Here is a 57119-nt window from a genome sequence, read left to right as displayed (position 1 = left end):
GGCGAGGAAGGCGTCGGCGCCGGGGACCTGGACGACGCCCTCGGTGTCGGCCCGCTCCTCGGCGAGCATCCGCTCGTTCTCGGCGAGGTTCTCCTCGACCGGGCGGTGTGGCAGCAGTTCGGCCATGGTGGCATGGCCCTGGCGGCCGTGGACGACGGTGAGCGCCGCGACCGGGTCGAGGCCGTGCCGCTCGGCCCAGCGGGTCCAGCAGCGCTCGACCACGGCGTCGGAGTTGACCAGGGTGCCGTCCATGTCGAGGAGGAGGGCGCGGGTGGTGAACCGGACGGGGGCGGCGGTCATGGGGCGGCTCCTGGAGGCGGGGAGGAGAAGTGAGCTCTTTGTTTCTTAATGATACAAAAGATTACGGGAGCAGGTGGGCGTTGACCGCCCGGGCCTCCTCGGCCAGCTCCGACAGCTCCACCACCTCGACCCCGGCCGCCTCCAGCAGCGCGGTGCCCTGGCAGTCGGTGACGAAGAGGTCCGGCTCGCGCCAGGCGACCACCACCCGGGGCACGCCCGCCGCGACGAGCAGCCGGGCGCACGGCACCGGGCGGGAGGCGCGCTGCCCGCAGGGCTCCAGGCTGCTGTAGACGGTCGCCCCGCGCAGTCGGGGGTCGCCCGCCGGGAGCTTGGCCAGGGCCGCCTCCTCGGCGTGGTCGTGCGCGTCCGCCTCCCGGCTGTAGCCCTCCGCCAGCACCTCGCCGTCGGCGCCGACGACCACCGCGCCGACCGAGAAGGCCGTCGCGGAGGGCGGGCAGCGGCGGGAGAGTTCGACGGCCCGGCGCAGGTGGTCGAGGTCGGTGGCGGTGGGGCGGTTCACGGCGCGGGCTCCTTCGGGGCGTACCTGAGCAGGACGACGTCGCCCACCGTACGTGCCTCCAGCAGCCGCATCCGCCGGGTCGGGCCGCCGGGGAACGCGGCCGGGCCGACGAACCGCGGCGCCCCGGGCTGGCCGACCAGCAGCGGGGCGACGGCCAGCTGGAGCTCGTCCGCCAGGCCCTGGGCGAGGAACTGGGTGTGCACCCCGCTGCCGCCCTCGACCATCAGCCGGCGCACCCCGCGCGCGCCCAGGTCGTCCAGCACCGCGCCGAGGTCGACCGAGTCGCCGAGCGCGACCACCTCGGCCAGCCCGTCCAGCCGGGGCCGCAGCACCGCCGCCCCGGCCCCGGTGGTGTAGGCGAGCTTCGCGCCGCCGGTGTGCCAGAACCGCAGGTCGGCGCCGAGGGCGCCGCTCGCGCTGAGCGTCACCTTCAACGGGTGCTCCGGCCGCCCGGCCGCCGCCCGGGCGGCCCGTCGCGCGGGGTCGTTGACCAGCAGGCGCGGGTTGTCGGCGCGCAGGGTGTTGCCGCCGACCAGGATCGCGTCGGCGGCCGCCCGCTCCTGGTCGACCCGGTCGAAGTCGGCGGCGCCGGAGAGCAGCAGGCGGTCGGGGGAGGCGTCGTCGAGGTGGCCGTCGAGGGAGACGGCGGCGCTCAGCAGGACGAAGGGGCGCTGGCCGGGGCCGGGCATGGGCGGACCGTTCTCTCGGGACCGTTCGGGGCTGTTCGGGACCGTTCGGGGCTGTCAGGGCTGCTCAGGGCTGTTCGGGACCGCTCGGGACCGCTCGGGGTCGTTCGGTCGGGCGCCTCCACGGTACGGCCGCCGGTGTCGGCGGAGCCGCCCACTGATCGCCATCTGAGACGGTTCTTCTCGCCATGCGGGATGGGGCGTAGCGTCGGGGTATCGCGGAAACGGAAACACCGACCACGTCTCAGGGGGATCCCATGCCCGGACCGCAGCCTGCCGCCGCCTACACCCACGGCCACCAGGAGGCCGTGCTGCGCTCGCACCGCTCCCGCACCGCCGCCGACTCGGCCGGCTACCTGCTGGCCGAACTGCGGCCCGGCCAGGCGCTGTTGGACGTCGGCTGCGGCCCGGGCACGATCACCGCCGATCTGGCCGAGCTGGTCGGCCCCACCGGGCGGGTGGTGGCCGTGGACGCCTCCGCCGAGGTGCTGGAGCAGGCCGCCGGGTACGTCGCCGGGCGCGGCCTGGCCAATGTCGTCTTCGAACTGGCCGACGTGCACCGACTGCCCTACCGGGACGGCGAGTTCGACGTGGTGCACGCCCACCAGGTGCTGCAGCACGTGGCCGATCCGGTGGCCGCGCTGCGCGAGATGGGCCGGGTGACGGCGCCCGGCGGGCTGGTCGCCGCCCGGGACGTCGACTACGCCACGATGACCTGGTTCCCGCAGGCGCCCGCGCTGGACCGCTGGCTGGAGCTCTACCGGCGGACCGCCCGGGCCAACGGCGGCGAACCGGACGCCGGGCGGCGGCTGCTGTCCTGGGCCCGGGCGGCCGGTCTGACCGACGTCACCGCGAGCACCGGCACCTGGACGTTCGCGACGCCCGAACGGCGCGAGTGGTGGGCCGGGATGTGGGCGGACCGGGTGACCGGGACGGCCTTCGGCCGGACGGCGGTGGAGCGGGGCTTCGCGGAGCCCGCCGAGCTGGAGCGGATCGCGGCCGGCTGGCGGGAGTGGAGCGCCGCCGGGGACGGCTGGTTCTCGATGATCCACGGCGAGATCCTGGCCCGGGTCGGGGCGGAGCGGCCGGGGCGGTGACGGCGGGGCGGCCGTTCGGAAAGATCGGGTAAAGTCGCGCGACCGTTCAGCTCGGGCCCGTCCGGCCCGGGCGGCGGTGTCGAGAGCCGAAACGCCGAGTCGAGGCCCGCCCCGGCGGGCCGGGGGAGTCCACGTGTCCGAGCCTGAGTCCGCGCCGCCCGCCGCTCCGGGGCCGGACCCGCGGGTGGACTTCCGCAAGGACCCGGGGCAGGCCGAAGAGCCGGGGCAGGCGCAGGCCGCGCGGCAGCCGGGCCCGGCGGAGGCCGGACCGGCCGACCCCGACCCCTGGGCCCCGCCGGCCGAGGCCGGACCCCCGTCCCCGCAGGCCCCGCCCCAGCCCCCGCCCCCGCCGCTGCCCGCCGGCGGCTGGGCCTCGGCGCCGCCCTCCGCCGGGCCCGGCCCCCGGCCGGGCCCGCACGCGCAGCCGTACCCGCACCCCTACCCGCCGTACGTCCTCGCCCCGTACGCCCCCCGGCCCGAGCCGCGCACCAACGGCTTCGCCGTCGGCTCGCTGGCGACCGCGCTGAGCCTGCTCTCGCCGGTCGCCCTGGTGTTCGGGATCCTCGCGCTGGTCCAGATCAAGCGCACCGGCCAGCGTGGCCGCGGCATGGCGGTGACCGGTCTGGTGCTCGGGACGGCGGGGACCCTGCTGCTGTCGCTCGCGCTGGGCGCGGGGGACTTCGGCCCGGCGCGGAACGGGCGGGGCGACCGCTACGCCGACCGGCCGCCGGCCGGGTCGGTCCGCTGGTCGGCGTTGAAGGTGGGGGACTGCTACCTCTCCTCCGGAACGAGCGGGCAGTCGGACGAGAACGGCGACGGGACGGTGTACTGGGTGCGCCGGGTGGCCTGCGCGGAGCGGCACAACGGCGAGGTGGCCGGCACCGCGAAGATCCCGGAGAGCAGCGGCGCCTACCCGGGCGCGACGGTCGTCCGCGAGCGGGCCGCCACCCTGTGCCGCAGGGTGCTCGACGACTACGCGCTGGACCAGTGGGCCGTCCCGGACGGCATGGACGACGTCTACCTCTACCCGAGCGCGGGCAACTGGGCGGCCGGTGAGCGGTACGTCACCTGCGCCTTCGAGGACCCGGACGACCAGCACCTGGGGACGGTCCGCACCGACCGCCGCAGCCTGACCTCCGTCCAGCTGGCCTACCTGGAGGCCGTCCGGGGCTTCAACGCGGCCTACCTGGACACCCCGAAGCAGGACGTGGCGGTCGCCGAGGCCGAGTACCGGTCCTGGGCCCGCCGGATGGCCGCCGCCTCCCGGGCCGAGGCCGCCGCGCTGCGCAAGCCGACGGCGGAGTGGCCGACCGACGTCCAGCCGAAGATGGAGAAGCTGGCCGAGACCCAGTCCCAGGCGGCCGTCGCCTGGGACGCCGCGGCCTCCGGCGGCGACGTGGCGGGCGACCTGCGCCGGGCCCGGGCGCTGGTCGCCAGGACGGTGCCGATCAGCGTGGACATCCGGCGCGCGCTCGGCCTGTCCACCGGTGAGCAGGTGCCCGACCTCCGGGTCTGAGCCCGCCCGCGCCGGGCCCGCCCGGGCCGGGCGCGCCTCAGGGCCGGGCCGGTCGCCGGGTTACTCGGCGTTAACCCCGCCCGTACCTGCCGGTAGCGCGGGAGCCGTAGGGTCACCCGGGTGTCCCCGGCCCGACCCCCACGCCGGCCGGGGACACCACGCCGGGTCCGGCGCCGAACCCGGGCGCCACCCGGAGCCGCGGCCGGGCCCCACCCGCTGGCCTCCCGGCATGGGCACCTTTCGGGTGATGCGGCAGGACGACAGCGGCAACCGCTTCCTCGTTGCCGACAACCTGGCCGAGGCCGGGGCGCACCGCCTGGCCGCCGAGTTCGAGGCGCGCGGCCACAAGCAGCCGTACTGGGTCGAGGCCCGGGACCCGGACCGGGCCCCGTAGGGTCGGGGGCATGGAACAGGCCGCTGAGACCACTGTCGGAACCCCGCCGCGGATCGTCGTCGGCGGGGTGCTGATCCGCGGTGGCCGGGTGCTCGCCGCCCGCCGCAGCGCGCCCGCGCCGGTCGCCGGCCGCTGGGAGTTCCCCGGCGGCAAGGCCGAGCCCGGCGAGACCGAGGCGCAGGCGCTGGAGCGCGAGCTGCTGGAGGAGCTGGGCGTACGGGTGCGGGCGCTGCGGCGGCTGTCCGGCGGGTGGGCCGTGCGGCCGGGCATGGAGCTGCGCTTCTGGGCCGCCGAGCTGCTGTCCGGCGAGCCGAGCGCGCTGGAGGACCACGACGAGCTGCGCTGGCTGGGCCCGGCCGAGCTGGACTCGGTGGACTGGATCGGGCACGACCGCGAGGTCCTGCCGCAGGTCGCCGAGCTGCTCGCGGCGGCGGGCGACGCGCAAGCCGCCGGATAGGTCAGGCGGGCGACGCGCAAGCCGCCGGATAGGTCAGGCGGGCGACGCGCAAGCCGCCGGATAGGTCAATCGGACAAGACGACCCGGCAGCCGGGATAGCCTGGGTTCTGCTGGGTATGTCGCCTTTCGGCACCATTCGTCACCATCGGTGAGCCGCCCCAGCCGGCGCCGCCGATCCCGACCAGAGCCGGAGGCCCCGTCGGTGTCGACAACCGGGAACGGCGGCGGGGGAGCGCGCCGGGCAGGCACCTCGGGAGGCGCCGCCGCCCGCGCGCGGTTGCGCCGCGCCGCCCCCGCGGCCGCCGCGCAGCCGCCGTCGTCCGGCCGGCGCCGCGGCGGGCCCGACGTCCCGGGCAGTGCCCAGTCGGTCCAGCCGGCCCCGACCCTGGCCGTCCCCGAGCCCGGCGTCCGGCCCGCCCTGCGCAGCCGCCCCGGCCGGCCGTTCCCGGGCGGTCCGGCGGACGCCCGGCAGGGCCTGGGCGCGCCGCCCGGGGGCAGCCTGCTGGACATGCTCAAGGTCGCCATCGCGATCCTGGACACCGCGGGCCGGGTGGTGCTGTGGAGCCCGGCCGCCGAGGAACTGCTCGGTTGGCCGAGCGAACTGCTGGTCGGCCGCCGGATCGACGAGCTGATCCCGGACCAGGAGCAGGTCGCCCGGATCCGGGCCGCCGTCCAGGACACCCTGCGGCACGGCCGCTGGGCGGGCAACGCCGAACTGCGCGACCGGGACGGCGGGCCGGTCGCCGTGGACGCCCGGATCTCCCTGCTGGTGGACGGCGACGGCACCCCGTTCCTCCAGGTCAACCTGGCCGAGGCGGCCGCCGTACGGGCCGTCGAGCGGGACCTCGCGGTGCGCGACGCGCTGTTCGAGCAGTCCCCGCTGGGCATCGCCATCCTGGACACCGACCTGCGCTACACCGCCGTCAACCAGACCCTGGCCGAGATGAACGGCGTCGCCCTGGAGGACCACGTCGGCCGCACCACCGGCGAGACCCTGCCCGAGCGGGCCGCCGACGAGATCACCGCGATCCAGCGCCAGGTGCTGGCCACCGGCGAACCGGTCATCGACGTCACCCTCGCCTCCCCGGTCACCACTCGGGCCGGCTACCGCTCGATCTCCTACAGCCGGATGACCGACCGGGCCGGCCGGGTGCTCGGCATCTCCGGCACCGTGATGGACGTGACGGAGCGTTACCGGGCGGTGGCCAAGGTCGAACACGCCCGGCGCCGGCTCTCGCTGCTCAACGAGTTCGGCTCCCGGGTCGGGGACCTGCTCGACGCCGCCCGGATCGCCCAGGAACTGGCCAGCTCGGTGGTGCCCCGGCTGACCGACCACTCCGCGGTGATCCTGCTCCAGGCCGTCGCGCACGGTGACGACCTGCCCCGGCACGGCCACGACCGGCGCACCTCGCTGCTCCAGCTCGGCACCGCCTCCGTCCAGGACGGCCCCGAGGTCGACGTGATGCTCCGGCGCGGCGCCCGGATCACCTTCGCCGAGGACTCCGCCTGCGGCCGGGTGCTGCGCACCGGCGTGCCCGAGCTGCTGTCCGGCGCCGACCAGCTGGACGACGTCACCTACCCCGGCGACCCCAAGATGCAGGCCGCCCACGACCTGGGCGTGCACTCGATGCTGGTCGTCCCGCTGCGCGCCCGCGGCATCGTGATCGGCCTGCTGCTGGTCAGCCGGGCCGGCTACCGCGAGGGCTTCGACCGGGACGACCTCGCCTTCACCGTCGAACTCGCCGACCGGGCCGGCAGCTCGCTGGACAACGCCCGGCTGTACGCCCGCGAGCGCACCGCCGCGCTCACCCTCCAGCGCACCCTGCTCCCGCAGCAGGTCCCCCAGCCCACCGGCGTCGAGGTCGCCTACCGGTACGTGCCCGGCAGCAGCGGCACCGAGGTCGGCGGCGACTGGTTCGACGTCATCCCGCTGCCCGGCGACCGGACCGCGCTGGTGGTCGGCGACGTGATGGGCCACGGCCTGCGGGCCGCGGCCACGATGGGGCGGCTGCGCACCGCCGTCCGGGTGCTGGCCGCCCTCGACCTGCCGCCGGACGTCCTGCTGCGGCACGTCCACGAGCTGGCCGACGACCTCGCCCAGGGCCCGGACGAGGCGCTGCTCGCCACCTGCGTCTACGCCGTCTTCGACCCGGGCACGGCGAAGCTGACGGTGGCCAAGGCCGGGCACATCCCGCCGGTGCTGGTGGTGCCGGGCGAGGAGGCCGGGGAGCCGACCCGCACCGGCGGGCCGCTGCTCGGCGGCGCGGGTCGGATCCTCGACCTGCCCTCCGGCGCCCCGCTCGGCGTGGGCGGAGTTCCGTTCGAATCGGTCGAACTGAAGATCCCCGAGGGCAGCCTGCTCGCGCTCTGCACCGACGGCCTGGTGGAGTCCCGGGACAAGGACCTCGACGTCGGCCTGGGCCGGCTGCTCACCGTGCTCCAGGAGCCGCACGCCTCCATCCAGGCCGCCTGCGAGGCGGTGCTGGACACCATGGAGCAGGGCCGCGAGCCGGACGACGTCGCCCTGCTGCTGGCCCGGCTCGGGCACGGCCAGGCCGGCACCCCGACGGCCGGCTGGACGCTGCCCGCGGAGCCGACCGCCGTCTCCCGGGCCCGCCGGCTGGTCCGCGCCGCGCTCGCCGAGTGGGGCGTCGAGGACCTCACCGACACCGCGGAGCTGCTGGTCAGCGAGCTGGTCACGAACGCCGTCCGGTACGCCAGCGCCCCGATCGGGGTCCGGCTGACGCTCGGCGAGACGCTGCTGGTCGAGATCTCCGACCCGCTGCCTGACCCGCCCCGGGAGCGCCACGCGGCCGAGGCCGACGAGGGCGGCCGGGGCCTGGAGCTGGTCCACCGGCTGGCACTGCACTGGGGTGCCCGGGCCGAGGGGATCGGCAAGGTGGTCTGGTTCGAGCTGGCACTGCCGGGTACTGACCCCGGCGAGGAGTGACGCGAGTAGAGCGTCCGGACCGTCAGGAGAACCGTGCTGCATATGCCAACGGGCGCCCAGGGGGAGCGCGCGCTCCGGAAGGGGGCGCGGGCGTGGCATTGTGGTTGCGCGGGCGGTAGGACAAAAACCTTCGCCCGATCTGATGTTGTGATGTTGAGGGCGTGTGAACGCACCCCTCGATGATGAATACTCGGTCTTCTCGACATCCGGACGGTCGCGGGTTGGAGGGGTCGGTCCGTTGAACAGCACTCCGGCGCGGAACGCGCCGAGCAGCAGCGGTCATGCCGCTGTGCCCGGGCAGGCCGGTTCCCCGCACCTGCCCGTACCGGCGGCGCCGCCGGCCCACGCCGCCGCGGGCCCGGGCCGCGAGGACCGCGCCGCGGCCCACCCGGCGGCCGAACCCCGGTCCTGGGGCGCCGGGGACCCGGGCTCGATCTACGACTACATCCGGGTCGCCACCTTCGCGATCGGCCCTGACGGCCGGATCAGCCAGTGGAGCGAGCGGGCCGCCGAGTTCTTCGGCGTCCCCGCCGCCGAGGCCGTGGGCGCCGACCCGATCAGCACCTTCGTCCCCCGCGAACTCTGGCGCCGCGGCCGCGCCCGGCTGGAGCGCACCCTGGCCGGCGAGGAGTGGGTCGGCACCACCCCCTACCGGGACGCCACCGGCGGCGAGGGACTCGCCGAGCTCTACCTGATGCCCGACAGCGCCCTGCCCACCGCGGGCGCCACCTGTCTGGCGGTCGACCTCGGCCGGCTGCGCCGGATCGAGACCGACCTCGCCGCCTCCGAGGCCGTCTTCGGGCAGACGCCCACCGGCTTCGTGCTCTTCGACGACCGGCTGCGGCTGCAGCGGGTCAACGACGCCTTCGCCTCCGGGATGGGCCTGGTGCCCACCGACCTGGAGGGCCTCACCCCGCACGACCTCTTCCCGCCGTCCGAGGCCGACCGGCTCAGCGCCGCCCTGCGCAAGGTCCTCGCCACCGGCGAGCCCGTCTTCGACCTGCGCTTCCACAGCGCCGTCCCGACCCGCGAGGGCAACCGGCTCTGGGCCGTCTCGCTGTACCGGCTCAACGGCTCGGCCGGGCAGCCGATGGGCGTGGCCGGACAGGTCTCCGACGTCACCAGCCGGCACGTCGCCGAGCGCGAGGCCGACGGCGTGCGCCGCAACCTCGCCCTGCTCAACGAGGCCAGCGCGCACATCGGCTCCACCCTCGACCTGGAGACCACCGCCAAGGAACTCCTGGACGTGGTCGTCCCGCCGTTCTGCGACCTCGCCACCGTCGACCTGTACACCGCGCTGCTCTCCGGCGAGACCGTCCCCAGCGCCGGCCGCCTCGGCGACACCGTGCTCACCGACGGCAGCGGCGAACTGCGCCGGGTCGCCGTCTCCAGCGTCATCGGCGGCGCCTCCTCGGTGCTCGGCTCGGTCACCGGCCTGCCGATCGCCGAAGCCGGCGGCACCCTCTGCTACCCGCGCCGCTCCCCGCACGCCCGGGCGCTGCGCACCGGCCGCAGCGTCGTCCCCGAGCCCGGCCGCGACCCGCTGCTGCGCTCCACCCTGATCGTCCCGCTGGTCGCCCGCGACCAGGTGCTGGGCCTCGTCCAGCTCTCCCGGGCGATCGGCAGCGAGCCCTTCGACGCCCGCGACGTGGCGATCGCCGAGGAGCTGGTGGCCCGCGCCGCCGTCTGCATCGACAACGCCCGGCTCTACCGCCGCGAGCACGAGCGGGCGCTGATCCTCCAGCGCAGCCTGCTGCCCCCGGGCAACCCGGCCGCCAGCGGCCTGGAGATCGCCTGCCGCTACCTGCCCAGCAACAACAACACCGAGGTCGGCGGCGACTGGTTCGACGTCATCCCGCTGCCCGGCAACCGCACCGCCCTGGTGATCGGCGACGTGATGGGCCGCGGCCTGCGCGCCGCCGTCGCGATGGGCCAACTGCGCACCGCGGTACGGACCCTGGCCATGCTCGACCTCGACCCGGCCGAGGTGCTCGGCGCGCTGGACGAGATCGCCCGCGGCCTCGGCGACGACTCCGTCCCGGCCGGTCCGCCCACCCCGTACGGCCGGCTCCCCTCGACCGCCGACGAGGAGGCCCGCGAGGTCTACCTGGCCACCTGCGTGTACGCCGTGTACGACGCCGTCACCCGCCGCTGCATGTTCGCCAACGCCGGCCACCTGCCGCCCGTCCTGCTCAGCCCGGGCGAGCCCGCCCGGATGCTCGACGTGCCGCCCGGCCTGCCGCTCGGCGTCGGCGGCGAGCCCTTCGAGGAGGTCGAGCTGACCCTCCCGGACGGCGCGGTGCTCGGCCTCTACACCGACGGCCTGGTGGAGAGCCGCAAGCACCAGCTGGACGAGGGCCTGCGCGCCTTCCGGGCCGCGCTCAGCGACCGCGGCAAGGGCCTGGAGGACCTCTGCGACCACGTCCTCGGCGAGCTCGACCCGCACCACGGCGAGGACGACATCGCCCTGCTGATGGCCAAGGTGCACGCCTTCCCCGAGGACGCCGTCGGCAACTGGTTCCTGCCGCCCGAGCCGACCTCCGTCGCCAAGGCCCGTGAACTGGCCTGCAGTTGGCTGCTCGCCCGGGGGCTGGACGAGCTGGTCGACACCACCGAGCTGCTGGTCAGCGAGCTGGTGACGAACGCGCTCAAGCACGGCCGGGGCGAGATCCGGCTGCGGCTGCTGCGCGAACGCAGCATGGTCTGCGAGGTCTGGGACGACGGCTACGCCCAGCCCCGGCAGCGGCGCGCCCAGGAGACCGACGAGGGCGGGCGCGGCCTGCAACTGGTCAGTCTGCTGGCCGAGCGCTGGGGCAGCCGGCGCACGCCCAAGGGCAAGATCGTCTGGTTCGAGCTGGCGCTGTAGCGCCCGGTGGGGCTGGGCCGTACGGGTGCAGTCGCCCGGCGGCCCGCCGTGTCGGTGCGGGCCGGGCGGGGCGGGCGGCGTTCGATGGCCGCCATGCGCGTCCGCCAGCTCACCGCCGCAGCCGCCGCACTGCTGCTCGCCGCCGGGGTCGGCGGCTGCTCCGAGGACCGGGGCCGCGGCCCCTCGCCCGCACCGGCCCGGGCCGAGCCCACCGCCACCACCGGGGACGTCCGCGCCGCCGACCGCGGCGGCGTCCGGGACGGCGGCACGCTGCACTGGGCGCTGGACGGCGTCCCGGCCACGCTCAACGTCTACCAGCGCGGGGCGGGCGCCGACTCGGCGCTGGTCGCCCACGCGCTGTACCCCTCGCTGTTCCGGCCGGACGAGCACGGCCAGCTGGTCCCGGACCCGGACTACCTGGTCGGCGCCGAGTCCACCCCGCCCGGGCAGCAGCCGCAGGTGGTCACCTACCGGCTCAACCCGCACGCCGTCTGGAACGACGGCACCCCGCTGTCGGCCGCCGACCTCGGCGCCCAGCGGGCCGCCCTGTCCGGCCTGGACCCGGCCTACCGGGGCGGGCCGGCGGCCGGGTACGAGGCCATCGACTCGGTCACCCAGGGCGCCGACCCGCACGAGGTCAGGGTGACCTTCCGGCGGCCGTACGCCGAGTGGCGGGCCCTGTTCGGGCCGCTCTACCCGGCCGCCGAGACCGCCACGCCGGCCGCCTTCAACCGGGCGCTGACCGGCACCGGCCACCTGAGCGCCGGGCCGTACGCGCTCACCCGGTACGACGAGGACGGCGGGCGGGTCACCGTGGAGCGCAACCCGCTCTGGTGGGGGGAGCTGCCGAAGACCGACCGGATCGACTTCCTGGCCGCGCCGCCCGAGCGGCGGCTGGACGCGCTGGACCAGGGCCGGCTGGACGTCGCCCCGCTCACCGCCGCGGTGGACCGGGCGGTGCCGTCGCCCGCACCGTCGCCCTCGCCCTCGCCCTCGCCCTCGTCGTCGTCCTCGGCCTCGGCCAAGGGCGGCTCCGCGGCGGCCGCCGCCCCGCCCGAGACGGTGCGCGAGGCGGCGGTGCTGGCCCTGCGGCGGGCCGAGTCGCTGCCCGGGGTCACCGTGCACCGGGCGGCCGCCCCCTCGCTCACCCAGCTCACCCTCAACGCCGCCCGCGGCCCGCTCGGCGACCCGGCCCTGCGGCGGGCGGTGGCCCGGGCGGTGGACCGGCGCTCGATCGCCGAGGCCGCGCTCGGCCCGCTCGGCCTGCCCGGCGCCCCGCTCGGCAGCCACCTGCTCGCCGCGGACCAGGAGGGCTACCGGGACGACAGCGCCGCGATCGGACCGGCCGACGCCGCGACCCTGCTGGACGAGGCCGGCTGGAAGCTGCTGAACGGGGGCACCCGGACCAAGGACGGCAAGGAGCTCACCCTCACCCTGCTCGTCCCGGCCGGCTCCGCGACCGCCCGGCGCACCGCCGACGCGCTCGTCGTGGCCCTCGACGGGTTCGGCATCGCGGTGAGGACGCGGACCGCGCCCGCCGACACCTTCGTCCCGGAGCAGCTGGCCGACGGCGACTACGACCTCGCGCTGTTCTCCTGGCCGGCCGGCCCCAGTCCGGCCGTGGAGCAGCGCGCCGCCTACGCCAAGCCCCGGCCGGACCCCGACGGCACGCTCGAGTCCGGCGGCAACTACGGCCGCAGCGGCACCGAGGAGATCGACCGGCTGTTCGACCGGGCGGCCGTCGAACTGGACCCGGCGGCCCGGCTGGACCTGTTGCAGGAGGCGGACGTGCGGATCTGGCAGCTCGGGCACTCCGTCCCGCTCTACCAGCGGCCGGAGCTGGTGGGGGTGCGGACCGGGGTGGTCGGGGCGGGGGCCTTCGGCTTCGGCTGGCCGCGCTTCCAGGACGTGGGCTGGAGCCGGTAGCGGGGCGGGCGGCCCGGGGCCACCGGAGCGCGAACGGGGGAGTGTCGGAACGCGACCGCGGGGTGAAGGGCACGTGACTCGTCTGTGATCTTGGTCCCGCCCGACCTGCTCGTTTCTGCCCCCTTGGGCGCTTCCCCGTACCATAGGGAAAAGCCGAGGCATGTCCAGATGCCCGGCGGGTGGACCGGTAGTAGCAGGCGGAACGGGTGGCGCGGCCGAAGGGCCGCCGATGCGCGTCTCGCGGCCGGGCCCGCCGTAACCCACGATTCCGGGAGAATCCGCTAGGCATGCCCACGCGCAACGACATCCGTAACGTCGCCATCGTCGCCCACGTCGACCACGGCAAGACCACGCTGGTCGACGCCATGCTCAAGCAGGCCGGCGCCTTCGCGGCCCACCAGCACCTCGACGACCGCATGATGGACTCGAACGACCTGGAGCGCGAGAAGGGCATCACCATTCTCGCGAAGAACACCGCCGTCAAGTACCACCCGAAGGATGGTGGCGCGCCGATCACCATCAACATCATCGACACCCCGGGCCACGCCGACTTCGGTGGCGAGGTCGAGCGCGGTCTGTCGATGGTGGACGCGGTCGTGCTGCTGGTCGACGCCTCCGAGGGCCCGCTGCCGCAGACCCGCTTCGTGCTCCGCAAGGCGCTCACCGCCAAGCTGCCCGTCATCCTGTGCATCAACAAGACGGACCGCCCGGACTCCCGGATCGACGAGGTCATCAACGAGACCTACGACCTGTTCCTGGACCTGGACGCGGACGAGGACCAGATCGAGTTCCCGATCGTCTACGCCTGTGCCCGTGACGGCGTCGCCTCGCTGACCAAGCCGGAGAACGGCACCGTCCCGGCCGACAGCACCAGCCTGGAGCCGTTCTTCTCCACCCTGCTGGAGCACGTCCCGGCCCCGACCTTCGAGACGGACGCGCCGCTCCAGGCCCACGTCACCAACCTGGACGCCGACAACTTCCTCGGCCGCATCGCGCTGCTGCGCGTCGAGCAGGGCGAGCTGCGCAAGGGCCAGACCGTGGCCTGGATCAAGCGTGACGGCTCGATCTCGAACGTCCGCATCTCCGAGCTGCTGATGACCGAGGCGCTCACCCGCAAGCCGGCCGAGGTCGCGGGCCCCGGTGACATCTGCGCGGTCGCCGGCATCGGCGACATCATGATCGGCGAGACCCTGGCCGACCCGGAGAACCCGATCGCCCTGCCGCTGATCACGGTGGACGAGCCGGCCATCTCGATGACCATCGGCACCAACACCTCCCCGCTGGTCGGCCGCGGCGGCAGCGGCAAGGGCGCGGACGCCAAGTCCGGCGCCAAGGTGGACCGCAAGGTCACCGCCCGCCAGGTGAAGGACCGCCTGGACCGCGAGCTGATCGGCAACGTCTCGCTGCGCGTCCTGGACACCGAGCGTCCGGACGCCTGGGAGGTGCAGGGCCGCGGTGAGCTGGCGCTGGCCATCCTGATCGAGACCATGCGCCGCGAGGGCTTCGAGCTGACCGTCGGCAAGCCGCAGGTGGTCACCAAGGAGGTCAACGGCAAGACCCACGAGCCGGTCGAGCGCCTCACGGTGGACGTGCCCGAGGAGCACATGGGTGCCGTCACCCAGCTCATGGGCATCCGCAAGGGCCGGATGGACAACATGTCCAACCACGGCTCGGGCTGGGTCCGGATGGAGTTCGTCGTGCCGTCCCGCGGCCTGATCGGCTTCCGCACCGAGTTCCTCACCAACACCCGCGGCACCGGCATCGCCCACTCGATCCACGAGGGCCACGAGCCGTGGTTCGGCACCCTGACGACCCGCAACAACGGTTCGCTGGTCGCCGACCGCGCCGGTGTGGTCACCGCCTTCGCGATGACCAACCTGCAGGAGCGCGGCGTGCTTTTCTGCGAGCCGGGCACCGAGGTGTACGAGGGCATGATCGTCGGCGAGAACTCGCGCGCCGACGACATGGACGTGAACATCACCAAGGAGAAGAAGCTCACCAACATGCGTTCCTCGAACGCTGACGTGGCCGAGTCGATCGTCCCGCCGCGCAAGCTCTCGCTGGAGCAGTCGCTGGAGTTCTGCCGCGAGGACGAGTGCATCGAGGTGACCCCGGAGACGGTTCGCATCCGTAAGGTCGTGCTGGACCAGAAGGACCGCGGACGTACCGCCTCGCGCGCCAAGAAGGCGTGATCCGGACGGCTTGACCGGCCTTTGGCCGGAATGCTTCGCCCCCCTTTCCGATGGAGAGGGGGGCGAACTTTTTCAACTACTCCAAGTTGTCGGGGCCGCTATTAACGGAATAGCGCTCATCACACCCAGGTGTCCGCTGAGCGAACGTGACAGTTCGTCATCCGTGACGACTGTCCGTTTGGTGCCTGTCTGGCTATGTCTCATATGTCCGGTTTTCGAAACTTACCGACTGTTCATGTGACCTAATTGAGATCGTCACTGGTCACTTTCGTGTCCGTGCGTGACGGATAGTGGGTGCAGTCAGGCTCGGGTCAAGGGTGAACGCGCAGGGGTGCGCGCCGAAACCACGAGCGCGGACGGCATTGCGGACCCGGTGACAACCGATCCGTGGTGCCCTCCTCGTCGCAAACGTCGAATTCAGGAGGCACACCGATGCGTGGTGTGAGCCAGGCCAAGTGGGTTGTCGCAGCTGTTGCTGTCGCGCTCGCCGCGACTGCTTGTAGCAGCAGCGGCAGCAGCGACTCCTCCGGCGGGAGCTCGGACAGCGCCGCGGTCGACCCCTCGGGCACGTTCAGCTTCCAGAGCGCCGAGCCGCAGCGTCCGCTGCAGCCGGCCAACGCCATGGAGAACCAGGGCGGTCGCATCGTCAAGCAGCTCTTCACGGGCCTCGTCGACTACGACCCCGCGACCGGTGCCCTTCGCAACCAGGTGGCCGACAAGATCGAGACCACCGACGCCAAGAACTACACCGTCACGCTGAAGTCCGGCTGGACCTTCCACGACGGCACCCCGGTCACCTCCAAGTCCTTCGTGGACTCCTGGAACTGGTCCGCCAACCCGGCCAACAACCAGATCAACTCCGACTGGTTCTCGGACATCGTCGGCTACGACGCCGTCCACCCGGACAAGGGCGACCCGACCGCCAAGGAGATGGCCGGCCTCAAGGTCGTCGACGACACCCACTTCACCATCGAACTGTCGCAGCCCGTCTCGTACTTCACGTACAAGCTCGGCTACTCGGCCTTCTTCCCGCTCCCCACCGGGTTCTTCGCGGACCCGAAGGGCTTCGGCGAGAAGCCGGTCGGCAACGGCCCGTACCAGTTCGTGTCGTGGGAGCACAACAAGGCCATCACGCTCAAGGCCTACGACAAGTACACCGGCACCAACAAGGCGAAGAACGGCGGGATCGTCTTCCGCAGCTACACCTCGCCCGAGGCCGCGTACAAGGACCTGATGTCCGACACCCTGGACGTGCTGGACCAGGTCGACTCGACCGACCTGCCCAAGTACAAGGACGACCTGGGCAAGCGCGCGATCGACCAGGCCCAGGGCGCGATCCAGAACATCTCCTTCGCGCTGTACAACGCGGACTGGTCCGCCATGGACAAGGACAAGGCCGCCAAGGTGCGCCAGGGCCTGTCGATGGCGATCGACCGCGACACCATCACCAAGACCGTGCTGAACAACAGCCGTCAGCCCGCCGACTCGTTCGTGGCGCCGGGCGTCATGGGCTACAAGGCCGGCGTCTGCGGCGACGCCTGCAAGTACGACCCGGCGAAGGCGAAGCAGCTCATCACCGAGAACGGCGGCGTTCCCGGCGGCAAGATCACCATCCTGTACAACTCCGACGGTGGCCACAAGGAGTGGGTGGACGCGGTCTGCAACTCGATCCGCCAGGCGACCGGCGTCGAGTGCCTCGGCGACCCGAAGCCGGACTTCAAGACCTCGCGTGACATCGTCACCAAGAAGCAGGTCCAGAGCATGATGCGGACCGGCTGGGTGCAGGACTACCCGCTGAACGCCAACTTCCTGCGGGACGTCTACGGCACCGGTGCCGCCGCGAACGACGCCGGCTACTCCAGCCCGGAGTTCGACAACCTGGCGAAGCAGGCCGACGCGGCCACCACGGTCGAGAAGACCGCCGAGCTCTACCAGCAGGCCGAGGCCGTTCTGGCCAAGGACATGCCGGCGATCCCGCTCTGGTACTACAAGACCAACTCGGGCTACTCGAACAACGTCCAGAACGTGAAGTTCAACTCCTTCGGCGACCCGGTCTACACCGACGTCGAGGTCAAGAAGAAGAAGTAATCGGTCGGCACCGCCTGACCCGGTGACAACGGCCGGTGCCCGTCCCATCCCCACAAGGGCGAGGACTGGCACCGGCCGTTGGCACGCCGACTTATCTCTTGCCGGGTTGACGGGCCCGGCAGAGCCATACATGGAGGCACGATGGGGCGCTTTGTCGCGAGGCGACTGCTCCAGATGATTCCGGTGTTCCTCGGAACGACCGCACTCATCTTTTTCATGGTGCACTTGCTGCCCGGTGACCCGCTGGCGGCACTGTGGGGCGACAAGGCGCCGGACCCGGTGCAGCTCGCAGCCCTGAAGCACCAGCAGCACCTGGACCAGCCGCTGGTCCAGCAGTACCTCTCCTACATGGGGGGCCTGCTCACCGGTGACTTCGGCACGGCACTGGACGGACGTCCCGTGCTCGACAAGATCACCGAGGCGCTCCCGGTCACGGTCCGGCTGGCGCTGTTCGCGTTCGCCATCGAGATCGTGGTCGGCATCGGCATCGGCCTGTTCGCGGGTCTGCGCCGCGGCAAGATCTTCGACAAGGGCGCGCTGGTCTTCACCCTGCTGCTGATCTCGATCCCGGTCCCGGTGCTGGGCTTCCTGTTCCAGACGATCTTCGGCATCAACCTCAAGTGGGTCACGCCGACCGTCCAGCACAGCGACGACATCACCCAGCTGGTGCTGCCGGCCGTCGTGCTCGGCTCGCTGTCGCTGGCCTACGTCGCGCGCCTCACCCGTACCTCCATCGCCGAGAACATCAAGGCCGACTACGTCCGCACCGCGGTGGCCAAGGGCCTGCCGCGCCGGAAGGTCATCGGCACCCACCTGCTGCGCAACTCGCTGATCCCGGTGGTCACCTTCCTCGGCACCGACCTCGGCGCCCTGATGGGCGGTGCGATCGTCACCGAAGGCATCTTCAACGTCCAGGGTGTCGGCCACGCGCTCTACCAAGCGATCAACATGAAGGAGGGCGCGACCGTCTCCGGTTTCGTGGCCTTCCTGGTGATCGTCTACCTGGCCGCCGGCCTGATCGTCGACCTGCTTTACGCGGTCCTGGACCCGAGGATCCGGTATGCCTGACCTGACCGAGAAGAAGACGGCCGGGAAGATCCCGGCCCAGACCACCGTCGCGGCGGCCGCCGCCAAGCCGGAGAAGCCGCGCAGCCTCGGCTCCGACGCCTGGCACGACCTCCGGCGCAAGCCGATCTTCGTGATCTCCGCGCTGCTGATCCTGCTGCTGATCGTGATCGCGATCGCCCCCGGACTGTTCACCTCGGTGGACCCGCGGGCCGGCGACCTGCGCAACCACTTCCACACGCCGCCGAACTACACCCACTTCTTCGAAGGGGACTGGTTCGGTTACGACGGCCAGGGCCGCAGCATCTACGCCCGCGTCATCTACGGCGCCCGCGCCTCGGTCGTGGTCGGCATCTGCGTCACCGTCGGCACGACCCTCCTCGGCGGCATCACCGGCATGCTCGCCGGTTACTTCGGCGGCTGGGTCGACACGATCCTCTCCCGCATCACCGACATCTTCTTCGGCATCCCGCTGCTGCTCGGCGCGCTGGTGATCCTGAACGCCTTCCCCACGCGCACGATCTGGAGCGTGGTCTTCGCCCTGGTCGCCCTGGGCTGGACCCAGATGACCCGTGTCATGCGCGGTTCGGTGATCACGATCAAGCAGTCCGACTTCGTGACGGCGGCCAGGGCGCTCGGCGCCAGCACCAGCCGGATCATGTTCCGGCACATCCTGCCGAACGCGATCGCCCCGGTGATCGTGGTCGCCACCATCGCCCTCGGCGGCTTCATCGCCCTGGAGGCGACGCTGAGCTTCCTCGGCATCGGTCTGCAGGACCCGACCATCTCCTGGGGCATCGACATCAACTCGGCCCAGAAGCTGATCCGTACGGCGCCCTTCGCCCTGTTCTTCCCGGCAGGCATGCTGAGCCTCACCGTGCTGGCCTTCATCATGCTCGGCGACGCGGTGCGCGACGCCCTCGACCCGAAGCTCCGCTGAGAGAAGAGGTGACGACCCGATGACCACCGTGATCGAGAACAACCAGAAGAGCGATCGTCTCGAAGTCGGAACCCCGCTCCTGGAGGTCAAGGACCTCCACGTGGAGTTCCACACCCGGGACGGCATCGCCAAGGCCGTGAACGGCGTCAACTACTCCGTCGCGGCCGGCGAGACCCTCGCCGTCCTCGGCGAGTCCGGCTCCGGCAAGTCCGTGACGGCCCAGACCATCATGGGCATCCTGGACATGCCCCCGGGCAAGGTGACCCAGGGCGAGATCCTGTTCCGCGGCCAGGACATGCTCAAGATGGGCAACGAGGAGCGGCGCAAGATCCGCGGCCAGAAGATCGCGATGATCTTCCAGGACGCGCTCTCGGCGCTCAACCCCGTGCTCAGCGTGGGCTACCAGCTCGGCGAGATGTTCCGGGTGCACCAGGGCGCCTCCAAGGCCGAGGCCAAGGCCAAGGCCATCGAGCTGATGGACCGGGTGCGCATCCCCGCCGCCAAGCAGCGGGTGAACGACTACCCGCACCAGTTCTCCGGCGGCATGCGCCAGCGCATCATGATCGCCATGGCGCTGTCGATGCAGCCCGACCTGATCATCGCCGACGAGCCCACCACCGCCCTGGACGTCACCGTCCAGGCCCAGGTGATGGACCTGCTGGCGGAGCTCCAGGCCGAGTACAACATGGGCCTGATCCTGATCACCCACGACCTCGGCGTGGTCGCCGACGTCGCGGACAAGATCGCCGTGATGTACGCGGGCCGGATCGTCGAGACCGCCCCGGTGCACGAGCTGTACGCGAACCCCGCGCACCCGTACACCAAGGGCCTGCTCCGCTCGATCCCGCGCCTGGACCAGAAGGGCCAGGACCTGTACGCGATCAAGGGCCTGCCCCCGAACCTGCTCAAGGTTCCGGCCGGCTGCGCGTTCAACCCCCGCTGCGACGTCGCCACCGACCTGTGCCGCACGGAGGTCCCGCTGCTGCACCACGTGACCGACGAGGACGGCACGGAGCTCACCGGCCGCCGCAGCGCGTGCCACCTCTGGAAGGAGACCCTCCATGGCTGAGAACATCCTGGAGGTCAAGGACCTGGTCAAGCACTACCCGCTGACCCAGGGCGTCCTGTTCAAGAAGCAGGTCGGCGCGGTCAAGGCCGTCGACGGCATCAGCTTCGACCTGAAGAAGGGCGAGACGCTCGGCATCGTCGGCGAGTCCGGCTGTGGCAAGTCCACGCTGGCCAAGGTGCTGATGAACCTGGAGCGGGCCACCTCCGGTCAGGTGCTGTTCAAGGGCGAGGACATCTCCACCCTGAGCGGTGCGGCCCTCAAGGCCGTCCGGCGCAACATCCAGATGGTGTTCCAGGACCCGTACACCTCGCTGAACCCGCGCATGACGGTCGGCGACATCATCGGTGAGCCGTTCGAGATCCACCCCGAGGTGGCGCCCAAGGGCGACCGCCGCAAGGCCGTCCAGGACCTGCTGGACGTCGTGGGTCTGAACCCGGAGTACATCAACCGGTACCCGCACCAGTTCTCCGGCGGCCAGCGCCAGCGCATCGGCATCGCCCGCGGCCTCGCGCTCAAGCCGGAGATCATCATCTGCGACGAGCCGGTCTCCGCGCTGGACGTGTCCGTCCAGGCGCAGGTGATCAACCTGCTGGAGCAGCTGCAGGGCGAGTTCGGCCTGTCGTACATGTTCATCGCGCACGACCTCTCCATCGTCCGGCACATCTCCGACCGCGTCGGCGTGATGTACCTGGGCAAGATGGTCGAGATCGGCTCCGACGAGCAGATCTACGAGAACGCGACCCACCCGTACACCCAGGCGCTGCTGTCGGCGGTGCCGGTGCCGGATCCGACGGCGCGCGAGACCCGCGAGCGGATCATCCTCACCGGGGACATCCCCTCGCCGGCCAACCCGCCGTCCGGCTGCCGCTTCCGCACCCGCTGCTGGAAGGCGGAGGAGCGCTGCTCCGAGGAGATCCCGCTGCTGGCGATCCCGACCACGCTGGAGGGCCCGGCCGCCCACGAGTCGGCCTGCCACTTCGCCGAGGTCCGGGAGTCGGCCGCGGCCTGACGTCCCGTACGCACCAGGAAGGGTCCGCGGCTCCGGCCGCGGGCCCTTCCGGCGTTCCGGGCGCCGGGAGGATCCGGCGCCGCGTCAACTCGGCAGGGGGGTCACGGCACCCGTCCGGGTGCACCCGGCTCGCGCCGTCGCCGGGGCGCGCTTCTCATGGGGTGTGATGCGACACACACCCCTGAGGAGGGACCTCCATGCCCGTAGCCGCCCGTGCTCGCCTGGTCCTCGCCGCTGCGACGTCCGTGGTCCTGGTGGCCACCGGGTGCAGCAGCAGCGGGGGAGGCGGTGGCAGCAGCTCGTCGGACGCCTCCAAGACGTTCAGCTACCAGAGCAATGAGCCGCAGAACCCGCTGCAGCCCGCCAACGCCAACGAGGTGGGCGGCGGTCGCATCATCCAGAACCTGTTCAAGGGGCTGGTGGACTACGACCCCAGCAACGCGAAGATCCGGATGCAGGTCGCGGACAAGATCGACACCAGTGACTCGCAGACCTTCAACATCACCTTGAAGGACGGCTGGAAGTTCCACGACGGCACCCCGGTGCACGCCAAGAACTTCGTGGACGCCTGGAACTGGGGCGCCAACCCGGCCAACGCCCAGATCAACAGCTCCTGGTTCTCCGACATCGAGGGCTACCAGGACGTCCACCCGGCCACCGGCAAGGCGACCACGGACAAGATGTCCGGCCTGACCGTCACCGACGACCTGCACTTCACCGTCAAGCTCAGCCACAAGGTCTCGTACTTCGAGTACAAGCTCGGCTACATCGCCTTCTCGCCGCTGCCGGACGCCTTCTACAAGGACCCGGCCGGGTACGGGCAGAAGCCGGTGGGCAACGGCCCGTACCAGTTCGTCAGCTGGTCGCACAACACCGAGGTGGTCACCAAGACCTTCCCGGACTACCAGGGCGTGGACAAGCCGAAGAACGGCGGCATCGTCTTCAAGATGTACACCACGTCCGAGGCCGCCTACGCGGACCTCCAGTCCAGCAACCTCGACGTGATGGACCAGGTGCCGCCGTCGGCGCTGGCGAACTACAAGAACGACCTCGGCGACCGGGCCGTCGACGCCCCGCAGGGCGCGATCCAGAACATCGGCTTCACGCTCTACCAGGCCGACTGGTCCTCGCCGGACAAGGCGAAGGTGCGCCAGGGCCTGTCGATGGCGATCGACCGGGACATCATCACCAAGACGGTGCTCCAGGGCTCCCGCAAGCCCGCCACCGCCTGGGTCGCCGAGGGCGTCGAGGGCTACAAGGACGGCGCCTGCGGCGACTTCTGCAAGTTCGACGCGGCCAAGGCCAAGCAGCTGATCCAGGAGGGCGGCGGCGTCCCCGGCAACAAGCTGCTGATCACCTACAACGCGGACGGCGGCCACAAGGAGTGGGTCGACGCCGTCTGCAACTCGATCCGGCAGAGCACCGGCGTGGACTGCCTGGGCGACCCGAAGCCCGACTTCAAGACCGCCCGCGCGGCGATCACCGCGCACCAGCTCAACGGCGCCTTCCGCACCGGCTGGGTGCAGGACTACCCGCTGAACGCCAACTTCCTCTCCGACGTCTACCGCACCGGCGCGGCCTCCAACGACTTCGGCTACAGCAACCCGCAGTTCGACGACGCCGCCACCAAGGCCGACGAGGCGGCCAGCGTCGCCGACACGGTGACCGGCTACCAGCAGGCCGAGGCGGTGCTGCCGAGCGGCATGCCGGCCATCCCGCTCTGGTACTACCGCACCAACTCGGGCTACTCGAACAAGGTGCAGAACGTGAAGTTCGACTCCTTCGGCAACCCGGCCTGGACCCAGGTCGAGGTCAAGGGCTGATCCGCCCCCCACGCGGCCCCGCCCTCCCCGCACGGAGGGCGGGGCCCGGTTCTCCCGGCCGGTCGCCCCCGGCCGGTCACGCCCTGGAAGGAGGCTCGGATGGGCAGTTACGTGCTGCGGCGGGTGCTGCAGATGATCCCGGTGTTCTTCGGCACCACGCTGCTGATCTTCCTGATGGTCTACACGCTGCCCGGGGACCCGGTGACGGCGCTGTTCGGGGAGAAGGCGGCCGACCCGGCCGTGGTGGCCAGCATCAAGCACAAGTACTTCCTCGACCAGCCGGTCTGGAAGCAGTACCTGCACTACATGGCGAACCTGTTCCAGGGCGACTTCGGCACCAGCTTCACCGGCCGCCCGGTCTCCGACATCATGGCCGGGGCCTTCCCGGTCACCATCCGGCTCGCGCTGCTGGCCTTCGTGTTCGAGCTGGTCCTCGGCCTCGCCCTCGGCCTGGTCTCCGGACTGTGGCGCGGCAGCATCGCGGACACCCTGGTGCTGGTGCTGACCCTGGTGGTGATCTCGATCCCGGTCTTCGTGCTGGCGTACATCGCGCAGACGATCTTCGCCACCAATCTGGGCTGGGTCACCCCGACCGTGCAGGACAGCTACGACCTCACCCAACTCGTCCTGCCCGCCGTGGTGCTGGGCTCGCTCTCGCTCGCCTACGTGGCCCGGCTGACCCGGACCTCGATCGGCGAGAACCTGCGGGCCGACTACATGCGCACCGCCGTCGCCAAGGGCCTGCCCCGGCGCACCATCATCCTGCGCCACCTGCTGCGCAACTCGCTGATCCCGGTGGTCACCTTCCTCGGCACCGACCTGGGCGCGCTGATGGGCGGCGCGATCGTCACCGAGGGCATCTTCAACGTGCAGGGCATCGGCAACGTCCTGTACCGGGCGATCAACACGAAGGAAGGGCCCACCGTGGTCGGCATCGTGACCGTCCTGGTGATCGTCTACCTGGTCGCCAGCCTGCTCGTCGACCTGCTCTACGCGGTCCTGGACCCGAGGATCCGCTATGCCTGACATCCACGACGAGGACTCGCCCAAGCCGCACCCCAAGCCCGGTGTCGCGCACCTGGACTACGCGGGCGAGCAGGGCATGGCGGTCGAGCAGGAGACCCTGGTCGAACCCGACGTGGAGAAGCGGGAGGAAGCCCGCAGCCTCTGGGGCGACGCCTGGCGGGACCTGCGCCGGCGGCCGATCTTCCTGATCTCCGCGGTGCTGATCCTGCTGCTGGTGGTGATGGCGGTCTTCCCGTACGCCTTCACCGACGCCGACCCGCGCAAGGCCGACCTGGTGAACGACTACCTGCGCCGGCCGGACTGGGGCGACGTCTTCGGCGTCGGCTGGTTCGGCTACGACGCCCAGGGCCGCTCCATCTTCGCCCGGGTCATCTACGGCGCCCGCGCCTCGATCACCGTCGGCATCTTCGTGACCGCCGCGGTCACCGTGCTCGGCGGGCTGACCGGCATGGTCGCCGGGTACTTCGGCGGCGCCGTGGACGCGGTGATCTCCCGGATCATCGACATCTTCTTCGGCATCCCGCTGCTGCTCGGCGCCCTGGTGCTGCTGAACGCCTTCGCCACCCGCACGGTCTGGAGCGTGGTCATCGCCCTCGGCGTGCTCGGCTGGACCCAGATCGCCCGCGTCATGCGCGGCGCGGTGCTGACCGTCAAACAGGCCGACTACGTGGTGGCGGGCCGGGCGCTCGGTGCCGGGACGGGGCGGCTGATGTTCCGGCACATCCTGCCGAACGCGATCGCCCCGGTGATCGTGGTCGCCACCATCGCGCTCGGCGGCTACATCGCGGCCGAGGCCACGCTGAGCTTCCTCGGCATCGGCCTCCAGGACCCGACCATCTCCTGGGGCATCGACATCTCCTCCGCCCAGAAGGTGATCCGCACGGCGCCGTACGTGCTGTTCTTCCCGGCCGCGGCGCTCTCCGTCACCGTGCTGGCCTTCATCATGCTGGGCGACGCGGTGCGCGACGCCCTCGACCCGAAGCTTCGCTGAGCGAGGGGAGCGCATCGTGAGTACAGCTGTGGACGCCACCGGCCAGGAGCGGCAGACGCCCTACGAGGGGCCGCTGCTCGACGTGCGGGACCTGCACGTCGAGTTCGTCACCCGGGACGGCGTCGCCCGGGCCGTCAACGGGGTCAACTACAGCGTCCGGGCCGGGGAGACACTGGCGGTGCTGGGCGAGTCCGGCTCCGGGAAGTCGGTGACCGCCCAGGCGATCATGGGCATCCTGGACATGCCGCCGGCCCGGATCCCGCGCGGGGAGATCCGCTTCCGCGGCCAGGACATGTTGACGATGGGCAAGGAGGAGCGGCGCAGGATCCGCGGCCGGAAGATCGCGATGATCTTCCAGGACGCGCTGTCCGCCCTCAATCCGGTGCTCAGCGTGGGCTACCAGCTCGGCGAGATGTTCCGGGCGCACCAGGGTGTCTCCCGGGCCGAGGCGAAGGCCAAGGCCGTCGAGCTGATGGAGCGGGTGCGCATCCCCGCGGCCAAGCAGCGGGTGAACGACTACCCGCACCAGTTCTCGGGCGGCATGCGCCAGCGCATCATGATCGCGATGGCGCTGGCCCTGGAACCGGACCTGATCATCGCCGACGAGCCCACCACCGCGCTGGACGTCACCGTCCAGGCCCAGGTGATGGACCTGCTCGCCGAGCTCCAGGCCGAGTTCCACATGGGGCTCATCCTGATCACCCACGACCTCGGCGTGGTCGCCGACGTCGCGGACAAGATCGCCGTGATGTACGCGGGCCGGATCGTCGAGACCGCCCCCGTGCACGAGTTGTACGCCCGGCCCGCGCACCCGTACACCCGGGGCCTGCTGGACTCCATCCCCCGGCTGGACCAGAAGGGCCACGAGCTCTACGCCATCAAGGGCCTGCCGCCCAACCTGCTGCGGATCCCCAAGGGCTGCGCCTTCAACCCCCGCTGCCCGCGGGCGCAGGACGTCTGCCGGGCCGAGGTGCCGGAGCTGTTCCCGGTCACCGAGGAGGACGGCACCCCGCTGGAGGGCCGCGGCAGCGCCTGCTTCTTCTGGAAGGAGACCCTCCATGGCCGTTAACGGGGCCAGCGCGATGGGCGCGGCGGTGCCGGAGGAGGTCGCCTTCGAGCAGCCGGTGCCGCGCGGCGAGCCGATCCTGGAGGTCCGGGACCTGGTCAAGCACTTCCCGCTGACCAAGGGCGTGCTGTTCCGGAAGCAGGTCGGCGCGGTCAAGGCGGTGGACGGGGTCAGCTTCGACCTGATGCAGGGCGAGACGCTCGGCATCGTCGGCGAGTCCGGCTGCGGCAAGTCCACGCTGGCCAAGGTGCTGATGAGCCTGGAGCCGGCCACCGGAGGATCCGTCCGCTACAAGGGCGAGGAGATCTCCCGGCTCTCCGGGGCCGGGTTGAAGGCCGTCCGGCGCAACATCCAGATGGTGTTCCAGGACCCGTACACCTCGCTGAACCCGCGCATGACGGTCGGCGACATCATCGGTGAGCCGTTCGAGATCCACCCCGAGGTGGCGCCCAAGGGCGACCGCCGCAAGGCCGTCCAGGACCTGCTGGACGTGGTCGGGCTCAACCCGGAGTACATCAACCGGTACCCGCACCAGTTCTCCGGCGGCCAGCGCCAGCGCATCGGCATCGCCCGGGGGTTGGCGCTCAAGCCGGAGATCATCATCTGCGACGAGCCGGTCTCCGCGCTGGACGTGTCCGTCCAGGCGCAGGTGATCAACCTGCTGGAGCAGCTGCAGGGCGAGTTCAACCTCTCGTACATGTTCATCGCCCACGACCTCTCCATCGTCCGGCACATCTCGGACCGGGTGGGGGTGATGTACCTGGGCAAGATGGTCGAGCTCGGCAGCGACCTGGAGATCTACGACCACGCGACCCACCCGTACACCCAGGCGCTGCTGTCGGCGGTGCCGGTGCCGGATCCGACGGCGCGCGAGAGCCGGGACCGGATCGTGCTCACCGGGGACGTGCCCTCGCCGGCCAACCCGCCCTCGGGGTGCCGGTTCCGCACCCGCTGCTGGAAGGCGCAGGAGCGGTGCTCGGTGGAGGTGCCGCTGCTGACCTCGCCGGGCTGGCTGAACGGGGCGGCGGTGCACGACTCGGCGTGTCACTTCGCGGCGGAGCGCGAGATCGGGCGGAGTGCGGCGGAGCGCGAGATCGGGCGGAGCGCGGCGGAGCAGGGCAACGGGCAGAGCGCCGCGGAGCAGGGCAACGGGGAGGCCGACGGCGGCTCCGGCCAGGAGCCTTAGCGGTCGGTGCCACCCAGGGCGCGTCCTCGTACCGAGGGCGCGCCCTTCGCCGTGATGGAACCGAGATCTGCCGCACACTCCCCAAGTGAACGCCGTTCCTTGATAGTTGCTCTGCGCCAGGCGATGGTCGCGGCTGCGCTGAGGAGGGCTGCCCGGATGGATGCGGTCGAGGTGGTCGGCGGCGGACGGGAGAACCTGGTGCCCGGGACGCCGCTGCTGGAGGTCGAGGACCTGCACATCGAGTTCCACACCCAGGACGGTGTCGCCAGGGCCGTCAACGGGGTGAGCTACTCGGTGGCGGCGGGGGAGACGCTGGCGGTGCTGGGCGAGTCCGGCTCCGGGAAGTCGGTGACGGCGCAGGCGATCATGGGCATCCTGGACGTGCCGCCCGGCCGGATCACCGCGGGGCGGATCCTGTTCCGGGGTGACGACCTGCTGACCATGAGCCCCCGGCTCCGGCGGACCGTCCGGGGCCGGCAGATCGCGATGATCTTCCAGGACGCGCTGTCCGCCCTCAATCCGGTGCTCAGCGTGGGCTACCAGCTCGGCGAGATGTTCCGGGTCCACCAGGGGTTCTCGCGCGCCGAGGCGAAGGTGAAGGCCGTCGAGCTGATGGAGCGGGTGCGCATCCCGGCGGCCAAGCAGCGGGTGAACGACTATCCGCACCAGTTCTCGGGCGGCATGCGCCAGCGCATCATGATCGCGATGGCGCTGGCCCTGGAGCCGGACCTGATCATCGCCGACGAGCCCACCACCGCGCTGGACGTGACGGTGCAGGCCCAGGTGATGGACCTGCTGGCCGAGTTGCAGGCCGAGTTCAACATGGGCCTGATCCTGATCACCCACGACTTGGGCGTGGTCGCCGACGTCGCGGACAAGATCGCCGTGATGTACGCGGGCCGGATCGTCGAGACCGCCCCCGTGCACCAGCTGTACGCGCGTCCGGCCCACCCGTACACCCGGGGCCTGCTGGACTCCATCCCCCGGCTGGACCAGAAGGGCCAGGACCTGCACGCCATCAAGGGCCTGCCGCCCAGCCTGCTGCGCATCCCGGAGGGCTGCGCGTTCAATCCCCGCTGCGACCGGGTGCGGGACCGCTGCCTGACCGAACTCCCGCCGCTGGTGCCGGTGGCGGACGCGGAGGGGGCCGAGCTGCCCGGCCGCCGCAGCGCCTGCCACTACTGGCGGGAGACCCTGCACGGCTGAGTCGGGGCGCTACTTGGTGAAGCCGACGTTCTCCCAGACGATGTCCGACAGGCCCTGGGCGCCGATGTTGGCGAGGTCGGCGCGGGCGCCGTACAGCTGCGGGCGCTGGTAGAGCGGCAGGACGCCGGCCACCTTCCAGAGTTCGCCGTCGGCCTGGTTGATCGCCTCGGAGGCGGTGCCGGCGTCGGTCGCGCCGGCGGCCCGGTCGAGCGCGGCGTCCACTGCGGAACTGCCGGTGCCGGCCCGGTTGGAGGAGCTGTTCTGGACGTAGGTCGCGCGGCTGCCGCTGGCCGGGAACGGGGTGCCGAGCAGCGCGTAGACGGCGATGTCGAAGTCGTCGCGGTTGACGTACTTGTCGAAGAACTCGTTGGCGGCGGCGGTCACCGGGGTGACCTTGACGCCGACGTCCTTGAGCATCTTCGACACGGAGGCCGTCTCGCTCTGGGCCACGGCCACCCCGGCGGGGACGACCATCCGCAGGTTCAGCTCGTGGCCGTCCTTCTTCCGCACGTCGCCGTCGAGCTTCCAGCCCGCCGAGTCCAGCTTGCGGGCGGCCTCGGCCGGGTCGAAGCGGGACAGCCCCAGGGAGTTGTCGCGGTAGCCGTTCTGGTTGGCGACCAGCAGGTGGTTGTTGAGCGGGACGGCGGGCCAGTCCAGGCCGTTGAGGTCGGTGCGGATCAGGGCATCCCGGTTGATCGCCTGGAGGACGGCCTGGCGGACGGTCGCGTCGGCGAGCGCGGGGGTGCGGGCGTTCAGGGTGAGCTGGCGGAAGTCCGGCCCGCCGGCCCGGCGCACGGCCGCGCCCTTGGTGCTCTTGATGACCTGGTAGCCGGCCAGGTCCGGGCCGTTGTTGAGGAGGTCGATCTCGCCCTTGGCGAAGGCGGTGCGCATCGCGTCGGGCAGCATGGCGTGGAAGACGATCCGGTCCAGCACCGGCTTGTCGCCCCACCAGGCCGGGTCGGCGACCAGGGTGACGGTCTGCGCCGACGGGTCCAGCCGCTCGACCTTGAAGGGGCCGGCGGTGAGCGGGATCGCGTCCAGGTAGGCCGAGTTGAACAGCTCCGGGGTGGACACCCGGCTCGCGGGCAGCAACGGCGCGTTGGCGGCGCCGTTGAACATCGACTGCCACTCGGAGAACGGCCGGTCGAAGGTCATCACGGCCTGGAAGTCGTCCTTGCCCCGCTCGACCGAGCTGACCAGCTCGAAGCCGGAGGTGCTGGACGGCCGGTACGCCGGGTCCTTGCCGTTCATGGCGCGCCAGTTGGCCTCGATGTCGTGCCAGGTGATCGGGGTGCCGTCGGACCAGTGGGCCTTCGGGTTGAGTGTCCAGGTGACCACCTGGTGGCCGTCCCTGAGCTCGGCGTGGGCCTCCTGGAGGTAGGCCGGGTTGACGGTCTGGGTGCCCGCCGCGTCGGAGCGGAAGAAGGTCGGCAGCAGCGGCTTGCTGACCGCCACGGTCGAGGACTCGGTGCCGTCGGCGTGGATCGGCGACCACTGGTGGGAGAACTGGGAGATCGCCAGGTTCAGGGTGCCGCCCTGGCGCAGCTGGGCGCGGTCGTGGGCGTTGATGTCGACCGAGGTCAGCTTGGGCACCCCGGTGGCGGCGACCGGGGCGTTCGCGACGGCGCCGTCCGACCCCGCGGAGCAGGAGCAGAGCGCGAGGGAGAGCGTCAGGACGGTGAGACCGGCGAGCAGTGCCGTCCGGTGGTGCTGGAGGCTGCGGCGGCCCATCGGCGTGGCTCCCGGGGTGGTTGTGACGGATGGTGTGGCGTCACATCTTGCTGACCGGGAGGGGGAGTTGTCGAGGGGCGGGACGGCCGCATCCGTGCGGTGCGGCGGCCCCGCCCCTCGTTCGTGCCCGGCTCGTCGGCGGACGTCGCCGGACGGTGGTGCCGTCCGGCGTCCGGCGTCCGGCGTCAGACGCCAGGTGTCCGGCGTCAGGCGGTGGTGAACTTGAAGGTGCGTTCCTTGTCGCCGGTCTTGTCGAACAGCGCGGTGACGGCGTCCGCGACGTCCTGCGGGGTGATCGCGGCGGTCTGGCCGTTCTTCTTGGCCTTCACCTTGTCGAACGCGCCGTTGAGCTGGGAGCCCAGCGCGTCGAGGTCCCACTTGGGCGCGATCTTGCCGGAGGCGTCCGGGGTCAGGGTGAGCGCCTTGGCCGCGGTCTTCGGGCCGAAGTCCCAGGTCTTGGCGCCGGCCACGATGTGGATCTTCCCGCTGGTCACCTGCTTGCCGAGGCTGTCCGCGGCGGCCTGGAGGGCCTGGGTGGAGACCTTGGGCTGGGCGGCCGTGACGGCCAGGGCGATCGGCTGGTCCGGCTTGCCGGCGGCGCGGTCGCGGTAGGCCTGCTCGATCACGTCCAGCGCGGCGTTGGTGTCCACCGCCTGACCGGCCTTGCCGGGGACCACGACCGGGTCGCCGTTGTCGGCGAACTTGACGTAGCCCTCCTGGAGGCCCTGGCCCGAGCCGACCGCCAGCGAGTCCAGCGCGGCCTTGAGCTTGGCGCGGTCGACCCGGACCTCCGGGGCGACGGCCTTGGTGCCGCCCTGGATCGACTTGATCACGTCGACCGGGTTGTAGCTGTGCGCGGCGAGGCCGTCCACGGTGGCCGTGGTGTCGAAGCTCAGGCCGGCGACCGTCGGGTCCAGGTCGACGCTCTGGTCGCCGATCTTGAGCTTGAGCGGCTGCTGCCCGGCCTTGCCGACCGAGGCGTCCAGCGCGTGGATCGCCTGGTCGCGGCCGTTGCCGCCGATGTCCGTGCCGAGCACCACGGTGCCCTTGGGGATGTCGGACTGGTTGAGCATCAGGCCGGTGCCGTACGCGGCGGCGCCGAGGAAGAACACCCCGCCGACGGCGTAGACGCCGAGCTTGACCAGCTTCTTCGGGCCGCCGCGCTTGGCCTTCGCCTTGCCCTTGGCCGGGGCGGCCGGCTCGGCCTTGTCCTTGGCGGCTGCGGGGCCGGCCGCGGGGGCCGGCCCGGGGACGGCGCCGGGGAGGAACGGGGCGGCGTCGACCTGGCCGCCGGGACCGCCGGGACCGCCCGCCGCGGCCTGGGGGCCGGGGGTGGGCAGCGGGGTGACCTCGGTGGCCTCCGGGTCCCGACCCGCCCGGCGGGGCCCGCCGGGGGCGGGCGGCGGGGTGGGCTGGGAGGCGGGCTGGGGCGCGCCCGGGAAGAGCCCGCCGGGGCCCGCCGGGGCGGCGAAGGGGTCCTGGCCGGGGGCGGCCGGGCGCTGGGTGGCGAACGGGTCGGCACCGGTCGGGGCCGAGGCGAACAGGCCCGGCTGCGGGCGGCCGTCGGCACCCTGCGGGGCGGTGCCGTTCCGGGGCAGGCCGGGTATGGCGGCCGGGGGGGCGGCGTGCTCGCGGATCGGCGCGAAGCCGTCCACCGAGGTGTCCTCCGGGCCGGGCTCGGCCGGCGGGAAGCCGCCCTGCGGGAACCCGCCCTGCTGGCCGCCGGGCTGCTGGAAGCCGCCCTGCGGCAGCCCGCCCTGCTGGGGGCCGCCCTGCTGGTGCGGTGACGGCTGCTCCGGACGGCTGCCGCGCGGGCCGCGCTGGTCGCCGCGGCCGCGCGCGCCGGCGGCGGAGCCGGTCGGACCGGTCGGGGCGAACGGATCGGTGACCGGGGCGAACGGGTCGGCGCTCTCGTACACGCCGGGCTCCTCGGCCGGGCCCCCGGCGCCGTAGGGCGAGGCGGGGGTGGCCGGGGCGGCGCCCTGGTGCGGGGCCTGACCCCGGGTGGGCAGCGGGCGGCCGTTCGGCCGGGCGGCGCCGGCGTCCGGAGCCGGGCGGGCACCGCTCGGGGCGGCCTGCGGCCGGGCCTCGGCGCCGGGGCCGGGCACGGCCGGGGCCTCCGGCGCGCGCGGCGCGCTCGGGGCGCTCGGGGCGCCGACCGGCACGGCGGCCGGGACGGGCTCGGCGGCCGGGGCCTTCTTCTGCCGCGGCCGGAACCACGCGCCGGTGGACTCGGACTCCGAGGTCGCCGGCGGGATCGGCGGGATCTGCCACTCCGGCGGCAGGTTCGGCGGGGTGGCCGAGCCGGAGCCGCCCTCCATCACGCCGAGGACGGGCGAGGCGGGCGCGGAGCGGTGCCGCGGGCCGCCGGGCTCGGCGCCCGGCGCGAACGGGTCGGCCGGGCCGTCGTCGCCCCGGGCGGTCTCGTTCTTGACGGTGCTGCGGACGACGACCGGCGGGATCGGGCGCGAGCCGGGGATGTTGATCCGGACCCGGGTGGTCAGGGTGGTCTCGGTCTTCGGACCGTCGTCCTCGCCGCCCGACCCGGTGTCGGCGCCGGCCCGGTCGCCGCCGGGGCCCGCCGGGGTGCCGTAGGGCGGCGTGCCCGACGGGTAGGCGTCCGGACCCGTGCGCCGGGGCGTCGGGTTGGCGTTGTCAGATTCGCGGCTGCTCAATGCTGCTCTGCTCCGGGTTCGCGGGCGGGCCGTGCGGCGCGACCGCGGTTCGTGGTCGCCGGGCCTGGGGCAAACGGCGGTCGGGTACGACGTACTGCGGGACCACCATACTGGGAAGAACTGAGCGGTGAACGGCTTCGGACAGATCCTGATACGTCCGGTTCCTCCGGTATGAGAGTACGGCGGAGTGGTCCTGACTGCGCGTTGTGTGCGCCACCGTACGCGGCCGCCCGCCCGGCTCAGCGCTTGGGGTTGGGCACGCCGGGGAACCAGCTGGTGCGGGTGGGCAGGGTGGCGCAGATCACGCCCAGGATCGAGCCGACGAACAGCCAGGCCAGCGATGTGGCGTTGGACCAGAGCACGTTGTCGCCCTCCGGCCGGGGCACCATCAGCAGCAGCATCGCCATGAACCAGCCGCCCGCGGGCACCGCGGCGCCCAGCTTGGTGCCGGTGACCCGCAGGCCGGCGTAGAAGGTCGCGGCGGTGGCGGCGAGCGCCAGCAGAACTCCCACGGGCGGCCACAGGGCCTGCACAAAGGATCCGCACACCGACACCGCGGTGCCCAGCAGGAAGAACAGGACATAAGCCGCGATCCGGGCGGCGCGCGGGGGTTGGGCCTCGGCCAGCCGCTCCTCGCGGGTGCCGAGGACGGTCACCGCGATCGAGGGGCTCTTCGGCTTGGCGGCGGGCGCGGTCATCGGGCGTTCCCCTCGCTCGGAACCGGGTCGGCGGCCCGGCCCGTCGGATCGGTCGTCGGATCGGCCGCCGGGGCCGCGGCGTCGGTGTCGAGGCCCGCGAAGAGGTCGCGCTCGGGCCGCTCCGGCCCGGCCTGGCCGCGCACCAACTGGTAGTACTCGGTGGCGAACAGCGGCTGGCCGAGGTGGTTGGAGAGCGCGAAGGAGTCGCCGGCCACGGTGATCTGGGTGGCGTGCGCGGTCAGCGCGGCGGCCTTGGGGGCGGCGTAGCCGGTGCCGTCCAGCACGGTGGTGACCACCTCGTCGGCCACCACCCCGGGGACGTCGGAGGGGCTCGCGACGCCCGGGAAGCGCGCCTCGGCGGCGGTCGCGGCGAGGCCGGCGTCCAGCACCGAGCGGGGCATCCGGTTCCAGTACACCTTGGCGATCCGCCAGGGAGCGCCCGCCTCCGGGGCGTACGCCGGGTCGGCGGCCAGCTCGTACGCGCGCATCGCGACCCGGTGCGCCTGGATGTGGTCCGGGTGCCCGTAGCCGCCGTTCTCGTCGTACGTGACCAGCACCTGCGGCCGCACCTCGCGGATCACCGCGACCAGGTGGCCCGCCGCCTCGTCCACGTCCGCCTGCCAGAAGCAGCCGGGGGCGTCGTTCTCGGGCACGCCCATCATCCCGGAGTCGCGGTAGCGCCCCGGCCCGCCGAGGAAGCGGAAGTCCGTGACGCCGAGGGCGCGCATCGCCCCGGTCAGCTCGCCGATCCGGTGGGCGCCGAGGGTGTCGTCCCGATCGGCCGTCAGGTGCGCCAGCGTGGGCGGGATCACCTCGCCGCCCTCGCCGAGGGTGCAGGTCACCAGCGTCACCCGGGCGCCCTCGGCGGCGTACCTGGCCATGGTGGCGCCGTTGCCGATCGACTCGTCGTCCGGATGGGCGTGGACCAGGAGGAGGCGGCGGCCGGTAGTCGCGGTCATGGGAGGAAGCCTAACGACCGGCCGGAGGGGTCAGAGCTTGAGGCCGTTGATCATTCCGGCGAGGTTGCTGGTGACCTGGCTGATCGACGGTGCGATCGAGCTGGAGGCCAGGTAGAAGCCGAGCAGTGCGCAGACGATCGCGTGCGCCAGCTTGAGGCCGGAGCGGCGGATCAGCACCACCACGATGACGAGCATCAGCACGGCTGCGGAGATGTTCATGGCCATGTGGGCTCACACCCCTTCTCGGGCGCCGCCCCCGGGGGAGGGCGGCGGTGGGACCGTACGGGAATCGGGGCCGGGTGTCCGGCGGGCCCGGGACGGGGCCCGACGATCACTCGCCTGACCAGTCATACCCGATGGGTAAGGGGAGCATTACATTCAGTGAGTCCGCGCGCGCCGGGGCAACGGGGCACTCGTGGGGCGCACGGGCCGGTGGGAGGGGGTGCGGGGCCCTTCGGGGCGTACTCGGGGGTGGTGCTCCGAACGAGTGATCGTCAGTCACCCGGCCGTGGCAGTCGCCCGTCGTAGGGTCTGGTGCCATGACCTCCCACACTCCTGCGGACACCTTCCCCCGGCAGTACGCGCGGACCCTGCGCTACACCGTCGGCGCCCCCCGCTCCTTCTCCGTCGTACCGGACGGCTCGCGGGTCGTCTTCCTGCGCTCGCGCTCGGGCGGCGACCGGGCCAACCTGCTCTGGACCCTCGACACCGCCACCGGCGAGGAGCGGATCGCCGCCGACCCGGCGGTGCTGCTCGGCGGCGGCGAGGAGGACCTCTCGCCGGCCGAGAAGGCGCGCCGCGAGCGCAGCCGGGAGAGCTCGGCCGGCATCGTCGGCTACGCCCTGGACGCCGCCGGCGACCGGGCCGCCTTCGCGCTCTCCGGCCGGCTGTTCACCGCCGACCTGGCCACCGGCACCACCGCTGAACTGCCCGCCGTGGGACCGCTGCTGGACCCGCGGCTCTCCCCGGACGGCGCCCACGTCGCCTACGCCAACACCGCCGGGGAACTGCGGCTGACCCGCACCGACGGCAGCGGCGACCGGGCGCTCGCCGAGCCGGACGGCCCGAACGTCACCTGGGGCCAGGCCGAGTTCATCGCCCAGGAGGAGATCGACCGCACCCGCGGCTTCTGGTGGTCCCCGGACGGCGAGCGGCTGCTGGCCGAGCGCGCCGACGACAGCCCGGTGCGCCGCTGGTGGATCGCCGACCCGGCCAACCCGGACCGCGAGCCCGCCGAGGTCGCCTACCCGGCGGCCGGCACCGCCAACGCCGAGGTCGGGCTCTGGGTGCTCGACCTGCACGGCGGACGCACCGAGGTCTCCTGGGACCACGCGGCCTTCCCGTACCTGGCCCGGGTGCACTGGTCCGAGGGCGGCGTGCCGCTGCTGCTCGTCCAGTCCCGGGACCAGCGCGCCCAGCGGGTCCTCGGCCTGGACGTGACCACCGGCGCCACCGAGGTGCTGTTCGAGGAGCAGGACGAGGTCTGGCTGGAGGCCTTCCCGGGCGTGCCGGCCTGGACCCCGGACGGCAAGCTGGTCCGGATCTCCGACCAGGGCGGGGTGCGGGCGCTGGTGGTCGGCGACCAGGCCGTCACCGGGGCCGACCTGCACGTGCGGTCGGTGGTCGCGGTCACCGCGCGGGAGGTGTTCTTCAGCGCCTCCGGCGGCGCCGAGGAGACCGACCCCGAGCCCGGCTGGATCGCCGTCGGCCGGATCAGCCACGACGGCAAGGAACTGGCCTGGGAGTCCGCCAACGGCCGCCCGTTCACCTCCGTCACCAGCGCGGTGCACGCCGGCGGCATCACCGTCCGGGCCACCGCCGAGCCCGACCTGCCCGGCACGCTGGTCCAGGTCGCCCGCGACCTGCCGGAGGGCGTGGTGGTCGACGACGTCGCCACCGTCGCCTCGTACGCCGAGACCCCGGCCATCAAGGCCCGCCCGGTCTTCCGCTTCGCGGGCGAGCGCCGCATCCCGGCCGCGGTGTTCCTGCCCACCGGCTACGACCGCGAGCGCGACGGCCTGCTGCCCGTCCTGATGGACCCGTACGGCGGCCCGCACGGCCAGCGCGTCGTCCAGGCGCACAACCCGCACCTCAACTCGCAGTGGTTCGCCGACCAGGGCTTCGCGGTGGTCGTCGCCGACGGGCGCGGCACCCCCGGGCGCGGCCCGGCCTGGGAGAAGTCCATCGCCTTCGACTTCGCCGGGGCCACCCTGGACGACCAGGTGGAGGCGCTGCGGGCGCTGGCCGGCGAGTTCCCGCTGGACCTCGACCGGGTCGCGATCCGCGGCTGGTCGTACGGCGGCTACCTCGCCGCGCTCGCCGTGCTGCGCCGCCCCGACGTGTTCCACGCGGCGGTGGCCGGGGCCCCGGTGACCGACTGGGAGCTGTACGACACCCACTACACCGAGCGCTACCTGGGCCACCCGGCCGAGCGGCCCGAGGTGTACGCGGCGAACTCGCTGAACGGGTACGCGGCCGGGCTGGAGCGCCCGCTGATGATCATCCATGGCCTGGCCGACGACAACGTGGTGGCCGCCCACACCCTGCGGCTCTCCTCGGCGCTGCTGGCCGCCGGGCGCCCGCACACCGTGCTGCCGCTGTCGGGCGTCACCCACATGACGCCGCAGGAGGAGGTCGCGGAGAACCTGCTGCTGCTCCAGGTCGACTTCGTGAAGCGCTCGCTGGGCCTGTAGGCGCCCCGGGCCGGGCCGTCGTGCCTTCGGCATGACATCCGTCATGCCGAAGGCACGACGGCCGACACTGCCGCCGGCCCCGGCCCGGGCGGGACCCTGGGGTGGTGCGGACAGCTCCGCACCGGACACCACCAGGGAGAGGAGCCGGGCGATGGTTACCGAGGTGGCCGCCTTCCGCGGCGTGGGCAAGAGCTACGGGCGGGTGCGTGCCGTGGACGGGCTGGACCTCGTGCTGCGGCCGGGCGAGACCGTCGCCCTGCTCGGCCCGAACGGCGCCGGCAAGTCCACCAGCCTGGACCTGCTGCTCGGCCTGCGCGAACCCGACCAGGGCAGCGTCACGCTGTTCGGCGGCACCCCGCGGGCGGCGATCGCGGACGGCCGGGTCGGCGCGATGCTGCAGTCCGGCGGGCTGATGACCGACGTCAAGGTCCGCGAGCTGGTCGAGCTCGCCTGCACGGTGCACCCGCGCGGTCGGTCGGTCACGGGGGTGCTGGCCGACGCCGGGATCGAGGAGATCGCCGAACGCCGGGTCGACAAGCTGTCCGGCGGCCAGGAGCAGCGGGTCCGCTTCGCCCTGGCGATCGCCGGCGACAGCGACCTGATCGTGCTGGACGAGCCCACCACCGGGATGGACGTCAGCGTCCGGCAGGCCTTCTGGGCGAGCATGCGCGCGCAGGCCGACGCCGGGCGCACCGTGCTGTTCGCCACCCACTACCTGGAGGAGGCCGACTCGATCGCCGACCGCGTCCTGGTGCTGCACCGGGGTCGGCTGATCGCCGACGGCAGCTCCGCGGAGATCAAGGCGCGCGCCGGGGCCCGCCGGATCGCCTTCGAACTCCACGACGCCGACCTCCCCGCGGACGTCCGCTTCGACGAGGCGGTGCTGCGCGCCCTGCCGGGCGTGCAGGCGCTGGACGTCACCGCCCGCGTCCCGGGAGTGCGGACGGTGCGGATCCGGACCGCTGACGCGGACGCCGGCGTCGCCGGGATCTACCGGGCCGGCCTGTACCCGCGCGGCCTGGAGGTCACCGGGGTCGGCCTGGAGCAGGCCTTCCTGACCATCACGGGCGAACTGGACCGCCGGGACGACGCCGAGAAGGAGAGCGTGCGATGACCACCCTGATCAAGCTGGAGATCCTGCGGACCCTCCGCAACCGGCGCTACCTGTTCTTCACCGTGCTCTACCCGGCGCTGATGTACGTCTTCTTCATCAACGCCTACGGCTCCGGCAACCAGGCCGGCGGCCTGCCCGTGAAGACCTACTTCATGGTCTCGATGGCCACCTTCGGCGCGGTCGGCGCGGTGCTCACCGGCAACGCGCAGCGGATCTCGCTGGAGCGCAAGAGCGGTTGGACGCGCCAGCTGCGGCTGACCGCGCTGCCCGGCCGGGCGTACACCGTCGGCAAGATCGCGGCGACCGCGGTGACCACGCTGCCGGCGATCCTGGTGGTCTTCGCGGTCGGGGCCGCCCAGGGCGTCTCGCTGAGCGTGCCGCAGTGGATCGGGCTGGCGGCCGCGCTCTGGCTGGGCAGCTTCGTGTTCGCCGCGCTGGGGGTGGCGCTGGGCTACGCGGCGGCGCCGGACGCGGTGCAGCCGATCGTGATGATCACCTACATGGCGATGGCGCTGCTCGGCGGCACCTGGTTCCCGGTGAGCGGCTCGCTGGAGACCTTCGCCCGGTTCAACCCGGTGTTCCTGTACAACAAGCTGGCCACCTTCACCCAGCCCGGGCACTCCCTGGACCTGGCTGCGGTCGCCGGACTGGCCGCCTTCTTCGCGGTGTTCGTCGCCGGTGCGGCGGCGCTGTACCGGCGCGACGCCCGCCGGGCATGATGATCGCCATGACCGACGAGCACCGGACCGACCGCCCCGACGAACCGGTGGAGGCCGGTCCGGCGCGCGCCTCCTTCATGAACGTCCCGGGCGCCGCGGTGGAGACCCGGCGGCAGATGACCGTCAAGGTCGCCTGGATGCTGCTGTGGATGACCTACCTGGCCTACCCGGCGAGCAACCTGGTGAACGGCGGCCACAGCGGGGCCGAGCAGGTCTTCGGCTGGGTGTGCCTGGCGGTCTTCGTGGCCGCCTACGTCCTGCTGGTGATCTTCCGCTCACAGGCGGGGATGAAGCCGCGGGCCTGCCAGGTGACCGTCGGGACGATGATCGTGCTCGCGGTGGCCTCCGCCGCGGTGCTCGGCGGCGCGTTCCTGACCATGTTCATCTACGCCTCGGTGTGCCTCGCGGTGATCACCCCGGTGAAGCACGCGCTGCGCGCCCTGGTCGCGATGGCCCTGCTCACCGCCGGGACCGGCCTGGCGATCCACGCCGACAACGACAACACCACCACCTTCGCCCTCAGCGCCTTCCTCTCCGGCGTCGCGATGACCGGCCTGCAGCGGCTGGTCGCCACCATGAGGGAGCTGCGCGAGGCCCGGGCCGCCGTCGCCCACCTGGCCGCCTCCGAGGAGCGGCTGCGGCTCGCCCGTGACCTGCACGACCTGCTCGGGCACTCGCTCTCGCTGATCACCCTCAAGAGCGAGCTGGCCGGCCGCTTCATGGACGCGGGCAAGGACGAGGCGGCGCGGGCGCAGGTCGCCGACATCGAGCAGGTCGCCCGGCAGTCGCTGATCGACGTGCGGGAGGCCGTGACCGGCTTCCGCCGCCCCACCCTGCCGGTCGAACTCGCGGCCGCCCGTACGGCGCTGGCCGCCGCGCAGGTCCGGCTGGAGGCCGCGCCGGAGCTGGTGGACGCCTGGCCGTCGCTGGCCAACGAGGAGGCGGGTGCGCTGGCCTGGGCGCTGCGCGAGGCGGTCACCAACATCGTCCGGCACGGCGAGGGGGCCACCGTCTGCACGGTCACGGCGGACGAGAGCTGGGACGGCGGCGGCGAGCGGTACGCCGTCCTGGAGATCACCGACAACGGTCCCGGCCCGGGCAAGTCCCAGCCGGGGAACGGGCTCTCCGGGTTGGAGGAGCGCCTGGCCCTGGTGGGCGGGCGGCTGGAGACCGGCCCGGGGGAGCGCGGCAAGGGCTTCCGGGTCCGGGCCTCGGTGCCCCTGCGGACGGTGCCCGCGCCGTCCCCCGGCGCCTCCACGGTCTCCTAGGACTTCTCCAGGGACTCCAGGGCGCGGCGGTAGCGCAGGCCCGGGTGTCCGCCGAGGAGGCACTCCCCGGTGGCCCTGAACCCGCTGCGGGTCAGGACGGCCATCGAGGCCGGATTGTCGAGGGTGGTGGCGGCGGTCAGCGCGTGGAGGCCGTAGGCGTCGGCGGCGAGTCGGCAGACCAGCGCGACGGCGGCCTGGGCGAGGCCCTGCCCGGCGGCCGATTCGGCGATGCGGTAGCCGAGTTCGGCGCTGCCGTCCACGAGGTCCAGCAGGTTGATCCGGCCGATCAGTGCGCCGTCCGGGTCGAGGACGAGGTGGAACCGGCTGGTGCCCTCGGCCTGTTCGGCGAGCAGGGCGGCGTGGCGCTCGGCGAACCCGGCGGGGGTGAAGTAGGCGTCGCCGCGGTCGGGCACGGTCCGGGCGAACCAGGCGCGGTTGGCGAGCTCGAAGGCGAGCACGGCGTCGGCGTGGTCGGGGCGCAGGAGCTCCAGGGAGGGCATCGGGTCAGTCTGCTGCGCACGGCGCCGGCGGGCACCCGAATATCCGGGCCCGTCGCCCCGGATGACAGGCCCTAAGGTCATGGCCATGGGTACTGCAGAGAACGGCCCCTCGATCCGCGTGCTGCTCGCCGAGGACCAGGGGATGGTCCGGGAGGCGCTGGCGGCGCTGCTCGGGCTGGAGGGGGACATCGACGTCGTGGCGCAGGTCGGCCGCGGGGACGAGGTGGTGGCGGCGGTGCTGGCGAACGAGGTGCAGGTCGCCGTGCTGGACATCGAGATGCCGGGGATGACGGGCATCGAGGCGGCCGCCGAGCTGCGCGGCCGGGCGCCGGGGACGCGGGTGGTCATCGCGACGACCTTCGGGCGCCCCGGTTACCTGCGCCGGGCGATGGAGTCGGGGGCGGACGCCTTCCTGGTGAAGGACGCGCCGGCGTCCGAGCTGGCCGAGGCGATCCGCCGGGTGCTGCGCGGCGAGCGGGTGATCGATCCGGCGCTGGCGGCGGCCGCGCTGGCCGAGGGCGCCAACCCGCTGACCGCGCGCGAGCGGGACGTGCTGGGCGCGGCCGCGGACGGCGCGGTGAACGCGGACATCGCCAGGCGGCTGCACCTGTCGGAGGGGACGGTCCGCAACTACCTCTCGATGGCGATCCAGAAGACCGAGGCCCGCAACCGCACCGAGGCGGTCCGGATCGCCCGGGAGAAGGGCTGGCTGTAACTCTCCGAGGGTGCTGGTCAGTTGAGCCGGTGGCGGGCCGCGCGGGCCTCCTGGCGGACCTTGGCGGCGGTGTCCGGGTCGAAGGCGTCCAGGATCCGCGCGTAGTCGTCCATCTCCGCCGCTCCGCCGAGGAAGTCGCCCATCCGCACCAGGAGTTCGGCCCGTTCCAGGCGGAGCTGGGCCGGGTGCCGGGGGAGCAGCAGGGCGAGTTCGGTGGCCCACAGCTGGGTGCGGGCCTGTTCGGGCCGGTCGGCGGCCCAGGCCCGGATGTTGCCGAGCACCCGCAGCACGATGTCCAGCGGCTGGGCGGGGGTGAGCAGCGCGGGGGTGAAGTCGTGCCCGGAGGCGGCGACCAGGCGCTCGACGTCGGCGGGGTCGAGCAGCCGCCCGCCGTGGAAGGGGTCGGCGAGGACGTACTCCTCGCCGCCGGCCGGGCCGCCGACCGCGACGATGAAGTGGCCGGGCAGGGCGATGCCGTGCACGGTGAGCCCGGCCCGGCGGCCGACGGCCGTCCACACCAGCGAGAGCATGATCGGCAGCCCGCGCCGGCGCCGCAGCACGTCGGGCAGCAGCGAGGACTCCAGCCGGCGGTAGTCGGACTGGCGCCCGTGGAAGCGCTCCCGGCCGCCGAGCACGGCGGCGAGCAGCGCGGCGGTCTCCTCCGGCCCGGACGGCGAGCGTTCGGCCACGGCGAGCCGGACGGCGGCCGCGTGCCGGTCGAGCGCGGCCTCGCAGGCGGCCAGCAGGGTGTCCACGCCGGGCGGTTCGCCCGGATCGCCCGGGTCGAGGACCGGGTCGTGCTCGGCGGCGGCGAGCAGGCAGAGCAGCACCGGGTCGGGCTGCTCGGAGCGGGCGGCGGTCCGGAAGCGGTCTCTGCTGTGCTCGGTCACGGTGACGGCGACGGCCTTCGTACGACGGACGGACAAGCGGACATACCAGGATGGAACGGTCGGTCGGCTACTCCTGGGGGAGGAGCGCGTAGTGGTAAGTGTGACTGGTCGTGAAGCCGAGTCCGTCATAGAGCGCCCTCGCACCGTCGTTCTCCGCCTCGACCTGCAGGTACGCGCCGCTCGCCCCCTCCTCGGCCGCGCGGGCGGCGAGCACCGCCATCACCGTGGTCGCCAGTCCGGCCCGCCGGGCGTACGGCTGGACCTCGATCGCGCCGAAGCCGGCCCACGGGCCGTCGATGACGCAGCGTCCGATCGCCAGCGGCGGCTGCCCGGGGGCGCCGGGGACGGTGGCGAACCAGACCGAGGGGCCTCCGTGCAGCACCCGGCGGGCCGCCTCCTCGACGGCCGGGTCCCCGCTCACCCGCCGGTACAGCGACATCCAGTCGGTGTCCACCGTCCGGGCGAGCCGGACCCGCTCGTGCCCGGTGCCGGCCCGGGCGAGCACGGCGAGCGGGGCGGTGCGCACCAGGGTGGGGGCGTACCCGGCGCCCAGTCGGTCGAGTTCGCCGCGCAGTTCCTCGGGCGAGCCGGGGCTGACCACCTCGACGTAGGCGGGCAGCCCGCGCGCCGCGTACCAGGACCGGACGGCGGCCAGGGCCGCGGGCAGCGGCACGCCGGGATCGCCGAGCGCCTGGACGGAGTTGGCGCGCCGGGTGAACCCGGCCGCGGCGCGCAGGGTCCACTCGCCGAGTGCCTCCTGCTCGACGCCCGGCCAGCCGCGCCCGGCGGTCCGCTGCAGTTCGACCGGCGTGGCGGCGGGCAGCTGCGCGCGCCGCGCCGGGAAGAGCGGCACGACCTTGCCCGCGACCAGCAGCTTCTCCGGGAAGCTCACCGGAGCGCCGGAACGGGGCTCGACCGTGAGTCCTTGATCGTCCCACGATGTGAGCACGCCGATCACATCGCGGAACACCGGACGGTCGTCCACGAACTCCGAGAGGCGTCGCACAGAGACCCGAAGTCCCACGTCAGAGCGATCTATCCGGACTTCCGGACGCCGTTCCAGCTGGTCTCGGGTCATGATCCGGCCACCTCCTGTGCATTTGCCTGCTCCGACCCGCGATACTAGGGGCGGGCATCGACGACGCCGCGCTCACACCGCGCACGGCAGCAGAACAGAACGGGCCGACAGGCCCTTCCGAGGAGGAACGACAGCGTGACCTACGTCATCGCGCAGCCTTGTGTCGACGTGAAGGACAAGGCGTGCATCGAAGAGTGCCCGGTTGACTGCATCTACGAGGGCCAGCGCTCCCTCTACATCCACCCGGATGAGTGTGTCGACTGCGGCGCGTGCGAGCCGGTCTGCCCGGTCGAGGCGATCTTCTACGAGGACGACACTCCGGAGGAGTGGAAGGACTACTACAAGGCGAACGTCGAGTTCTTCGACGACCTGGGTTCGCCCGGCGGCGCCTCCAAGCTCGGCCTGATCGAGCGGGACCACCCGTTCATCGCCGCGCTGCCGCCGCAGAACGCCGACCACTGACGATCGGTGGCTACTGAGCTGTGAACACCAACAGCACGCGCGCGCCGTTCCCGGGTCACCCGGGGGCGGCGCGCCGCGTTTCCGACCGGCTCCCGGTGTTCCCCTGGGACAAGCTGGAGCCCTACAAGGCCACCGCCGTCGCCCATCCCGGTGGCCTCTGCGACTTCTCCGTCGGCACCCCGGTGGACCCGGTCCCCGAGCTGATCCAGAAGGCGTTGGCGGCCCACACCGACACGCCGGGCTACCCGACCGTCTGGGGTCCGCTGGAGCTGCGCGAGGCGATCGCCGGCTGGCTGAACCGCCGCTGCGGCGCCGAGATCGGCCCGCGGGCCGTCCTGCCGACCGTCGGCTCCAAGGAGCTGGTGGCCTCGCTGCCGACCCAGCTCGGCCTCGGCCCGGGCGACCAGGTCGCCTACCCGCGGCTGGCCTACCCGACCTACGAGGTGGGCGCCCGGCTGTGCGGCGCCGAGCCGGTCGAGTACGACTCGGTGGACGAGCTGGACGGCTCCCGGGTGCGCCTGCTCTGGGTGAACTCGCCGTCCAACCCGACCGGCCGGGTGCTCGGCGCGGACGAACTGCGCCGCGCCGTCGAGTGGGCCCGGGAGCACCGGGTGCTGCTGGTCAGCGACGAGTGCTACTTCGAGCTGGGCTGGGAGGCCGAGCCGGTCTCCGTCCTGCACCCGGACGTCTGCGGAGCCGACCACGAGGGCCTGCTGGCCGTCCACTCGCTCTCCAAGCGCTCCAACCTGGCCGGCTACCGCGCGTCCTTCGTGGCGGGCGACCCGGTGGTGGTCGGGGAGCTGCTGGGGCTGCGCAAGCACGGCGGCATGATCGTGCCGGCGCCCGTCCAGGCGGCGACGATCGCGGCGCTCGCCGACGACGCCCACGTGGCCGAGCAGCGGGAGCGGTACGCGGCCCGGCGCTCGGCGCTGCGGGCGGCGCTGGAGGCGTACGGCTTCCGGGTCGAGCACTCCGAGGCGAGCCTGTACCTGTGGGCGACCCAGGACCGCCCGTGCTGGGAGACCGTGGCCGAACTGGCCGGGCTGGGCATCCTGGTGGCGCCCGGTGACTTCTACGGGCCGTCCGGCGCCGGCTTCGTCCGGGTCGCGTTCACCGCGACCGACGAGCGGGTCGCCGCGGCCGTGGAGCGGCTGGCCGCGGCGCGCTGACGGCGGGTACGACGGAGGGGCCGGTGTTCCGGACGGAACACCGGCCCCTCCCGCGCGTGCGGACCGCGGCGGGGGCTGCCGCGGTCGACCGCGGACCTAGAGCGGCAGGCCGCTGATGCTGCCGCCGTTCACGCCGCCCAGCAGGCCGCCGACCGGGCCGAGCGAGTTGGTGAGGCCGGACAGCGGGTTGTTCGGGCCGAGGTCGGCGCCGCCGAGCCGGTTGGCCGAGCCGTGCTCGGCCAGGCCGAGGACGTCGGTGGCGGGCAGGCCGCCGGGCAGCGCGTGCTCGACCGAGCCGAGCGGCAGGGCGCGCTCCACGGCGCTGGTGGGCAGCGCGCCGGTGACGGCGTCGGTGCCGGGGACGGCTCCGGAGAGCTTGTCGGCGCCGGGCAGCGCGTGGGCGAGCGCACCGGCCTGGCCGAGGCCGCCGACCGGGCTGCTGCCGGCGTTGGCGCTGCGGGTGCCCATGCCCTTGCCGGTGACGGCCTCGCCGAGCTTGCCCGCGAGCGCCGAGGCGACCTTCGGGGTGACGGCGGAGAGCTGGCCGGTGGTGGCGGCGGTCTGGTCCACCGGGGCGGTCAGCGAGCTGGCCTTCTCGTTCGCCTCGGGGAGCTGGTGGGCGACGATGTTCCCGGCGGCGTCGGCGGAGGCCGGCACGCCGGCGGCGACGGTGGCCGCGCCGGTGGTGCCGGCGGCCTGGCCGAGCTGGTGGGTGGTGTGCTGCAGGGTGGAACCGGTGTCGGTGTTGGTCAGCTGGCCCAGGGGCGCCGCGAGGTCGCTCTTGGGAAGCAGGGCGTCCCCGCCCAGGGCGGACGCGGAGCCGGCCGCGACCAGCGGGGTCGCTCCGGCGGCCACGACGAGCGCGGCCTGGGCGATCCGGCGCGTGAGGGGGTGAGACATGAGGCTCCTCGAAGGGGTCTGGGTCCGTCCCGTCCGCCGGGTGGACGTTCCGGGCGCGGACGGGACCTGGCGGACGACGTTGTTACCGCTTGAGAAGCCAGAAGGTTTCGGCCGGTGCAAGGAATGCGCCTGACCGACCATCGGATCGTATGACCGCAGCGGGCGCCCGTCCCGGCCCCGCGGGAGCCCGTCGGACCGCCCCGGGCAAGGGGAGTGACGGTTCTCCGGCCGGGGTCGCCGGAACGGGCGGCCGGTCCACTGCGGTTGACCGGAATCACCCGTCCGGCGGCTACCCGAACGTGAGTGCGTCAGCCCTTCCCGTACGGGGCCAGGGTGACCTGGACGAGCTTGGTCGACGTCCCCGAGGTCTGGGTCTGCCAGCCGTCCTCGGACTCCGACTTGCGCCAGATCTTCCCGTCGTAGGCGACCGTCGCGATGCCCAGCTGCTGGGCCTGGGCGACCGCCCAGTGGGCCACCTCCCAGCCGCTGGCCCGCTCGGCGGACGCCCCGGCGTCGGCCCCGGCGTCCGCCGAGGTGGTCAGCGCGGCGGCGGCCGGGTCCGGGGTCAGCGCGACGGCGTTCTCCGCGCCCTTGATCGTCGAGGCGTAGCCGGCCGCCGGGTTGACCGTCCTGCCGAACTCCCGGCGCACCCGGTCGGACAGCACCTGGGTGCGGTCCGGCTGCGCGGCCGGGGCGGCCGTGGCGCCCGCCGTCGGCGACGGCGAGTCGGCCGGGTCCGGCTTGGCGTAGTCCTTCACCACACAGGTGAACGAGGCGGGCTCCCGGCCGGCCAGCGCCGAGGTGAGCAGGGTCGCCTTGGTCTCGTGCTTGGCGTACGCCTGCGGGTAGCCGCTCTTCTGCACCGCCTGGGCCGCGTCGGTCAGCGGCAGCCGGGTGTAACCGGGCACCTTGACCAGACCGTCCAGGAACTTGTTGGTCGCGTACACCGGGTCCGCGATCTGCTCCGGGGTGCCCCAGCCCATCGAGGGCCGCTGCTGGAACAGGCCGATCGAGTCCCGGTCACCGCCCGCGAGGTTGCGCAGCTTGGACTCCTGCATCGCCGTCGCCAGCGAGATCGCCGTCGCCCGGTCCGGCAGGCCCCGCGAACGCGCCACCGCGGCGATCGTCGCCGCGTTGGCGGCCTGCGGCAGCTCCAGCGTGCCGCTGCCGGCGGCCGTCTTCACCGAGCACTCCTCCGTGGCGCCCTGCCGGAAACCGAACCACCAGATCCCGACCACCGCCAGGCCCGCGACCATCGCCAGGCCGAGCAGCCCGACCAGCACGAGCAACAGCGCGCGGACCGGACCACGACGGCGGGGCGCCTCTTCGTCGCCCAGCTCGTCGCCCAGCTCCTCGCTGTTCCTTCTCCTGGCCACCGTCGCCCCTCTCGCGCCCGCCTGCTTGATCCGACACCGTACCCACTCGGACGGATGTGCGGCGCATTCCGGTTGCCGGTCCGCAGGCGTTCCAGGTCACAGGGTGACCACGCGGAGTGCCGATCCGACGGCACTAGGCTGACGTCATGAGCAGCCCGAACCCGACGCCCCTGGACCTGACCCTCGACGGCGGCACGCTGACCGCGCGCCTCGTCGACTTCCCCTCGGTGAGCGGCGACGAGCAGGCGCTCGCCGACGCCGTCGAGGCCGCCCTGCGCGGCTACCCGCACCTGACCGTGGACCGCTACGGCAACAACGTGGTCGCCCGGACGAACCTCGGCCGCGCCGAGCGCGTCGTGCTGGCCGGCCACCTGGACACCGTGCCGATCGCCGACAACCTGCCCTCGTACGTCGACGGGGACCTGCTCTACGGCTGCGGCACCTCCGACATGAAGTCCGGTGTGGCGGTGGCGCTGCGCCTCGCCGCCACCCTGACCGAGCCCAACCGCGACCTCACCTACGTGTTCTACGACTGCGAGGAGGTGGAGGCCTCCCGCAACGGCCTCGGCCACCTCGCCAAGGACCGCCCGGACTGGCTGGCCGCCGACTTCGCGGTGCTGATGGAGCCCAGCGGGGCCATGGTCGAGGGCGGCTGCCAGGGCACCCTGCGGGCGCAGGTGCGGCTCAGCGGCGTGCGCGCCCACGCGGCCCGCAGCTGGCTCGGCGACAACGCCATCCACCACGCCGCCGAGGCGCTCACCCGGCTGGCGGACTACCGGCCGCGCCGGGTGGAGATCGACGGCCTGGAGTACCGCGAGGGCCTCAACGCGGTGCGGATCGACGGGGGCGTGGCCGGCAACGTGATCCCGGACGAGTGCGTCATCACGGTCAACTTCCGCTACGCGCCGGACCGCAGCGAGGCCGAGGCGGAGAAGCACGTCCGCGAGGTCTTCGACGGCTTCGAGCTGACCGTGACCGACTTCGCCCCCGGCGCCCTCCCCGGCCTGTCCCAGCCCGCCGCCAAGGCCTTCCTGGCGGCCACCGGCGGCCAGGCCCGGGCCAAGTTCGGCTGGACCGACGTCGCCCGGTTCAGCGCGCTCGGCGTCCCGGCGGTCAACTACGGACCGGGCGACCCGAACTTCGCGCACAAGCGGGACGAGCACTGCTCGCTGACCGCCATCGCCGAGACCGAGGACCGCCTGCGGGCCTGGCTGACCAGCTGAGTCGAAAGCGTTCGCGGTCGATCCGCGGGCCGGCCGAACGCCACCTTCCGGTTGCCCGACCGACCTTCCCCCGTTGCCTGAAATCGGGGGGAGGTCGGCGTAGGGTTCCGTCATGACAGGCACAGGAGACGACAAGCAGTACGGACACGGCCCCGAGCAGGTCGGCGTGCCGCGGAAGAAGAAGGCCTGGCCCGAGAAGCAGAAGGGCCCGGTGCTCGTACGCCGGGACCAGGTCGGCACCAGCACCACGGACCAGCGCCTGCTGGACACCACCGGCCCCACCGACTGGCTGCACACCGATCCCTGGCGGGTGCTGCGGATCACCTCCGAGTTCGTCGAGGGCTTCGGCGCCCTCGCTGAACTCCCGCCCGCGATCAGCGTGTTCGGCTCGGCCCGGACCCCGGCCGACTCGCCCGAGTACGAGGCCGGGGTGGCCATCGGCCGGGCCCTCGCCGAGGCCGGCTACGCGGTGATCACCGGCGGCGGCCCGGGCGCGATGGAGGCCGCCAACCGCGGCGCCACGGAGGCCGGCGGGCTCAGCGTCGGGCTCGGCATCGAGCTGCCCTTCGAGCAGGGCCTCAACGAGTTCGTCGACCTCGGACTGAACTTCCGTTACTTCTTCGTCCGCAAGACGATGTTCGTGAAGTACGCCCAGGGCTTCGTGGTGCTGCCCGGCGGGCTCGGCACGCTGGACGAGCTGTTCGAGGCGCTCACCCTGGTGCAGACCAAGAAGGTCACCCGCTTCCCGGTGATCCTCTACGGCAGCGCCTACTGGGGCGGCCTCTACGAGTGGTTGAAGAACACCCTGGTCGCGCAGGGCAAGGCGGCCCCGCGCGACCTGGAGCTGTTCCACATCACGGACGAGATCGACGAGGTCCTCAAGATCCTCGCCGACGCCCGCCGGCCCGCGAACGAGATCTAGCGCGGGCCGGGAGGCCCTCGGCTAAGCCAGCCCCCGGCGGGCGACCGCCGGGGGGCGGGTGCCCCGGATCGAGGCGACCATGTCCAGCACCTGGCGGGTCTCCTCGACCTGGTGCACCCGGTAGATCCGGGCGCCCAGCCAGGCCGAGACCGCCGTGGTGGCCAGGGTGCCGAGCAGCCGCTCGTTCACCGGCCGGTCCAGGGTCTCGCCGACGAAGTCCTTGTTGGAGAGCGACACCAGCACCGGGAAGCCGGTCGCGGTCATCTCCGGCAGCCGCCGGGTCGCCTCCAGCGAGTGCCGGGTGTTCTTGCCGAAGTCGTGCCCCGGGTCGATGATCACCGCGTCCCGTCGGACGCCCAGGCCCACCGCCCGCTCGGCCAGTCCCACGGTGACCCGCAGGATGTCCGCCATCACGTCCTCGTACCCGACCCGGTGCGGCCGGGTGCGCGGCTCGGCGCCGCCCGCGTGGGTGCAGACCAGCCCGGCGTCGTACCGGGCGGCCACCTCGGCGAGCTTCGGGTCGACCCCGCCCCAGGCGTCGTTCAGCAGGTCCGCGCCGGCCTCGCAGACCGCCTCGCCGACCTCGTGCCGCCAGGTGTCCACGCTGATCACCGCCTCGGGGTGGCGCTTGCGCAGCTCGGCCACGAACGGCACGGTGCGCCGCAGTTCCTCCTCGACCGTGACCTCGTCGCCCGGTCCGGCCTTCACCCCGCCGATGTCCAGGACGGCCGCGCCCGCGGCCACGGCGCGGTCGGCGGCGGCGAACGCGGCCTCGTCCGCGAAGGTCGCCCCCTTGTCGAAGAACGAGTCCGGGGTCCGGTTCACGATCGCCATGATCACCAGCTCGTCGTCACCGAATTCGCGCGGTCCCAGGCGCAGTGCCACCGATGTCTCCTCCACAGCTGCTGCGGGTGCGATGATGGCCCCCGGCCTCACTAGGGACCATGCTGTCATGATCAGCCCGGTTCCCTGGCCCCTCGGAGGAGGCCGACCGGGAGTTCGGGAGGACAGCTCGTGTTCTGGGTGATCGTGGTCGCCATGGCCGTGGTGGTCGGCGGCGCCGCGCTGGTTGCGCTCGGCGGGGGCGGCTCGATGCCGGAGGCGGTGCCGGACCGCATCGCCGCGCGGCTGCCGCAGGACCGCCCGCTCAGCAAGACGGACGTGGACGAGCTGCGCCTGCCGATGGCCGTGCGCGGCTACCGGATGGACGAGGTGGACGACGTCCTGGACCGCCTCGGCGCCGAACTCGCCTACCGCGACGCGCGGATCGCCGAACTCGAGGCCGCGGCCCACCTGCGCGGCGCGGTCGAGGCCACCGCCGCCCCGGACCCGGCCGCCGAGCCGCTGCCCGGCCTGGAGCAGTTCGCCACGGTGGTCGAGCCCGCCGTGGCGCTCACCAAGTCGCAGGCCCCCGAGGACGCGAAGCCGGTGGAGGACCGGTGACCGGGACCCCGGGTGGCGCCGTGCTCGGCGCGGACGGCCTGCGCCGCTGCGGCTGGGGCGACTCCACCGACGACTACCGGGTCTACCACGACACCGAGTGGGGCCGGCCGGTGCACGGCGACGACGCCCTGTTCGAACGGGTCTGCCTGGAGGCCTTCCAGTCCGGCCTGTCCTGGCTGACCATCCTGCGCCGCCGGGAGGGTTTCCGGGCCGCGTTCGCCGGCTTCGAGATCGGCAGGGTCGCCGAGTTCGGCGAGGCCGACGAGGAGCGGCTGCTCGCCGACACCGGCATCATCCGCAACCGCGCCAAGATCCGGGCGGCGATCGCCAACGCCCGGGTCGCCCGCGACCTGGACGGCGGTCTGGACGCGCTGATCTGGCAGTTCGCCGCCGACCCGGACCGGCCGGCCCCCCGCACGACGGGCGAGGTGCCGGCCGTCACGCCCGAGTCGACGGCGCTGGCGAAGACGCTCAAGAAGGCGGGCTTCCGCTTCGTCGGCCCGACCACCGCGTACGCCCTGATGCAGGCCTGCGGCCTGGTCGACGACCACCTGGCGGACTGCCACGTCCGCACCGGCGGTCGCGGGGCCCGGTAGCCGCTAGCGGCCGACGTACTTCGGCTTCTCCTTGGCGATGAAGGCGCGCACCGCGATCCGGTGGTCCTCGCTCTCCCCGGCCAGGGTCTGGAGTTCGTCCTCCTTGTCGAGCAGCTCGTCCAGCGAGTGCGAGGCGCCGTACGCCAGCGACTCCTTGACGGCGCCGTAGGCCACCGTCGGGCCCTCGGCCAGCTCCCGGGCGAAGACCCGTGCGGTGGCGGCGAGTTCGTCGCCCGGCACGACCTTGGTGGCCAGGCCCAGCTCCATCGCCTCGGCGGCCTTGACCGTCCGGGGCAGCATCAGCAGCTCGGTGGCCTTGGCGTGCCCGACCAGCCGGGGCAGGGTCCAGGACGCGCCGGAGTCGGCGGTCAGGGCGATCCCGGTGAAGGCGGTGTTGAAGCCGGCCCGGTCGGACAGGATCCGGAAGTCGCAGGCGAAGGCGAGCGAGGCGCCCGCGCCGGCCGCCACCCCGCCGACCGCGGCGACGGTCGGCTTGCGCATGCCGGCCAGCGCGCGGGTCAGCGGGTTGTAGTGCTCGGCGACGGTCCGCAGCGCGCCCTCGCCGGTCTCCTCGAAGCGCTTGAGCAGCGCCAGGTGCTCGTTCAGGTCCTGCCCGACGCAGAACGCCCGCTCGCCCGCCCCGGTGAGCAGCACCGCGCGCACGGCCGGGTCCCCGGCGGCCTCGGTCACGGCGTCCCGCAGCGCGACCTTGGTGGCCACGTCCAGGGCGTTCATCGCCTCCGGGCGGTTGATGGTGATGACGGCGAGGCCGCCGTCCAGCTCGTACAGCACGGAATCGGACATGGGTGAGGGCTCCCTCGACGATGGTCACGCGGGTGGTCGTGCCAGGATGCCGGAGCGGAGGGCGGACTGGGGAGTGTGAGGTATCGCACCTTCCGGTGCCGTCACCACCGCCGCCACGCCGGGGCTTTTGGTGCCGATTGCGGTGGTTGCGGCCGGTCCGGCCGTGGTTGCACCGAGAGTGATGTTGGTCATCAGGCCGTGGCATGCGGGATAATGGCTTCCGATCAATGCGTTCGATACCGGCGGTGGACGGACTGCCGGTGCGTAGCTGAGCGGTTGCAGGAAGGGGAACGAGCATGGCGGCCATGAAGCCGCGGACGGGTGACGGCCCGCTCGAAGTCACCAAAGAGGGGCGGGGCATCATCATGCGCGTTCCGCTCGAAGGCGGCGGACGTCTCGTGGTGGAGCTCACGCCTGACGAGGCCGACGCCCTGGGCGAGGCCCTGAAGAAGGCCTGCGGCTGACCGCAGCGCTCGCCGTCTCCTGGAGACGTACCGCCGGGCCCGGGCACGACGTCATGTCGGCCCGGGCCCGTGCGTTCTCCGGAGGCGCCTCCCGGGCCGTTTCCCGGCGTTCCCGGGGGGGCTTCCTAGCGCTTCACGGCGCAGAGCAGCCCGTCCGAGACCGGCAGCAGCGCGGGCAGCAGGGCGTCGCTCTCCCGCACGTCCCGCACCAGGTCGCGCACCGCGCCGGTCTGCGGGTCCTGGAGCTCGGGCTCGGCGAGTCGGCCCTCCTGGAAGACCCCCTCGAAGCAGACCATCCCGCCCGGCCGCAGCAGCCGCAGCGACTCCAGCAGGTACTCCCGCGACTCGGCCGGGTCGCCGTCGCAGAACACCAGGTCGTACTGGCCGTCGGCGAGCCGGGGCAGCACCTCCAGGGCCCGGCCCGGTATGAACCGCGAGCGGTTGGCCGCGAACCCGGCCGCCTGGTAGGCCTCGCGGGCCAGTTGCTGGCGCACCGGCTCCGAGTCGACCGTGGTGAGCACGCCGTCCGGCCGCATCCCGCGCAGCAGGTAGACGCCGGAGACGCCGGTGCCGGTGCCGATCTCGGCCACCGCCTTGGCGTCCAGGGCGGCGGCCAGCAGCCGCAGGCAGGCCCCGCCGCTCGGCCCGATGGCCCGTATGCCGGTCCGCGCGGACTGGGCCCGGGCGTAGGTCAGCACGGCGTCCTCGCCCACGTAGGTGTCGGCGAGGGCCGCGCGCGCGGGCCCGAACTCGCTGATGGCTGCCTCTTTCGGAGCCCCGGGTGGCGGCCCGGTGCCGGGGGATGTCGATATTTCCTGCCACAGATTACTGGCCGGGCGGGAACCGCGTACGGCGGCGGGCCGTTGTCACTGACGACCGGGTGCGCAAGACCTCCCGGACACTTTTATCCGGGCTTGACGGGTGAGGTGGATATGGTGGTGGCCCTGCTGGGCAGAAGAGCCGACCGAGGAGGTGTGGCCGAGGGCGACGTCCCTGTGCGGCGGCACTCCCGCGGCACCGCGTCGGCCCGTACGCCGAAGCCCGTGATGAACCAGCCTGCGCACTCCGACCTGGACCAGCCCGCCGCCGCCACGCCGGCCGCCGGTACCGCCGAGGCCCCTGTCCTCGCGACCTTCGCCGAGGGTCCCGACTCGCAGAGCTGGACTCCGCCCACGTGGGAGGAGATCGTCGAGGCGCACAGCGCCCGCGTCTACCGCCTCGCGTACCGGCTGACGGGCAACCAGCACGACGCCGAGGACCTCACCCAGGAGGTCTTCGTCCGGGTGTTCCGTTCGTTGTCGACCTACACTCCCGGCACCTTCGAGGGCTGGCTGCACCGGATCACCACCAACCTGTTCCTGGACATGGTCCGCCGCCGCCAGCGCATCCGCTTCGACGCGCTCGGCGAGGACGCGGCCGAGCGGCTCGCCTCCCGCGAGCCCAGCCCGGCCCAGCATTTCAGCGACACCCACTTCGACGCCGACGTGCAGCAGGCCCTGGACACCCTCGCCCCGGAGTTCCGCGCCGCCGTGGTGCTCTGCGACATCGAGGGCCTGTCCTACGAGGAGATCGCCGCCACCCTGGGCGTCAAGCTCGGCACCGTCCGCAGCCGCATCCACCGCGGCCGCTCCCACCTACGCGCCGCCCTCAAGCACCGCGCCCCCGGCTCGGCCCCGGGCCGCGAGCGCCGCGGCGGCTCGGAGGAGCCGGTGCCGGTCGGCGTCGCCGCCGAGGTCGCGACGGCGCCGGGCGGGCGCGGACGGAGGCGATCGTGAGCGGAACCGGCTGGTCCGGTCCGGACCGTTCGGATGCGTCCGACCGGTCCTCGACCCGGCGGAGCTGGGCCCTGCCGGGCCGCCGCGGCGCCGCGGACCCGGCGGGCGGCGACCTCGGGGACCCGCTGCTGCCCGCCGTCCCGCTGCCCGCCGACACGGCGCTGCGCGCGCTGCCGGTGCGGCCCGCCGAACCCGCGGCCGAGGAGCACCATCTCGGTGACCGGCTGTCGGCCTTCCTGGACGGCGAACTCGGTCACGACTCCCGCGAGCGGGTCCTGGCCCACCTGGCCACCTGCCCGCAGTGCAAGGCCGAGGCCGACGAGGGCCGGTCGGTCAAGCACCTGCTGACCCGCACCGACTCCCCCGGCCCCTCCTCCGCGCTGATGGCCCGGCTGATGGCCGTCGGCAGCCTCCCCGAGGACGCCCCGGCGGACGGCCGGCCCCGCGGCCGGGACGACGACGACCTCCCCGGTGGCGGCGTGAACGCCACCGGGACGCTCGGCGGCAGCCGGCTGACCGGCGGCTCCTTCGGCCGCGGCGCCGGTGCCTCCTTCGGCGCGGGCGCGCTCGGCGCCGACACCCCGGTGCCCGGGGTCGACCCGCGCGCCTTCGGCCGCGGCGGCTCGGTGCTGCGACCGCTCATCGGCCGGCGCACCGGCCGTCCGGAGGCCGTGGCCCGCCCCGACCGCACCGCCGCCCGCCCGCAGCCCGCAGCGGCCGCCCTACGGCCCTCCGCGGCCCGCGGCCGCCGTCTGGTGTTCGCCGCCGCGGGCGCCTTCTCGGTCGCCGCGGTGACGCTCGGCGGCGTCGGCGGGCTCACCCAGGGCGAGGAGCAGCACGGCACCACGGTCAGCCCGGCGGGCGGCACCAGCGGCCGCAGCGGCTACGTCCCGATGAACGCGCAGGTCCCGGTGGACTTCCCGGGCCGCCCGGTGGCCGCCACCCGCGAGGCGGAGCCGTCCTCCTCCCCGGAGCGCTACCTGGGCAACATCGCGGCCCTGCGCCAGCAGATCCGCTAGCCGGTCGTCGCCGGGCCCCCGGCCACCGGCTGGTCTTTACCACGGCTTCATCCCGCCGTGGACCAGGGACTCGCCGGTGGCCATTACCCTGTAGGAACCGTCGTCCGATGAGCTAGGGAGCCCAGGTGTTCACCGATGTAGGCGGGCTGAAGCTGCTGACCCTGGCCGTACTGGCGATCGTCGTCTTCGGCCCGGACAAGCTGCCGAAGCTGATCCAGGACACCATGGGCTTCATCCGGAAGGTCCGTTCCTTCGCCGACACCGCGAAGGAGGACATCCGCAGCGAGCTGGGGCCCGACTTCAAGGACTTCGAGTTCGAGGACCTCAACCCCAAGACCTTCGTGCGCAAGCAGCTCATGGGCGACCAGCAGGACCCGCTGGGCCTCAAGGACATGAAGGAGTCGCTCGACATCCGCTCCGTCCTGGACGACAAGCCGGCCGCGCCGGTGAACGGCCGGACGGGCAGCGTGAGCTTCGAGAAGGCCGCGGCGCCCGTCTCCGCCGGCGCCCCGCTGCAGCCCGGCGAGCGGCCCCCGTTCGACCCCGACGCCACCTGATCCGGGCCGCCCGCCCGCGGCCCGGGGCGCCGCCGACAATTCCCGCCGGCCCGCCCGGCTGAGCGGGGCCCCGGCGTGCGCGCCGCTATTGTGCTGATTGTTCCCGTTGAGCCGTCCGTCACATCCGCGCCCGCGCGGACCAGGAACGGCCCCCGGGAACGCCGAGGTGCGCCACCATGGGAGCGCGCCACGGCAGGCACACGTGCGTTGAGGAGGCCCGGGGATGGACGCGACGAGTCAGGCGGGAGGGGCGACGGTCACGGCCGGCGGCCCGGTGGTCGGCGGGCAGGCCGGTCCGGCGGACCCGCTGGTGCCCTACCTGTCCGCCGACTTCCCCTGGTACGGCCTGGACGACGGCTGGACCGGCCGCCGCTTCCTGATGCAGGCCGGCGCCGGCGGCCTGCGCGGCGGGGCGACCGGCAGCGTCGACTACGGCACCCTCGGGCACGGCGACGAGCCGGCCAAGCAGTACGAGCCGCGCGACGTGCGGAAGTTCGCCGTGGTGGTCACCGTGGCCCGCCGCGACAGCCGCCGCAGCGCCGACAACACCGGCACGCTGGAGGCGACTTCCGCCTCCTCCGCGGCCTGGCTGGCCGGCTCCGGCCTGCTCGCCGCGACCTGGCCCGGCCAGCTGGACCGCGCGCTGCGCCAGGACTGGCTGGACCAGCAGAGCAACCTGGCGTGGGACCTCGCCGACGACCTGGCCGGGCCCGGCTGGTCGACCCTGAGCCTGCCGGTCAACGGCCTGCCGCAGCCCTTCCGCTACCGGGAGTCCGAGTACGGCTGGGTGCTGGCCGGCGAGGCCCCCGGCGTGCTGCTCGGCGCCTTCGGCCGGGGCGTCAGCGCCTACGGCATCGGCTTCGCGACCGTCCCCGACCTGGCCGGCTACGCCCGGCCGTAGCGGGGCCGCGGATGTGGGGCGGGGGGGGGGGGGGGGGGGTCCCCCCCCCCCCCCCCCCTCCCCCCCCCCAAGCCACCACACCTCTCTTTCTTCTC

49 protein-coding genes and 1 pseudogene (1 of these 50 running past the window's edge) are annotated in these 57119 nt (G+C 73.2%); 35 read left to right on the top strand and 15 right to left on the bottom strand.

Annotated features, from left to right (window positions below; genetic code table 11):
- Both ACZ58X_RS30710 and ACZ58X_RS30705 read right to left on the bottom strand, forming a co-directional pair.
- Positions 1-300: the 5' end (the start) of an HAD-IA family hydrolase gene (locus ACZ58X_RS30710; protein ID WP_470336838.1), read on the bottom strand. The gene continues 366 nt to the left of window position 1, outside the view; 300 of the gene's 666 nt are visible here — the first part of the coding sequence; the start codon lies at positions 298-300; its stop codon lies off the left edge, out of view.
- 61 nt (positions 301-361) lie between these two features.
- Positions 362-1509, bottom strand: a pseudogene (locus ACZ58X_RS30705) (dihydrofolate reductase family protein).
- A 254-nt stretch (positions 1510-1763) separates the two neighbouring features.
- On the opposite strand from ACZ58X_RS30705, the gene ACZ58X_RS30700 reads away from it, so the two are divergent.
- The 19 genes from ACZ58X_RS30700 to ACZ58X_RS30610 all read left to right on the top strand — a co-directional run bounded on the left by ACZ58X_RS30700 (position 1764) and on the right by ACZ58X_RS30610 (position 28373).
- Positions 1764-2603: a methyltransferase domain-containing protein gene (locus ACZ58X_RS30700; RefSeq protein ID WP_470336837.1), complete on the top strand. Its 840-nt coding sequence runs from the start codon at positions 1764-1766 to the stop codon at positions 2601-2603.
- A 133-nt stretch (positions 2604-2736) separates the two neighbouring features.
- A complete protein-coding gene (locus tag ACZ58X_RS30695) occupies positions 2737-4119 on the top strand; it encodes a DUF4190 domain-containing protein (protein WP_470336836.1) in 1383 nt (460 codons plus the stop codon).
- A gap of 229 nt (positions 4120-4348) precedes the next feature.
- Positions 4349-4513: an SPOR domain-containing protein gene (locus ACZ58X_RS30690; RefSeq protein WP_470336835.1), complete on the top strand. Its 165-nt coding sequence runs from the start codon at positions 4349-4351 to the stop codon at positions 4511-4513.
- Between the two features lie 10 nt (positions 4514-4523).
- A complete protein-coding gene (locus ACZ58X_RS30685) occupies positions 4524-4970 on the top strand; it encodes an NUDIX domain-containing protein (RefSeq protein WP_470336834.1) in 447 nt (148 codons plus the stop codon).
- 202 nt (positions 4971-5172) lie between these two features.
- On the top strand, positions 5173-7920 hold the full coding sequence (locus ACZ58X_RS30680; protein ID WP_470336833.1) for a SpoIIE family protein phosphatase: 2748 nt from the start codon (positions 5173-5175) through the stop codon (positions 7918-7920).
- 238 nt (positions 7921-8158) lie between these two features.
- Positions 8159-10786, top strand: coding sequence for a SpoIIE family protein phosphatase (locus ACZ58X_RS30675; RefSeq protein WP_470336832.1), 2628 nt, complete (start codon positions 8159-8161; stop codon positions 10784-10786).
- Between the two features lie 93 nt (positions 10787-10879).
- Positions 10880-12712 (top strand): ABC transporter family substrate-binding protein, encoded by a 1833-nt coding sequence (locus ACZ58X_RS30670; RefSeq protein ID WP_470336831.1) that lies wholly within the window; start codon positions 10880-10882, stop codon positions 12710-12712.
- Positions 12713-12999: 287 nt separating this feature from the next.
- The gene (typA, locus tag ACZ58X_RS30665) at positions 13000-14904 is read left to right on the top strand and encodes a translational GTPase TypA (protein ID WP_470336830.1); all 1905 of its coding nucleotides are present in this window, start codon (positions 13000-13002) and stop codon (positions 14902-14904) included.
- 432 nt (positions 14905-15336) lie between these two features.
- Entirely contained in the window at positions 15337-16992 is a 1656-nt protein-coding gene (locus ACZ58X_RS30660; protein WP_470336829.1) for a peptide ABC transporter substrate-binding protein, read from the top strand.
- A gap of 141 nt (positions 16993-17133) precedes the next feature.
- A complete protein-coding gene (locus ACZ58X_RS30655) occupies positions 17134-18060 on the top strand; it encodes an ABC transporter permease (RefSeq protein ID WP_470336828.1) in 927 nt (308 codons plus the stop codon).
- Positions 18053-18997 (top strand): ABC transporter permease, encoded by a 945-nt coding sequence (locus ACZ58X_RS30650; RefSeq protein WP_470336827.1) that lies wholly within the window; start codon positions 18053-18055, stop codon positions 18995-18997. The genes ACZ58X_RS30655 and ACZ58X_RS30650 overlap by 8 nt, the downstream gene beginning before the upstream one ends.
- A 19-nt stretch (positions 18998-19016) precedes the next feature.
- Positions 19017-20066 (top strand): ABC transporter ATP-binding protein, encoded by a 1050-nt coding sequence (locus tag ACZ58X_RS30645; RefSeq protein ID WP_470336826.1) that lies wholly within the window; start codon positions 19017-19019, stop codon positions 20064-20066.
- The gene (locus ACZ58X_RS30640) at positions 20059-21075 is read left to right on the top strand and encodes an ABC transporter ATP-binding protein (RefSeq protein WP_470336825.1); all 1017 of its coding nucleotides are present in this window, start codon (positions 20059-20061) and stop codon (positions 21073-21075) included. The genes ACZ58X_RS30645 and ACZ58X_RS30640 overlap by 8 nt, the downstream gene beginning before the upstream one ends.
- A gap of 197 nt (positions 21076-21272) precedes the next feature.
- Positions 21273-22898, top strand: a complete 1626-nt coding sequence (locus ACZ58X_RS30635; protein WP_470336824.1) for a peptide ABC transporter substrate-binding protein — start codon at positions 21273-21275, stop codon at positions 22896-22898.
- 99 nt (positions 22899-22997) lie between these two features.
- Positions 22998-23924, top strand: a complete 927-nt coding sequence (locus ACZ58X_RS30630) for an ABC transporter permease (RefSeq protein WP_470336823.1) — start codon at positions 22998-23000, stop codon at positions 23922-23924.
- 76 nt (positions 23925-24000) lie between these two features.
- Positions 24001-24915: an ABC transporter permease gene (locus tag ACZ58X_RS30625; RefSeq protein WP_470336901.1), complete on the top strand. Its 915-nt coding sequence runs from the start codon at positions 24001-24003 to the stop codon at positions 24913-24915.
- A gap of 16 nt (positions 24916-24931) precedes the next feature.
- On the top strand, positions 24932-25984 hold the full coding sequence (locus ACZ58X_RS30620; protein WP_470336822.1) for an ABC transporter ATP-binding protein: 1053 nt from the start codon (positions 24932-24934) through the stop codon (positions 25982-25984).
- Positions 25985-25997: 13 nt separating this feature from the next.
- Positions 25998-27167 carry an ABC transporter ATP-binding protein gene (locus ACZ58X_RS30615; RefSeq protein ID WP_470336900.1) on the top strand — a complete coding sequence of 390 codons (1170 nt, stop codon included), beginning with the start codon at positions 25998-26000 and terminating at the stop codon, positions 27165-27167.
- A gap of 156 nt (positions 27168-27323) precedes the next feature.
- Positions 27324-28373 carry an ABC transporter ATP-binding protein gene (locus tag ACZ58X_RS30610; RefSeq protein WP_470336821.1) on the top strand — a complete coding sequence of 350 codons (1050 nt, stop codon included), beginning with the start codon at positions 27324-27326 and terminating at the stop codon, positions 28371-28373.
- A 9-nt stretch (positions 28374-28382) separates the two neighbouring features.
- Here ACZ58X_RS30610 and ACZ58X_RS30605 read toward each other — a convergent pair whose 3' ends face one another.
- The 5 genes from ACZ58X_RS30605 to ACZ58X_RS30585 form a co-directional block, all read right to left on the bottom strand.
- Positions 28383-30104, bottom strand: coding sequence for an ABC transporter family substrate-binding protein (locus tag ACZ58X_RS30605; protein ID WP_470336820.1), 1722 nt, complete (start codon positions 30102-30104; stop codon positions 28383-28385).
- A 206-nt stretch (positions 30105-30310) separates the two neighbouring features.
- Positions 30311-32779 carry a peptidoglycan binding domain-containing protein gene (locus ACZ58X_RS30600; RefSeq protein ID WP_470336819.1) on the bottom strand — a complete coding sequence of 823 codons (2469 nt, stop codon included), beginning with the start codon at positions 32777-32779 and terminating at the stop codon, positions 30311-30313.
- Between the two features lie 239 nt (positions 32780-33018).
- Positions 33019-33477, bottom strand: coding sequence for a DUF6113 family protein (locus ACZ58X_RS30595; protein WP_470336818.1), 459 nt, complete (start codon positions 33475-33477; stop codon positions 33019-33021).
- Positions 33474-34436, bottom strand: a complete 963-nt coding sequence (mshB, locus tag ACZ58X_RS30590; RefSeq protein WP_470336817.1) for an N-acetyl-1-D-myo-inositol-2-amino-2-deoxy-alpha-D-glucopyranoside deacetylase — start codon at positions 34434-34436, stop codon at positions 33474-33476. The genes ACZ58X_RS30595 and mshB overlap by 4 nt, the downstream gene beginning before the upstream one ends.
- A gap of 30 nt (positions 34437-34466) precedes the next feature.
- Entirely contained in the window at positions 34467-34661 is a 195-nt protein-coding gene (locus ACZ58X_RS30585; RefSeq protein WP_030062563.1) for a DUF2304 family protein, read from the bottom strand.
- A gap of 314 nt (positions 34662-34975) precedes the next feature.
- Between ACZ58X_RS30585 and ACZ58X_RS30580 the strand changes: the two genes are divergently transcribed.
- The 4 genes from ACZ58X_RS30580 to ACZ58X_RS30565 all read left to right on the top strand — a co-directional run bounded on the left by ACZ58X_RS30580 (position 34976) and on the right by ACZ58X_RS30565 (position 40230).
- Positions 34976-37129, top strand: a complete 2154-nt coding sequence (locus ACZ58X_RS30580; RefSeq protein ID WP_470336816.1) for a S9 family peptidase — start codon at positions 34976-34978, stop codon at positions 37127-37129.
- Between the two features lie 151 nt (positions 37130-37280).
- Entirely contained in the window at positions 37281-38243 is a 963-nt protein-coding gene (locus ACZ58X_RS30575) for an ABC transporter ATP-binding protein (protein ID WP_470336815.1), read from the top strand.
- On the top strand, positions 38240-38962 hold the full coding sequence (locus ACZ58X_RS30570; RefSeq protein WP_470336814.1) for an ABC transporter permease: 723 nt from the start codon (positions 38240-38242) through the stop codon (positions 38960-38962). The genes ACZ58X_RS30575 and ACZ58X_RS30570 overlap by 4 nt, the downstream gene beginning before the upstream one ends.
- A gap of 8 nt (positions 38963-38970) precedes the next feature.
- Entirely contained in the window at positions 38971-40230 is a 1260-nt protein-coding gene (locus ACZ58X_RS30565) for a sensor histidine kinase (protein WP_470336813.1), read from the top strand.
- Here ACZ58X_RS30565 and ACZ58X_RS30560 read toward each other — a convergent pair.
- Entirely contained in the window at positions 40227-40730 is a 504-nt protein-coding gene (locus tag ACZ58X_RS30560) for a GNAT family N-acetyltransferase (protein ID WP_470336812.1), read from the bottom strand. The genes ACZ58X_RS30565 and ACZ58X_RS30560 overlap by 4 nt on opposite strands.
- A gap of 85 nt (positions 40731-40815) precedes the next feature.
- Here ACZ58X_RS30560 and ACZ58X_RS30555 point away from each other — a divergent pair, with 85 nt between their 5' ends.
- Positions 40816-41445 carry a response regulator gene (locus ACZ58X_RS30555; protein ID WP_470336811.1) on the top strand — a complete coding sequence of 210 codons (630 nt, stop codon included), beginning with the start codon at positions 40816-40818 and terminating at the stop codon, positions 41443-41445.
- A 17-nt stretch (positions 41446-41462) separates the two neighbouring features.
- On the opposite strand, the gene ACZ58X_RS30550 is transcribed toward ACZ58X_RS30555, so the two are convergent.
- Positions 41463-42371 (bottom strand): SirB1 family protein, encoded by a 909-nt coding sequence (locus ACZ58X_RS30550; protein ID WP_470336810.1) that lies wholly within the window; start codon positions 42369-42371, stop codon positions 41463-41465.
- A 31-nt stretch (positions 42372-42402) separates the two neighbouring features.
- The gene (locus ACZ58X_RS30545) at positions 42403-43413 is read right to left on the bottom strand and encodes a GNAT family N-acetyltransferase (protein ID WP_470336809.1); all 1011 of its coding nucleotides are present in this window, start codon (positions 43411-43413) and stop codon (positions 42403-42405) included.
- A 135-nt stretch (positions 43414-43548) separates the two neighbouring features.
- Between ACZ58X_RS30545 and fdxA the strand changes: the two genes are divergently transcribed.
- Both fdxA and dapC read left to right on the top strand, forming a co-directional pair.
- Positions 43549-43875: a ferredoxin gene (fdxA, locus tag ACZ58X_RS30540; RefSeq protein WP_030287402.1), complete on the top strand. Its 327-nt coding sequence runs from the start codon at positions 43549-43551 to the stop codon at positions 43873-43875.
- Between the two features lie 20 nt (positions 43876-43895).
- Entirely contained in the window at positions 43896-45044 is a 1149-nt protein-coding gene (dapC, locus tag ACZ58X_RS30535) for a succinyldiaminopimelate transaminase (RefSeq protein WP_470336808.1), read from the top strand.
- A 96-nt stretch (positions 45045-45140) separates the two neighbouring features.
- Here the strand turns inward: dapC and ACZ58X_RS30530 are convergent, their stop codons facing one another.
- Both ACZ58X_RS30530 and ACZ58X_RS30525 read right to left on the bottom strand, forming a co-directional pair.
- Positions 45141-45944: a hypothetical protein gene (locus ACZ58X_RS30530; protein ID WP_470336807.1), complete on the bottom strand. Its 804-nt coding sequence runs from the start codon at positions 45942-45944 to the stop codon at positions 45141-45143.
- 308 nt (positions 45945-46252) lie between these two features.
- Positions 46253-47320: a VldE C-terminal domain-containing protein gene (locus tag ACZ58X_RS30525; protein WP_470336806.1), complete on the bottom strand. Its 1068-nt coding sequence runs from the start codon at positions 47318-47320 to the stop codon at positions 46253-46255.
- Positions 47321-47466: 146 nt separating this feature from the next.
- On the opposite strand from ACZ58X_RS30525, the gene dapE reads away from it, so the two are divergent.
- Positions 47467-48543 carry a succinyl-diaminopimelate desuccinylase gene (gene dapE / locus ACZ58X_RS30520; protein ID WP_402481493.1) on the top strand — a complete coding sequence of 359 codons (1077 nt, stop codon included), beginning with the start codon at positions 47467-47469 and terminating at the stop codon, positions 48541-48543.
- Positions 48544-48655: 112 nt separating this feature from the next.
- Positions 48656-49465, top strand: coding sequence for an LOG family protein (locus ACZ58X_RS30515; RefSeq protein WP_387924947.1), 810 nt, complete (start codon positions 48656-48658; stop codon positions 49463-49465).
- Positions 49466-49486: 21 nt separating this feature from the next.
- Here ACZ58X_RS30515 and folP read toward each other — a convergent pair whose 3' ends face one another.
- Entirely contained in the window at positions 49487-50299 is an 813-nt protein-coding gene (gene folP / locus ACZ58X_RS30510; protein WP_470336899.1) for a dihydropteroate synthase, read from the bottom strand.
- A 180-nt stretch (positions 50300-50479) separates the two neighbouring features.
- Between folP and ACZ58X_RS30505 the strand changes: the two genes are divergently transcribed.
- Positions 50480-50908: a DivIVA domain-containing protein gene (locus ACZ58X_RS30505; protein ID WP_470336805.1), complete on the top strand. Its 429-nt coding sequence runs from the start codon at positions 50480-50482 to the stop codon at positions 50906-50908.
- Entirely contained in the window at positions 50905-51504 is a 600-nt protein-coding gene (locus ACZ58X_RS30500; protein ID WP_470336804.1) for a DNA-3-methyladenine glycosylase I, read from the top strand. The genes ACZ58X_RS30505 and ACZ58X_RS30500 overlap by 4 nt, the downstream gene beginning before the upstream one ends.
- A 3-nt stretch (positions 51505-51507) precedes the next feature.
- On the opposite strand, the gene ACZ58X_RS30495 is transcribed toward ACZ58X_RS30500, so the two are convergent.
- Positions 51508-52308 carry an enoyl-CoA hydratase-related protein gene (locus ACZ58X_RS30495; protein WP_470336803.1) on the bottom strand — a complete coding sequence of 267 codons (801 nt, stop codon included), beginning with the start codon at positions 52306-52308 and terminating at the stop codon, positions 51508-51510.
- A gap of 296 nt (positions 52309-52604) precedes the next feature.
- Here ACZ58X_RS30495 and ACZ58X_RS30490 point away from each other — a divergent pair, with 296 nt between their 5' ends.
- Complete coding sequence (locus ACZ58X_RS30490) at positions 52605-52772, top strand: DUF3117 domain-containing protein (RefSeq protein ID WP_014137929.1); 168 nt, start codon at positions 52605-52607, stop codon at positions 52770-52772.
- Positions 52773-52897: 125 nt separating this feature from the next.
- On the opposite strand, the gene ACZ58X_RS30485 is transcribed toward ACZ58X_RS30490, so the two are convergent.
- On the bottom strand, positions 52898-53530 hold the full coding sequence (locus tag ACZ58X_RS30485) for an O-methyltransferase (protein WP_030287423.1): 633 nt from the start codon (positions 53528-53530) through the stop codon (positions 52898-52900).
- A gap of 288 nt (positions 53531-53818) precedes the next feature.
- Between ACZ58X_RS30485 and sigE the strand changes: the two genes are divergently transcribed.
- From sigE to ACZ58X_RS30465, 4 genes are all read left to right on the top strand, one after another.
- A complete protein-coding gene (gene sigE / locus ACZ58X_RS30480) occupies positions 53819-54547 on the top strand; it encodes an RNA polymerase sigma factor SigE (RefSeq protein WP_375884886.1) in 729 nt (242 codons plus the stop codon).
- The gene (locus ACZ58X_RS30475; RefSeq protein WP_470336802.1) at positions 54544-55566 is read left to right on the top strand and encodes an anti-sigma factor family protein; all 1023 of its coding nucleotides are present in this window, start codon (positions 54544-54546) and stop codon (positions 55564-55566) included. The genes sigE and ACZ58X_RS30475 overlap by 4 nt, the downstream gene beginning before the upstream one ends.
- A 125-nt stretch (positions 55567-55691) precedes the next feature.
- Complete coding sequence (locus ACZ58X_RS30470) at positions 55692-56123, top strand: sec-independent translocase (RefSeq protein WP_470336801.1); 432 nt, start codon at positions 55692-55694, stop codon at positions 56121-56123.
- A gap of 223 nt (positions 56124-56346) precedes the next feature.
- On the top strand, positions 56347-57024 hold the full coding sequence (locus tag ACZ58X_RS30465; protein ID WP_470336800.1) for a hypothetical protein: 678 nt from the start codon (positions 56347-56349) through the stop codon (positions 57022-57024).
- Positions 57025-57119: the final 95 nt, after the last annotated feature.

The sequence above is a fragment of the Kitasatospora sp. NPDC040550 genome, from assembly GCF_055594965.1.
The sequence above is the reverse complement of the archived record's forward strand: the minus strand, read 5'-3'. Positions and strand labels throughout refer to the sequence as shown.

What these genes read in the sequence shown, in the direction of transcription:
- ACZ58X_RS30700 (WP_470336837.1), top strand. Translation starts at nt 1,764, where the DNA reads ATGCCCGGACCGCAGCCTGCCGCCGCCTACACCCACGGCCACCAGGAG.
- ACZ58X_RS30690 (WP_470336835.1), top strand. Translation starts at nt 4,349, where the DNA reads ATGGGCACCTTTCGGGTGATGCGGCAGGACGACAGCGGCAACCGCTTC.
- ACZ58X_RS30685 (WP_470336834.1), top strand. Translation starts at nt 4,524, where the DNA reads ATGGAACAGGCCGCTGAGACCACTGTCGGAACCCCGCCGCGGATCGTC.
- ACZ58X_RS30670 (WP_470336831.1), top strand. Translation starts at nt 10,880, where the DNA reads ATGCGCGTCCGCCAGCTCACCGCCGCAGCCGCCGCACTGCTGCTCGCC.
- typA (WP_470336830.1), top strand. Translation starts at nt 13,000, where the DNA reads ATGCCCACGCGCAACGACATCCGTAACGTCGCCATCGTCGCCCACGTC.
- ACZ58X_RS30660 (WP_470336829.1), top strand. Translation starts at nt 15,337, where the DNA reads ATGCGTGGTGTGAGCCAGGCCAAGTGGGTTGTCGCAGCTGTTGCTGTC.
- ACZ58X_RS30655 (WP_470336828.1), top strand. Translation starts at nt 17,134, where the DNA reads ATGGGGCGCTTTGTCGCGAGGCGACTGCTCCAGATGATTCCGGTGTTC.
- ACZ58X_RS30650 (WP_470336827.1), top strand. Translation starts at nt 18,053, where the DNA reads ATGCCTGACCTGACCGAGAAGAAGACGGCCGGGAAGATCCCGGCCCAG.
- ACZ58X_RS30645 (WP_470336826.1), top strand. Translation starts at nt 19,017, where the DNA reads ATGACCACCGTGATCGAGAACAACCAGAAGAGCGATCGTCTCGAAGTC.
- ACZ58X_RS30640 (WP_470336825.1), top strand. Translation starts at nt 20,059, where the DNA reads ATGGCTGAGAACATCCTGGAGGTCAAGGACCTGGTCAAGCACTACCCG.
- ACZ58X_RS30635 (WP_470336824.1), top strand. Translation starts at nt 21,273, where the DNA reads ATGCCCGTAGCCGCCCGTGCTCGCCTGGTCCTCGCCGCTGCGACGTCC.
- ACZ58X_RS30630 (WP_470336823.1), top strand. Translation starts at nt 22,998, where the DNA reads ATGGGCAGTTACGTGCTGCGGCGGGTGCTGCAGATGATCCCGGTGTTC.
- ACZ58X_RS30625 (WP_470336901.1), top strand. Translation starts at nt 24,001, where the DNA reads ATGGCGGTCGAGCAGGAGACCCTGGTCGAACCCGACGTGGAGAAGCGG.
- ACZ58X_RS30615 (WP_470336900.1), top strand. Translation starts at nt 25,998, where the DNA reads ATGGGCGCGGCGGTGCCGGAGGAGGTCGCCTTCGAGCAGCCGGTGCCG.
- ACZ58X_RS30610 (WP_470336821.1), top strand. Translation starts at nt 27,324, where the DNA reads ATGGATGCGGTCGAGGTGGTCGGCGGCGGACGGGAGAACCTGGTGCCC.
- ACZ58X_RS30605 (WP_470336820.1), bottom strand. Translation starts at nt 30,104, where the DNA reads ATGGGCCGCCGCAGCCTCCAGCACCACCGGACGGCACTGCTCGCCGGT.
- ACZ58X_RS30595 (WP_470336818.1), bottom strand. Translation starts at nt 33,477, where the DNA reads ATGACCGCGCCCGCCGCCAAGCCGAAGAGCCCCTCGATCGCGGTGACC.
- mshB (WP_470336817.1), bottom strand. Translation starts at nt 34,436, where the DNA reads ATGACCGCGACTACCGGCCGCCGCCTCCTCCTGGTCCACGCCCATCCG.
- ACZ58X_RS30585 (WP_030062563.1), bottom strand. Translation starts at nt 34,661, where the DNA reads ATGGCCATGAACATCTCCGCAGCCGTGCTGATGCTCGTCATCGTGGTG.
- ACZ58X_RS30580 (WP_470336816.1), top strand. Translation starts at nt 34,976, where the DNA reads ATGACCTCCCACACTCCTGCGGACACCTTCCCCCGGCAGTACGCGCGG.
- ACZ58X_RS30575 (WP_470336815.1), top strand. Translation starts at nt 37,281, where the DNA reads ATGGTTACCGAGGTGGCCGCCTTCCGCGGCGTGGGCAAGAGCTACGGG.
- ACZ58X_RS30570 (WP_470336814.1), top strand. Translation starts at nt 38,240, where the DNA reads ATGACCACCCTGATCAAGCTGGAGATCCTGCGGACCCTCCGCAACCGG.
- ACZ58X_RS30565 (WP_470336813.1), top strand. Translation starts at nt 38,971, where the DNA reads ATGACCGACGAGCACCGGACCGACCGCCCCGACGAACCGGTGGAGGCC.
- ACZ58X_RS30560 (WP_470336812.1), bottom strand. Translation starts at nt 40,730, where the DNA reads ATGCCCTCCCTGGAGCTCCTGCGCCCCGACCACGCCGACGCCGTGCTC.
- ACZ58X_RS30555 (WP_470336811.1), top strand. Translation starts at nt 40,816, where the DNA reads ATGGGTACTGCAGAGAACGGCCCCTCGATCCGCGTGCTGCTCGCCGAG.
- ACZ58X_RS30545 (WP_470336809.1), bottom strand. Translation starts at nt 43,413, where the DNA reads ATGACCCGAGACCAGCTGGAACGGCGTCCGGAAGTCCGGATAGATCGC.
- ACZ58X_RS30530 (WP_470336807.1), bottom strand. Translation starts at nt 45,944, where the DNA reads ATGTCTCACCCCCTCACGCGCCGGATCGCCCAGGCCGCGCTCGTCGTG.
- dapE (WP_402481493.1), top strand. Translation starts at nt 47,467, where the DNA reads ATGAGCAGCCCGAACCCGACGCCCCTGGACCTGACCCTCGACGGCGGC.
- ACZ58X_RS30515 (WP_387924947.1), top strand. Translation starts at nt 48,656, where the DNA reads ATGACAGGCACAGGAGACGACAAGCAGTACGGACACGGCCCCGAGCAG.
- folP (WP_470336899.1), bottom strand. Translation starts at nt 50,299, where the DNA reads ATGGCGATCGTGAACCGGACCCCGGACTCGTTCTTCGACAAGGGGGCG.
- ACZ58X_RS30495 (WP_470336803.1), bottom strand. Translation starts at nt 52,308, where the DNA reads ATGTCCGATTCCGTGCTGTACGAGCTGGACGGCGGCCTCGCCGTCATC.
- ACZ58X_RS30490 (WP_014137929.1), top strand. Translation starts at nt 52,605, where the DNA reads ATGGCGGCCATGAAGCCGCGGACGGGTGACGGCCCGCTCGAAGTCACC.
- sigE (WP_375884886.1), top strand. Translation starts at nt 53,819, where the DNA reads ATGAACCAGCCTGCGCACTCCGACCTGGACCAGCCCGCCGCCGCCACG.
- ACZ58X_RS30465 (WP_470336800.1), top strand. Translation starts at nt 56,347, where the DNA reads ATGGACGCGACGAGTCAGGCGGGAGGGGCGACGGTCACGGCCGGCGGC.